Annotated in this window: 53 protein-coding genes (1 of these 53 running past the window's edge); 9 read left to right on the top strand and 44 right to left on the bottom strand. The window is 30.5% G+C overall.

Features of this window, described 5'->3' with window-relative positions; genetic code table 11:
* The 33 genes from flgK to CLVI_RS07135 form a co-directional block, all read right to left on the bottom strand.
* A protein-coding gene (flgK, locus tag CLVI_RS07295) for a flagellar hook-associated protein FlgK (RefSeq protein WP_106059462.1) crosses the window boundary here: on the bottom strand, nt 1-1,199 show its 5' portion. The gene continues 610 nt to the left of window position 1, outside the view; the window shows 1,199 of its 1,809 coding nt (coding positions 1-1,199); it begins with the start codon at nt 1,197-1,199; its stop codon lies beyond the left edge, outside the window.
* Nucleotides 1,200-1,210: 11 nt separating this feature from the next.
* Nucleotides 1,211-1,621 (bottom strand): flagellar protein FlgN, encoded by a 411-nt coding sequence (locus CLVI_RS07290; RefSeq protein WP_106059461.1) that lies wholly within the window; start codon nt 1,619-1,621, stop codon nt 1,211-1,213.
* Nucleotides 1,618-1,902 carry a flagellar biosynthesis anti-sigma factor FlgM gene (flgM, locus tag CLVI_RS07285; protein WP_106059460.1) on the bottom strand — a complete coding sequence of 95 codons (285 nt, stop codon included), beginning with the start codon at nt 1,900-1,902 and terminating at the stop codon, nt 1,618-1,620. The genes CLVI_RS07290 and flgM overlap by 4 nt, the downstream gene beginning before the upstream one ends.
* Before the next feature lie 120 nt (nt 1,903-2,022).
* A complete protein-coding gene (gene fliY / locus CLVI_RS07280) occupies nt 2,023-3,150 on the bottom strand; it encodes a flagellar motor switch phosphatase FliY (RefSeq protein ID WP_106059459.1) in 1,128 nt (375 codons plus the stop codon).
* A complete protein-coding gene (fliM, locus tag CLVI_RS07275) occupies nt 3,143-4,135 on the bottom strand; it encodes a flagellar motor switch protein FliM (protein WP_106059458.1) in 993 nt (330 codons plus the stop codon). Before fliM ends, fliY begins: the two co-directional genes overlap by 8 nt.
* A gap of 21 nt (nt 4,136-4,156) precedes the next feature.
* On the bottom strand, nt 4,157-4,552 hold the full coding sequence (locus CLVI_RS07270; RefSeq protein WP_106059457.1) for a chemotaxis protein CheW: 396 nt from the start codon (nt 4,550-4,552) through the stop codon (nt 4,157-4,159).
* A 25-nt stretch (nt 4,553-4,577) separates the two neighbouring features.
* The gene (locus CLVI_RS07265) at nt 4,578-4,940 is read right to left on the bottom strand and encodes a response regulator (RefSeq protein ID WP_106059456.1); all 363 of its coding nucleotides are present in this window, start codon (nt 4,938-4,940) and stop codon (nt 4,578-4,580) included.
* A gap of 16 nt (nt 4,941-4,956) precedes the next feature.
* Nucleotides 4,957-5,556 carry a chemotaxis protein CheC gene (locus tag CLVI_RS07260; RefSeq protein WP_106059455.1) on the bottom strand — a complete coding sequence of 200 codons (600 nt, stop codon included), beginning with the start codon at nt 5,554-5,556 and terminating at the stop codon, nt 4,957-4,959.
* Between the two features lie 21 nt (nt 5,557-5,577).
* The gene (locus CLVI_RS07255; RefSeq protein WP_106059454.1) at nt 5,578-7,581 is read right to left on the bottom strand and encodes a chemotaxis protein CheA; all 2,004 of its coding nucleotides are present in this window, start codon (nt 7,579-7,581) and stop codon (nt 5,578-5,580) included.
* A 12-nt stretch (nt 7,582-7,593) separates the two neighbouring features.
* Nucleotides 7,594-8,361 carry a CheR family methyltransferase gene (locus tag CLVI_RS07250; protein ID WP_106059453.1) on the bottom strand — a complete coding sequence of 256 codons (768 nt, stop codon included), beginning with the start codon at nt 8,359-8,361 and terminating at the stop codon, nt 7,594-7,596.
* Between the two features lie 2 nt (nt 8,362-8,363).
* Entirely contained in the window at nt 8,364-9,401 is a 1,038-nt protein-coding gene (locus tag CLVI_RS07245) for a protein-glutamate methylesterase/protein-glutamine glutaminase (RefSeq protein ID WP_106059452.1), read from the bottom strand.
* A gap of 13 nt (nt 9,402-9,414) precedes the next feature.
* A complete protein-coding gene (locus CLVI_RS07240; protein ID WP_106059451.1) occupies nt 9,415-9,897 on the bottom strand; it encodes a chemotaxis protein CheD in 483 nt (160 codons plus the stop codon).
* Between the two features lie 15 nt (nt 9,898-9,912).
* Complete coding sequence (locus tag CLVI_RS07235; protein ID WP_106059450.1) at nt 9,913-10,377, bottom strand: chemotaxis protein CheW; 465 nt, start codon at nt 10,375-10,377, stop codon at nt 9,913-9,915.
* Nucleotides 10,378-10,391: 14 nt separating this feature from the next.
* Nucleotides 10,392-12,341, bottom strand: a complete 1,950-nt coding sequence (locus tag CLVI_RS07230; RefSeq protein WP_106059449.1) for a flagellar assembly protein A — start codon at nt 12,339-12,341, stop codon at nt 10,392-10,394.
* Between the two features lie 81 nt (nt 12,342-12,422).
* A complete protein-coding gene (locus CLVI_RS07225) occupies nt 12,423-13,226 on the bottom strand; it encodes an aminotransferase class IV (protein WP_106059448.1) in 804 nt (267 codons plus the stop codon).
* A 28-nt stretch (nt 13,227-13,254) separates the two neighbouring features.
* Nucleotides 13,255-13,893: an HAD-IB family hydrolase gene (locus CLVI_RS07220; protein ID WP_106059447.1), complete on the bottom strand. Its 639-nt coding sequence runs from the start codon at nt 13,891-13,893 to the stop codon at nt 13,255-13,257.
* A 100-nt stretch (nt 13,894-13,993) separates the two neighbouring features.
* Nucleotides 13,994-15,190: a pyridoxal phosphate-dependent aminotransferase gene (locus CLVI_RS07215; protein ID WP_106059446.1), complete on the bottom strand. Its 1,197-nt coding sequence runs from the start codon at nt 15,188-15,190 to the stop codon at nt 13,994-13,996.
* A gap of 155 nt (nt 15,191-15,345) precedes the next feature.
* Nucleotides 15,346-15,729 (bottom strand): DUF1292 domain-containing protein, encoded by a 384-nt coding sequence (locus CLVI_RS07210; protein ID WP_106059445.1) that lies wholly within the window; start codon nt 15,727-15,729, stop codon nt 15,346-15,348.
* A 134-nt stretch (nt 15,730-15,863) separates the two neighbouring features.
* Nucleotides 15,864-19,364 carry a pyruvate:ferredoxin (flavodoxin) oxidoreductase gene (nifJ, locus tag CLVI_RS07205; protein ID WP_106059444.1) on the bottom strand — a complete coding sequence of 1,167 codons (3,501 nt, stop codon included), beginning with the start codon at nt 19,362-19,364 and terminating at the stop codon, nt 15,864-15,866.
* A 241-nt stretch (nt 19,365-19,605) separates the two neighbouring features.
* Nucleotides 19,606-20,682, bottom strand: coding sequence for an undecaprenyldiphospho-muramoylpentapeptide beta-N-acetylglucosaminyltransferase (locus CLVI_RS07200; RefSeq protein WP_106059443.1), 1,077 nt, complete (start codon nt 20,680-20,682; stop codon nt 19,606-19,608).
* A 35-nt stretch (nt 20,683-20,717) separates the two neighbouring features.
* Nucleotides 20,718-22,487 carry a single-stranded-DNA-specific exonuclease RecJ gene (gene recJ / locus CLVI_RS07195; RefSeq protein WP_106059442.1) on the bottom strand — a complete coding sequence of 590 codons (1,770 nt, stop codon included), beginning with the start codon at nt 22,485-22,487 and terminating at the stop codon, nt 20,718-20,720.
* A gap of 30 nt (nt 22,488-22,517) precedes the next feature.
* Nucleotides 22,518-23,063: a DJ-1 family glyoxalase III gene (locus CLVI_RS07190; protein WP_106059441.1), complete on the bottom strand. Its 546-nt coding sequence runs from the start codon at nt 23,061-23,063 to the stop codon at nt 22,518-22,520.
* 24 nt (nt 23,064-23,087) lie between these two features.
* Nucleotides 23,088-26,000 (bottom strand): DNA topoisomerase IV subunit A, encoded by a 2,913-nt coding sequence (locus CLVI_RS07185; RefSeq protein ID WP_106059440.1) that lies wholly within the window; start codon nt 25,998-26,000, stop codon nt 23,088-23,090.
* An 18-nt stretch (nt 26,001-26,018) separates the two neighbouring features.
* The gene (locus tag CLVI_RS07180; protein ID WP_106059439.1) at nt 26,019-27,968 is read right to left on the bottom strand and encodes a DNA gyrase/topoisomerase IV subunit B; all 1,950 of its coding nucleotides are present in this window, start codon (nt 27,966-27,968) and stop codon (nt 26,019-26,021) included.
* 148 nt (nt 27,969-28,116) lie between these two features.
* Entirely contained in the window at nt 28,117-29,508 is a 1,392-nt protein-coding gene (locus CLVI_RS07175; RefSeq protein ID WP_106059438.1) for a glycosyltransferase family 2 protein, read from the bottom strand.
* A 355-nt stretch (nt 29,509-29,863) separates the two neighbouring features.
* Nucleotides 29,864-31,210, bottom strand: a complete 1,347-nt coding sequence (gene gdhA, locus CLVI_RS07170) for an NADP-specific glutamate dehydrogenase (RefSeq protein WP_106059437.1) — start codon at nt 31,208-31,210, stop codon at nt 29,864-29,866.
* A gap of 170 nt (nt 31,211-31,380) precedes the next feature.
* On the bottom strand, nt 31,381-32,355 hold the full coding sequence (locus CLVI_RS07165) for a rhomboid family intramembrane serine protease (RefSeq protein ID WP_106059436.1): 975 nt from the start codon (nt 32,353-32,355) through the stop codon (nt 31,381-31,383).
* A 140-nt stretch (nt 32,356-32,495) separates the two neighbouring features.
* Nucleotides 32,496-34,070 (bottom strand): FMN-binding protein, encoded by a 1,575-nt coding sequence (locus CLVI_RS07160; RefSeq protein ID WP_106059435.1) that lies wholly within the window; start codon nt 34,068-34,070, stop codon nt 32,496-32,498.
* A 13-nt stretch (nt 34,071-34,083) separates the two neighbouring features.
* On the bottom strand, nt 34,084-35,040 hold the full coding sequence (locus tag CLVI_RS07155) for an FAD:protein FMN transferase (protein ID WP_242980604.1): 957 nt from the start codon (nt 35,038-35,040) through the stop codon (nt 34,084-34,086).
* Between the two features lie 420 nt (nt 35,041-35,460).
* Nucleotides 35,461-36,978: a sensor histidine kinase gene (locus CLVI_RS07150; protein WP_106059434.1), complete on the bottom strand. Its 1,518-nt coding sequence runs from the start codon at nt 36,976-36,978 to the stop codon at nt 35,461-35,463.
* Entirely contained in the window at nt 36,975-37,664 is a 690-nt protein-coding gene (locus tag CLVI_RS07145; RefSeq protein WP_106059433.1) for a response regulator transcription factor, read from the bottom strand. The genes CLVI_RS07150 and CLVI_RS07145 overlap by 4 nt, the downstream gene beginning before the upstream one ends.
* Before the next feature lie 54 nt (nt 37,665-37,718).
* Nucleotides 37,719-39,515 (bottom strand): oligoendopeptidase F, encoded by a 1,797-nt coding sequence (pepF, locus tag CLVI_RS07140; protein ID WP_106059432.1) that lies wholly within the window; start codon nt 39,513-39,515, stop codon nt 37,719-37,721.
* A 30-nt stretch (nt 39,516-39,545) separates the two neighbouring features.
* Nucleotides 39,546-39,950 (bottom strand): DUF6762 family protein, encoded by a 405-nt coding sequence (locus CLVI_RS07135; protein WP_106059431.1) that lies wholly within the window; start codon nt 39,948-39,950, stop codon nt 39,546-39,548.
* A 185-nt stretch (nt 39,951-40,135) separates the two neighbouring features.
* Between CLVI_RS07135 and CLVI_RS07130 the strand changes: the two genes are divergently transcribed.
* The 3 genes from CLVI_RS07130 (at nt 40,136) to CLVI_RS07120 (ending at nt 42,030) form a co-directional block, all read left to right on the top strand.
* Nucleotides 40,136-40,504: a hypothetical protein gene (locus tag CLVI_RS07130; protein ID WP_146127311.1), complete on the top strand. Its 369-nt coding sequence runs from the start codon at nt 40,136-40,138 to the stop codon at nt 40,502-40,504.
* Between the two features lie 65 nt (nt 40,505-40,569).
* Entirely contained in the window at nt 40,570-41,229 is a 660-nt protein-coding gene (locus tag CLVI_RS07125; protein WP_106059429.1) for a metal ABC transporter ATP-binding protein, read from the top strand.
* Nucleotides 41,230-42,030, top strand: a complete 801-nt coding sequence (locus tag CLVI_RS07120) for a metal ABC transporter permease (protein ID WP_106059428.1) — start codon at nt 41,230-41,232, stop codon at nt 42,028-42,030.
* Between the two features lie 182 nt (nt 42,031-42,212).
* Here the strand turns inward: CLVI_RS07120 and CLVI_RS07115 are convergent, their stop codons facing one another.
* Both CLVI_RS07115 and CLVI_RS07110 read right to left on the bottom strand, forming a co-directional pair.
* Nucleotides 42,213-42,626 carry a Fur family transcriptional regulator gene (locus CLVI_RS07115; RefSeq protein WP_106059427.1) on the bottom strand — a complete coding sequence of 138 codons (414 nt, stop codon included), beginning with the start codon at nt 42,624-42,626 and terminating at the stop codon, nt 42,213-42,215.
* Between the two features lie 70 nt (nt 42,627-42,696).
* On the bottom strand, nt 42,697-43,335 hold the full coding sequence (locus tag CLVI_RS07110) for a manganese efflux pump MntP (protein ID WP_242980602.1): 639 nt from the start codon (nt 43,333-43,335) through the stop codon (nt 42,697-42,699).
* 95 nt (nt 43,336-43,430) lie between these two features.
* On the opposite strand from CLVI_RS07110, the gene CLVI_RS07105 reads away from it, so the two are divergent.
* Nucleotides 43,431-44,648 carry a 6-phosphofructokinase gene (locus CLVI_RS07105; protein WP_106059425.1) on the top strand — a complete coding sequence of 406 codons (1,218 nt, stop codon included), beginning with the start codon at nt 43,431-43,433 and terminating at the stop codon, nt 44,646-44,648.
* A gap of 40 nt (nt 44,649-44,688) precedes the next feature.
* Here CLVI_RS07105 and CLVI_RS07100 read toward each other — a convergent pair whose 3' ends face one another.
* Complete coding sequence (locus CLVI_RS07100; RefSeq protein WP_106059424.1) at nt 44,689-44,994, bottom strand: hypothetical protein; 306 nt, start codon at nt 44,992-44,994, stop codon at nt 44,689-44,691.
* 20 nt (nt 44,995-45,014) lie between these two features.
* The gene (locus tag CLVI_RS07095; RefSeq protein ID WP_106059423.1) at nt 45,015-46,313 is read right to left on the bottom strand and encodes an aminotransferase class V-fold PLP-dependent enzyme; all 1,299 of its coding nucleotides are present in this window, start codon (nt 46,311-46,313) and stop codon (nt 45,015-45,017) included.
* Nucleotides 46,314-46,451: 138 nt separating this feature from the next.
* Between CLVI_RS07095 and CLVI_RS07090 the strand changes: the two genes are divergently transcribed.
* Nucleotides 46,452-47,060, top strand: coding sequence for a hypothetical protein (locus CLVI_RS07090; RefSeq protein ID WP_106059422.1), 609 nt, complete (start codon nt 46,452-46,454; stop codon nt 47,058-47,060).
* Nucleotides 47,061-47,070: 10 nt separating this feature from the next.
* The gene (locus tag CLVI_RS07085; protein WP_207655337.1) at nt 47,071-47,685 is read left to right on the top strand and encodes a DUF4397 domain-containing protein; all 615 of its coding nucleotides are present in this window, start codon (nt 47,071-47,073) and stop codon (nt 47,683-47,685) included.
* Between the two features lie 61 nt (nt 47,686-47,746).
* On the opposite strand, the gene CLVI_RS07080 is transcribed toward CLVI_RS07085, so the two are convergent.
* Nucleotides 47,747-48,358 carry a TetR/AcrR family transcriptional regulator gene (locus CLVI_RS07080; RefSeq protein ID WP_106059420.1) on the bottom strand — a complete coding sequence of 204 codons (612 nt, stop codon included), beginning with the start codon at nt 48,356-48,358 and terminating at the stop codon, nt 47,747-47,749.
* A gap of 206 nt (nt 48,359-48,564) precedes the next feature.
* Between CLVI_RS07080 and CLVI_RS07075 the strand changes: the two genes are divergently transcribed.
* On the top strand, nt 48,565-50,484 hold the full coding sequence (locus CLVI_RS07075) for an ABC-F family ATP-binding cassette domain-containing protein (protein ID WP_106059419.1): 1,920 nt from the start codon (nt 48,565-48,567) through the stop codon (nt 50,482-50,484).
* A gap of 52 nt (nt 50,485-50,536) precedes the next feature.
* On the opposite strand, the gene dut is transcribed toward CLVI_RS07075, so the two are convergent.
* The 3 genes from dut to CLVI_RS07060 form a co-directional block, all read right to left on the bottom strand.
* Nucleotides 50,537-50,974, bottom strand: coding sequence for a dUTP diphosphatase (dut, locus tag CLVI_RS07070; RefSeq protein WP_106059418.1), 438 nt, complete (start codon nt 50,972-50,974; stop codon nt 50,537-50,539).
* A gap of 31 nt (nt 50,975-51,005) precedes the next feature.
* Nucleotides 51,006-51,320 (bottom strand): transthyretin-like protein, encoded by a 315-nt coding sequence (locus CLVI_RS07065; protein WP_106059417.1) that lies wholly within the window; start codon nt 51,318-51,320, stop codon nt 51,006-51,008.
* 90 nt (nt 51,321-51,410) lie between these two features.
* Nucleotides 51,411-53,615, bottom strand: a complete 2,205-nt coding sequence (locus CLVI_RS07060) for a sensor domain-containing protein (RefSeq protein ID WP_106059416.1) — start codon at nt 53,613-53,615, stop codon at nt 51,411-51,413.
* Between the two features lie 216 nt (nt 53,616-53,831).
* Between CLVI_RS07060 and CLVI_RS07055 the strand changes: the two genes are divergently transcribed.
* Entirely contained in the window at nt 53,832-54,539 is a 708-nt protein-coding gene (locus CLVI_RS07055) for a polysaccharide deacetylase family protein (protein ID WP_106059415.1), read from the top strand.
* Between the two features lie 186 nt (nt 54,540-54,725).
* Here CLVI_RS07055 and CLVI_RS07050 read toward each other — a convergent pair whose 3' ends face one another.
* From CLVI_RS07050 to CLVI_RS07040, 3 genes are all read right to left on the bottom strand, one after another.
* The gene (locus CLVI_RS07050) at nt 54,726-54,914 is read right to left on the bottom strand and encodes a DUF4250 domain-containing protein (protein WP_106059414.1); all 189 of its coding nucleotides are present in this window, start codon (nt 54,912-54,914) and stop codon (nt 54,726-54,728) included.
* 89 nt (nt 54,915-55,003) lie between these two features.
* Nucleotides 55,004-55,870: a tRNA 2-thiocytidine biosynthesis TtcA family protein gene (locus CLVI_RS07045; protein ID WP_106059413.1), complete on the bottom strand. Its 867-nt coding sequence runs from the start codon at nt 55,868-55,870 to the stop codon at nt 55,004-55,006.
* Between the two features lie 74 nt (nt 55,871-55,944).
* Nucleotides 55,945-56,829 (bottom strand): phospholipase D-like domain-containing protein, encoded by an 885-nt coding sequence (locus CLVI_RS07040; RefSeq protein WP_106059412.1) that lies wholly within the window; start codon nt 56,827-56,829, stop codon nt 55,945-55,947.
* A 607-nt stretch (nt 56,830-57,436) separates the two neighbouring features.
* Between CLVI_RS07040 and tnpA the strand changes: the two genes are divergently transcribed.
* Nucleotides 57,437-57,671: IS66 family insertion sequence element accessory protein TnpA (gene tnpA / locus CLVI_RS07035; protein WP_341458739.1), on the top strand; the 235-nt coding region annotated here is incomplete at its 3' end.

The following is a 57,671-nucleotide window of genomic DNA, read 5'->3' as shown; positions in this document are numbered from 1 at the left end:
TTAACAAAGAAAGGGACATTATCTATCTCTGGGTCTCCCCCTGTATTTATTGGATTAGCTAATCCACTATGAATAGCATTTACTGAAAATGCAATTGACATTGCTAGCTTGTCTAATTGATCATTATAATTTTCTATATCTGCCTGAACTGAAATATTCCCCGAGATTTCCCCACTCTTTGGAGTAAATACCATTAATTCCGATGCTAATATAATATCATTATCCTTGATTGGATATCCATCAGCTTTAGTTACTTGTCCACTCTCATCTGCCCATAAGACTCTGGTTTCACTGATTTTTTGGATTTCTTCAGCACTTAACCCTGTAACTCTAATTATTTGCTTGTTTTTTTCATTACTCATATCTCCTAACTTGTAATACGTAATTACTTGTGTATTAAGAGAATTAGGGTCTTCCTCAATAGAACTAATATATGAAAATCTGGCTACATCAGTATTTGGAGATGATGATACAAGATTTGCACTCTTCATCCCTCCTGCATCAGTGGCCTTTACATCTGCTCCTTGAAATACTGCACTTTCTACTTTTATACCGAACTTATAACTTAATTCATCTAGAAGCTTGTCTCTGTTGTCCATAAGGTCATTCGGAGTTTGTCCCGCTGTTTCTACACTCATAATTTCCTTATTAAGTGAATTTATTTGGTCTAGCATACTATTAACATCTGTAACATTTGCCTTAAGTAGCATCTGTGCATTACTCTTTAACTCATCTAGCTTTGTAGCTGCATGATTAAGGGCATCTGTTAAAGCTAAAGTTTGTTGTGCAACAACTGTTCTTGCATTTGAATTTTGAGATTGCTTAGAAAGTTCTTGAAATCCATCAAAGAATTTTCCCATAAGACTTGATATTCCTGTATCTGAAGGTTCATTAAATATATTCTCAACTTGATATAACATATCATTTCGTACATCCGCTTGTCCTTGTGCGCTTGATTCTCCTCTGACCTGATAGTCTAAGAATGAGTCTCTTACCCTTTCTATAGCTTGAACCTGAGATCCAGTTCCAACTTGGCCTACTGTTGCGTTAGCAGGTCTTGAAGTTATTATTTCAGCTCGTTGCCTAGAATAGCCTTCAGTATTTACGTTAGCTACATTATGAGATGTTACATCTATTGTAGTTTGGGCTGTATTTAATCCACTTCTTCCTATATTAAATGTAGAAAATAATCCTGACATCTTTTTTCCTCCTATTTAGATAAATTTCCATAAGAATTATACGTCTTTATTTCTCTTCTTGGATTAATTATGTTTAATATCTGAGCATTAAATCCAATCTGTTGTCTTATTAATAGCTCATTAGTGTCCTTTTGCATTCTTACTACTTCAATTAGCTTTTTTATATCTTTATATTCAGAATTTAAGTGTGGATTATTGCTATTCTCTACAATATCTTTCATACTTTTCGGTCCAACTATTTTTCTACGACTAACTTCATGCTCTGCAATATCTTTATTGCAAAGCTTTATTTTTCCTACTATATCCTCGAGTTCAAATAATTGTTTTTTCATAATTAACATATACTGCTCTTCTAGTAAAGATAATAAATTCTGCAAACTTTCTTTTTCCAAACTTAAAGTACCTGTTAAATTATTTATCATTTGATTTTAGTCTCCTTAATATAATTTATCATACTCTTAGCTGTTAACTTTGCATCTACATTATAATTTCCACTTTCCACCTTATTCTTAAGCTCTGCAATCTTAGAAGGATCATTAATACTTAAACCTTCTAGAGAAAAATCTGTTAAGCTTTTACCCAGACTAGAAATTTCTATCCTGTCTGTTGACTGTTTTATAACTTCCTTAGAAACCACCTTATTATTAGCATTTTTATTATATACATTAATTATATTATGAGATCCAATCCCTTTAACATCCATTTTTATCGTCCTCCAGTACTTACTCTATTCTTATTATCGGATATATTTTTTTGTAGTTTAGTGTTATTTGAAAATTTCCACAAAAAAAAGCGTAGAAACCTACGCTTTTTTTGAAATAATCTATTTAAGAGATTTAATTCTCTCCACATTACTTATTATATTAGTTATTCTAACACCAAAATTTTCATCAACTACTACAACTTCACCATATGCTATTTTCTTACCATTAACTAAAATTTCAACTGGTTCTTCAGCTAATTTTTCAAGTTCTATTAAAGATCCAGTTCCAAGACTTAATATTTCTTTAATACTTTTTTTTGTTCTACCTAGCACAACTGATATATCTAATGGAACATCTAATATTAAATCAATATTTTTAGGAGATCCTGAAAATCTACTCTCCTTTAATGGTTCAAAACTAGCTTCATGAACTTCCACTTGCGGAGCTGGTCTTTCTACAATAGGTTTGTTCTGAACTTGTGGTGACGGTGTTTCATAGATGGGTTCTGGAGTTTGTTCTATGGTTTTTGGTTGTTCCACAACTGGTGGTTTAACCTCTGGTTCTTCATTTCCCATCATAATAGAGACGATCTTTTTAGCCGTAGGGAGAGGTAAAATTTGCATTATGCTACTATCAACTAAATCACCAATAGTCATATTAAAATTAACTCTTACTATCTTTTCATCACCGGCGATTTCAGAAGACAACTCCTCTTCATTCGTTTTCCATATTTTAGCCACAGGAGGAGAAATATTCACCTCTCTAGAAAACATAGTTGCCATAGAAGTGGCTGCTGAACCTATCATTTGATTCATAGCTTCTTGAACAGCACTTATTTCCATTTCTGACAACTCATGAGTTTCAGGTTTTCCGTCCCCACCCATCATAAGATTAGCAATAACTGCAGCATCTTCAGTTTTTATGATTAATATATTTCTTCCTACAATTCCACTTGTATATTTAACATCTAATACAATTGTTGGGGCTATAAAGCTATCTTTTATTTCATTTAAAGTAGTTGAAGTAACTACTGGGGTAGTTATATTAACTTTTTGACTTATAAGCTGATAAAGAGCAGTAGATGCAGATCCCATAGATATATTTCCTATTTCTCCAAGTAAATCTTTTTCTATATCAGATAATACTTCTTCCTTACTGCTATCCTTTGCATCAACTTCTGATTGCTTATTATCTCCACCACCTAGTAGTGAATCAATCTCTTCTTGAGATAAAAAGCCGTTACTCATAGTCATTCACATCCTTATCTATTATGTCTAGTATTGCTACTCCCATATTTTTGCCTAAAATACCAGGTTTAGCATAGTAGCACTCCTGATCCTCAATATAAACTTTAATAGGACTTGTAAATTTATTATCTAGCTTTATTATATCTCCGCTAGTTAATTTCAAGAAATCATCAACACTTATATGAGTCTCTCCTAGCTCTGCTGAAATCCCTATTTTAACAGGGTTAAGTCCAACCTCCAATTTATGCTTGGATTCTTCCATTAAATCTCCATTTTCATTGTGGAACCAGTATTGTACTACTAACTTATCTAATACTTTTTCAAGTGATAAATAAGGAATGCATAAATTAATAAATGTATTACTTTTACCCATTTCCACAGAAAATGTTATTAAGGCTACAGGCTCATTAGGTGCTAAGGTTTGATTTATTGCGGGATTTGTTTCAATTCCGTCAACCTCTGGTTCTACATCTAATATATCTTCCCAGGCAAGTTTCAAATTCGCAAGTATTCCTGTAGTTACATTTAACATTATGTTTTTATCTATTTCTGAGAACTCACTACTAGTTGTTTTCCTTTCTCCTGTTCCCCCTAAAAGGATGTCAAGAACTTGAAATGAAAACTGATCATTAGTCTCAAGCTGTATTGTACCTGTTAATGGTGGCATTTTAAATAATGTCATTATTGTAGGATTTTGTACTGAGTGAATAAATTCTTCATAAGTTATCTGTTCTACAGTTTGTATTTTAACCTTTACATTAACCCTTATCTGGGATGTAAGATAGTTCGAAATAATTCTGGCAAAGTTATCATGAATTAACTCAAGAGTCCTTATATGATCCTTAGAGAATTTTTGTGGACTCTTAAAATCATAGAGCTTAATCTTATGTTTTTCCTCTTCCTGAATCTGATCAGGTTCTATATCTCCTGTCGATAAGGCAGATAACAATGCATCTATTTCATTTTGGGATAGAACATCTGCCATACTTTTCCCTCACTTTATTTTTTAATTTAAAAGTTTATCAATATCAATAATAGTTAATAACATATTATCATAATTTAATATACCTTTGATATATGGGCTTGTTTCTTCATTATCCATTTTTTGTATGAGATTTTCATCAATTACTAGTACTTCTTCAACTTCATCTACAGTTATTCCAATTTCTTCATCTTCAACAGTTAATATTATTATATTTTGTTGTTCCCCTGTTGAATTTGCATTTAATAATAAATTAATATCCACTAATGATTTAATATTACCTCTTAAGTTAATTAATCCTTTTATATAACTTGGAGCATTAGGGACTATTGTTATTTCCATCATATCATTTATACTTTGAACTTTTTCAGTTTCTACTGCAAAATGTTCTTCACCTAGGTTAAATACTACTATTTGCATTTAACTCGCCTCCTATACATTAGAATTATGCATTAACAACTTTATTTATTGCTTCAAGAACTCTATCTGCTTGGAAAGGCTTTACAATAAAGTCTCTAGCTCCAGCCTTAATTGCATCCATAACCATGGATTGTTGCCCCATTGCAGAACACATTATTATTTTTGCTGAAGGATCAAATGCCTTAATTGCCTTAACAGCTTCTATTCCATCCATATCTGGCATTGTAATATCCATCGTTACCACATCCGGTCTTTCCTTTTTATACATTTCTACAGCGATTATTCCATTACTAGCCTCGCCCACTACTTCGAAATTATTTTTTTGAAGAATATCTTTTATCATCATTCTCATAAAAGCTGCATCATCAACTATTAATACTTTAGCCATTGTTCATACCTCCAATTTAATTAACACCTATAGTTTTTAGTATTTTCTCTATGGAACCTGGTACAGGTATGTAGTAAAAATGTGCTCCTACATTACCGTTGTTTTCATCTAAGAAAACTGTTTCTATATCAAGTATGTATTCATCGTATTGCCCAGATTCTACAAATGTTGTTGCTAAAATTGCACTTAGCATATCAACTGCAACTGCAGGTACTGATGCTACAACCCTTAATCCTGTAAATTGTGCTATAGCATTCATATAAGATCCAGAAAGAATGTTTCCTATCTCACACAAAACTGAATCTCCAAGTTCTGAAAATTCTTCTTCCCTTGTTCCTGTTAACATCTCGATTATATTTTTTGCAATATCTTTTTCAAAAATGATTAATATACTACCTGAAAAATCGCCAAGGACTCGTACAACTATACCCGCTACTTCTTCTTCTCCACCACTATTAATTAATGTGGCAAATTCAATCATATTAACAGAAGGCACAGCCATATCTATTTTTTTCCCTAGCAAAATAGATAAGGATGTAGCTGCATTCCCAGCACCAATATTAGATACTTCTTGCAGCGCATCTAACTGCATATCCGACAACTTGTTCTCTTCCATACTATACCTCCCATTATTATATTATACTAACGCTCCTACATCAAGTATTAATGTTACTAAACCATTCCCTAATATCGTAGCCCCTATATATTCCTTTAAAGACTTCAATGTTTTGCCTAGTGGTTTTATAACAATTTCTTGTTGTCCTAGTAGAGAATCTACTAATAATCCAACTGTTTTACTTCCTACATTAACAATTATTACGAATTTCTTTTCTGACTCTTGAGCTTCTATAGAAAGCATCTCATTTAATCTTAGTAATGGAATAACATTCTCCCTATAGATAATAACTTCTCTTCCATTAGTTCTTTTAATGTTTTCTTCTTTATAATCTATTACTCTATCTATAAATCCAAGAGAAATAGCTAAGGTTTCTTTTCCTACATTAACCAATAAAGCTTGTATAATTTGAAGCGTTAAAGGTAATTGTATTACAAAGGTAGATCCTTTTCCTTCTTCACTTGTTAATTCTACAGTTCCACCTAAAGCAGATATTTTTGTTTTAACAACATCCATTCCTACGCCTCTGCCTGAAATATCTGTAACTACTTCATTTGTACTAAACCCTTGAGCAAATATTAAGTTTTTAATATCATTATCACTTAAGCCGTCAGTGGATATTCCCATTTTTTCTGCCTTAGCTTTTACCCTTGCTAAATTGATTCCAGCTCCATCATCACTTACTTTTATTAAAGCCTTTGTTCCTTCTTGATATGCTACAAGCTTAACTGTTCCAACAGGTGTTTTTCCTTGAGCAATTCTTACCTCTTGAGGTTCTACCCCATGATCTGCAGCATTTCTTAATAGATGTATTAAAGGCTCCCCTATTTCATCTATTACTGTTCTATCAAGTTCAGTATGAGCTCCCTCAATAACAAAGTTTATTTCTTTGTTTAATTCAACAGATATATCCCTGATCATTCTTGGGAATCTATTAAAGACAGTGTCAAGAGGTAACATTCTTATTTTCATAACTAAATCTTGTAGATCTGTTGTTGTTCTACCTACTTGTTCAAGAGTTTCTGATAATTCTGGAGATTTAAAATTCAAAACAATTTGTTCTAATCTAGTTCTATATATAACAAGCTCTGATACCATATTCATAAGTTTATCTATTCTTTCAAGATCAACCCTTACAGATTGGTGAGCTTTTTTATGACTTTCCTTTTTAACTACTGGTTTTGTCTCTTTAATCTTTTCTTCAATATCCTTAGGCTCAACTATTTTAAGTGCTTCTACCTTTTGTTCAGGAATTTCATCTTCAACTACTATTGTTTCAACTTCTACACCTCTAACCTCTGAAATATTTTCAACTAATGATTTTATTTGACTCTCTGAATTTTCAGTAAGTAATAAGAATGATAATTCAAAATCGAATTCTTCATTTTCTATATCCTCAGTAGCGGGCATTGATTTAACAATTTCACCAGCTTCTTCAAGATCCTTAACTATTAAAAATGCTCTAGCAGATTTTAATAAAGTATTTTGACTTAGAGTTATCCTTATATTAATAGCATTATATCCCTTTTCATTAGCTTGCAATATAACTGATTTATCATATTGATTTAGTTCTATAACTTTCGTATCTTTACTCGTACTCGTTTCTACCTTATTGACCTTTTCCACTTTTATTTCCGTCTTTTCATCTACCGCTACTATTTCATGAAGGGCTTTCATTATTTCACCTATTTCAATTTTTTCATCTGAACCAGATTCAACATTTGTAACCATTTTTTCTAGAGTATCTAGACAATCAAATAAAACTGTTACAACCTGCTGAGTTACTTTTAATTCACCTTCTCTGAATTTAGCCAAAACATCTTCCATTGTATGTGTTAATTCTGCAATATCGCTAAATCCCATAGTAGCAGCCATTCCTTTAATTGTATGTGCAACTCTAAATATTTGATTTAACTTATCTACATCATTCGGATCTTGCTCTAAATCCAAAAGTGATTCATTTAATGTTTGTAAATTCTCCATAGATTCTTCTAAAAACATATTCATATATTGTGATGTATCCATTAAAATTCCTCCTTACAATTTTCTATAAATAAAGGTAGACGCTTTTTCGAAGCCATATTCTTTATAATTATAAATGCTTTCTGTTGCACCAACGAATAGTAATCCACCCTTTTTCAAAGATTCGCTAAACTTTTTATAAATTTCATTTTTTATATCATTGTTAAAATATATAACAACATTTCTACATAAAATTAGGTCAAAGTCTTTTTCATAACTTCCAAGAATCAAATCATGTTTCTTGAATGTAACCATAGATTTAATATTACTATTTATATAAAACTTACCATCTTTTTCAGTAAAATACTCAGCCAAATTATCTGCACTAACATTTTTCATTTCAAGCTTTCCGTATTCACCACTTTTGGCTCTAGTAAGTATTGTATTATCAATATCTGTAGCTATTATATTGTGTTTCCTGGTTTTATTTAATTTATTTAAAATAATTCCTAGAGTATAAGGTTCACACCCTATGGAACATGCGGCGCTCCATATTTTTAACTGATTCCCTTTAATTAATAACTCCCTTTTTAAAATGTCCTCAAGATCACCATAAAGTTCTGGATTTCTAAAAAATTCAGTTACATTAATGGTTATAAAATCTAAAAACTTTTGCCTTTGCATCTCATCCTTTTTGATAAGAACTGTGTATTCCTCTAAAGTTTTAACCCCTATTCTTCCCATTAAACTATTTATTCTTCTATTTAATTGCTCTGGTTTATAAGCTAAAAGATTAATACCTAGTTCTTTGTGTATCCATTTGTGAAAGTCATTAAATTCCATACTTATCTCCCTTTTACTATACTGTTAATTTTGCCAGGAATATCTGGTAGTGGAAGTACTATATCTACCTTTCCCGTCTCATATGCAACCTTGGGCATTCCATATATTGTGCATGTTGATTCATCTTCCGATATAGTTATCCCCCCAGCATCTTTAACTAATACCGTACCAGCTGATCCATCTTTACCCATTCCTGTTAAGATAACCGAAAGTAGATTTCCACCATAAACTTTTACAGCTGATTCAAAAAGTTTATCAACAGCAGGTCTAACTCCCCATATAGAAGGTTCTTCATTGTTTTTTATTCTATCTCCACTTCCAACAGTCATATGACATCCACCTGGAGCTATATATATAGTATTTTTTTCTATTAACATGTTATCTTCAGCCTCAACAGTCTTTAATTTACATATTCCATTAAGCCTGTCAGCAAAGGCTTTTGTAAAACCTTTAGGCATATGTTGGACTACAAAAACTGGAACTCCAATATCTCCATCAATTTTTGTAAGTACAGCTTGCAATGCCCTAGGTCCACCAGTGGATGCTCCTATTATTATTGCCTTTATTTGGCTAGTTCTTTTTTTTATAACAGGATCTATTCTCTTTGGAATTATAACCGTATTATTAGAATTTTTTCTACTTTTTCCAATTTCAGATATTCTTTGAATTAATGTATCTTTAAATTCATTACTGCTTAATAATAAACTACCTGATGGTTTCTCAACAAAATCCATAGCCCCCAGTTCTAAGCATTCTAGTGTATGCACTGAATTTTGAGATGTTAAACTACTTAACATTATCACTGGGTATTTCATTCCTAGTTCTTTTAACGCCTTTAAAGTCTCTAATCCATTTAATACCGGCATCTCTATGTCTAAAGTTATTATATCCGGATTATATCTATCAACTTGTTCTAATAAATCTTTTCCATTTCTAAATTTTGCAACTACTTCCATTTCATTATTTGTATTTATACAATCTGTAACTATTTTCCTCATAAACGCTGAATCATCAACTACTGCTACTTTTATTTTTGTCACCTATATCAACCCCCTATAATGTGATGATATCTTTCCCAACTGTTTTCAACGTTACTACTCCATCACTGGAATCTACAATCATCGTTCTACCTTTATTTCCACCTGTATTCTCCGCTAAAATAGGTATTGAGGCTTTCGCTAAAGCAACTTTAACTGACTCAGCATTTCTCTTTCCTATATCGCTTATAATACTTTTATCAGAAAAGTTAAACATAGATGCGCCGCCAGCAATCTTTGCAATTAGATTTCTTTTTCTACATCCATTTTCTTCCATCATCTTAATAAGAAGAGGGATTGCTAAATCTGCAAATTTCAATGGTTGAGTGACTTTTCTAAACTGAGTACTATCAGGCAACATTATATGAGCCAATCCTGCTGTTTGGGTTATTCTATCATATAGAGATATTCCAATGCACGAACCAAGCCCTATGGTCATAATCTTACCTGGTGGCATGACTAAGTTTAGATCTGCAATACCAACTTTTACTTCCACCATATTTCTCTTTTCCCCCTAAAAAATTAAATCTTCTTCATCTTCTGATAATATTTCTTTCATATCTAAAAGAATTACTATTCTATTATCTAGTTTAATTAAACCTTTCATATATCTTCTAGATACAGTAGTAGTTATAGGTGGTGCTTCTTCAAACAAATCACTACTAACATCTGATACTTCATAAACTGTATCAACAATTATTCCGAATTTCTTTTCATCCTTTTTAATAACTATTATTTTTGTGGTCTCATCTTCATTTATTGCTTGTCCCTTATCTGTGGGGAAATTAAACTTTTTCTCAAGGTTTATTATAGGTAAAATATTATTTTCGTAGTTAAGTACACCGTCTATAAAGTTTGGAGCATCTGGCATTTCAGTTGCATGAACATATCCTAATATTCTTTCTACATCGCAAATATCAGTAGCATAATGTTCTCCATTTAAACTAAAGATTAGTATTTTCATGTTTTTTGTTTCCATATATATATATCCTCCTAGAGTACAAATTTATCTACTACAATATCGCCTTTTTCATTAATATATGCCCTTATATCTTTAGATGCTATTTCTAATAAATACTGTCTTTCCTCAAAGATAAAAACACTATTTTGGTATGCTATATCTGCTGTAATAACTCCACTCTTTAGAACTTTTAAAAAAGTTGTAACACCAGCTATACTACCAACAATTTTTGCTTTTATATCCTTTCCAGCACTTAAACATCCACCTCTTGCTATAGCTCCTGATGTTTCAAATTCTATATTCCCACCTGCAGATAAATTAGAAGTATATTGACCTTTGCCTGTAATAAATATATTCCCAGTAGCTTTTGCTGTTGTATCTTGACAATAATTCAAATATAAATCAACTGGAATCATAAGTTTACTTGCCAATGGTTCTATTTCTATATCTATATACTTTATTAATTCGTATACTTCACTAGAATACTTTATACTTAAAGGCCCAGATCCGATAAATTTTGTCCTTAAAATTTTCTTAAGCTTAGTTCCATTCTCCAATGTAGATTCATTATTCACTAAAATCATCATAGATTCTTTCTGTATATCTTTGAATTTAGTTTCAAGTAAAACTTTTATTATTTCCCCAACAGATCTATCTGCCCCCAATAAGTTTCGTTTGCTTATATCTTCATAGGAGCTCATCAAATCTTCTAGATTTTTCTTAAACTCTATCAATTCATTTAAATATAATTGAACGGAAAGATTATTAGACCCTACTAATATATTAGCATTTAAACAATTGCCCTTAATATGTACTTCTCCCTGGGCTATTATCTTAGCATTTTCTACATTTCCACTTACATCTATTATATTTCCTGCCTCAACCCTCATCCCATCTTTTACACTACCAGTAATTTTTACATCGCCAATAAAAGAGATATTCCCACTTTTAATATCTACATCATGAGCTGCCTCAAATATTTTATTCACATAAAATATTCCATTTTTAACTGTAGGCCGACCTTCTGTGGTTGCTATAACTTTATTTCCATCTATTATACATCCTTCTTTAGTCTGTATCTTTAGATTTTTTTTATTTTTCTTTTTAATTTCCGTTCCAAAAACATCTATTCCATTGATACCTATTTTACCTCTAATTATCTCTCCTAATATATCATCTTTACTTACATTAGCTATAGAATACACATTTCTGTAATCTATTTTTTCATTTGAATCTTGTTTTACGTTTCTTTTTGTATTTTCAAATTTTATATCTATTATGTCATCTTCGTCATTTATAGATAAAATTCCTTTTGCAATAATTTCATTAACCACTTCTCTTTGGGTACATACTCCATCAAGAGCATCCTCTAAAAATCCAAAAACTACTCCTTTTTCCTTTAGCGCCAGCTTTATTTCATTTTTTGTATACAAAGGTGGAAATTCTCCTGAGGTCTTCTTTTGTACTAGCTTTAATCTACTTGCTACTTTTGTACAACTAATACCTATTATTTCTTCTGGTCTATAATTCAATGATACTTTAACTTCCATTCTATTATTACTTATAGCTATATTAAATTCTCTTATTCCACTTATATTTTCACATTGAAATCTAATATTATCCTTTGATGTTACTTCTTGTAAATTAGGCCTCTCCTCATCGTTTACAAAGACTTTTATATCTTTTTCAAATTCTAATTTTAAAGAATCGTCTGTATGTAAAATAATACGATTTTCTTCTATAGTAAAATCTTTTTCTTCTACTTTATTTATAAATTCTTCTTCTTTTATAACTTCTTTTTCATTTATATTTTTTTCTGTATTTAAATCTATAGTATGGATAATAATTTCACATTTTTTTCTCAAAAATCCTTTTTCTTCTTTAATTATTTCATAATTAATTTGTTCTCTCGATATAGCTAAATCCTTTTCAGCTTGTTCTAAACATTCTTCCAAACTTTTACCCAAATATGTATAATCCATAATCAACCCTCTCCTACAAATCTCTTTAAATAATTATATCATATAAGAATTAATATTGTAATATGCCCTATTAATATAAATTTAAACATTGATTTGTCGTTTTATTGTATCTTCAAATAAAATCATAAGTTGTCGTAACAATTTATGATTAATATTATATTTTATATCATTAACATCACTAATAGGTAGTATATTAGGTGAAGTACCTGAAATAAATAATGCGTCAAATTCTTCTATTGTATCTGCATTTACATTTCCTTCACAAACTTTAATATTGTTCTTTTTTGCTACATTTATTATTTCTGTCCTAGTAACCCCTGGCAAAACTAATTCAACCCTAGATGTAAATAGTATTTCATCTTTAATTAGAAAAATATTAGATTTACTTCCCTCTGTTATATTATTATCTTTATTTACCAAAATAGCTTCAAAAGCATTCTTCTCTTCAATCTTATCTTGAACATCTTTTCTAAAATTATTATTTATTATTTTAGCATTTGGATTTGTTCTTTCTCCATAGTAAAGAATGGTCTTTACTCCTAACTTATACATATCAGTTGTTGGATATGAGTGTTTTATGCAGAATATTCTTAAAACTTTTTCTTTACTCTTAAAAGTAATTTTCAGATTTCCTTCTCTTACCTTATTTGATTCTATTAATAGTTCTATATCTTTTTTAAGAGAATATTTTGTCATTTTAAATTCTGTATTACTTAATATACAAGAGTTTACCATTCTATCATAATGACTTTCATAAAAAAGTACTTTTCCCTCTATAACACGGATTACTTCATATATAATATCTGTTCCTTCTTGATTTTCCCAATTATCAATACCCCTTGTCTTTCCATTTTCTATATAGAATATTCCTATTGCGTCTTTCATTTTTATTCCTTCTTTCTTTGATTGTACCTTATTTCCATCTTAATATTTCAATTTGATGTTTCTTCTTATAATTAATTAAATAGGGTTTACCCACTAATTCAAACAAAGGCTTATCCGATAAAGAATCCGAAAACATATACGATTCTTTAAAATCTACTTCTATTTCTTTTTCTTTTAATACTTCCTTTAATCTAGTTACTTTTTCCTCACCCTTGCAGTTATTTCCATTCATACTTCTAATAAAATTACCATCTTTAAAATCAAACCTTGTTCCTATAACCATATCCACATCATTTATTGCATATAATTCTTGTAAATAAAATTCTGGAGAAGCAGATATCAGATAAACATCATATCCTTCGCTCTTCAACTTTTTCATCATTTTCAATGCATCACCATAAATAATTTTACTTAATCTATTTTTATAAAATCTTTTTGTAAGTCTTTGCATCTCTTTTTCATTAAAACCTTCTAAAAATTTAAGAAAGCTTTCTTTCACTCTTTTCTCATCATAAAATCCTAAAATGTACATACCACCACTAAACAATGCCCTGGGTAAAAATCTTATGTTTCTTTTATCTTCCTTTATAGTGTATTTATACAATTCCATAAGTGTTTCCTTTTTTGTTATTGTATAATCCACATCAAATATTGCTAATCTTTTCATTCTCTTCCCTCCTGAATCCTTATAAATCTATTATATGCCAAATAACATATAAATAACTCTTTATATGTTAATAGCGAAGCATTTGCTCCGCTATTTATTGTTATTTTCTGATTTTATTTAAAAAACTTTCAATTCTATCTAATCCTGCTTTTATTTGTTCCATCGATGTAGCATATGATAATCTTACATACATATCAATTCCAAATCCGGCACCAGGAACCACAGCAACCATTTCTTCCTCTAAAAGCACCTGAGAGAAATCAACTGAATTGTTAATTTCCTTATTATTAAACTTTGTATTTAGAAAATTTTCAATATTTATCATAACATAGAAAGCTCCTGATGGTTTAATACAACTTAATCCTTCTATTTTTGATATTCTATCTAGCATATAATCTCGTCTATTTTGAAATTCTACTACCATCTTATTTAATTCTCTATCCGAGCCATTTAATGCAGCTACAGCAGCATATTGAGCTATTGAATTTGCATTAGAGGTCATGTGGCTTTGAATAGATGATATAAGTTTTATTATATCCATATTTGCTGCAGCATATCCAATTCTCCAGCCTGTCATAGCATAAGCTTTAGATAAACCATTTATTACTATTGTTCGATTATAACTATCCTCTGATAAAGACGCTATACTTATATGCTCTTCACCATCGTATATTAATTTTTCATATATTTCATCTGAAATTATTATTAACTCTTTTTCTTTAGCAAACTTTGCTATAATTTTTAACTCCTCTTTAGAATATATTGTGCCAGTAGGATTGTTCGGACTATTTATTATTATTGCTTTTGTTTTATTTGATATAAATTTATTTAATGATTCCAATGTAAATTTATAGTTATCCTCAGCTTTAGTTTTTACAATCACTGGAATACCATCTGCTAATCTTATCAGCTCTGGGTAACTAACCCAATAAGCTTCTGCGACTAAGACTTCATCCCCAGGATTTAAAATAGCCATAAAGGCATTTGCTAAAGATTGTTTTGCGCCAGTTGATACAACAATCTGGTTTGGACTATATATTAATTCATTGTCCTTTTTAAGCTTATCACATACAGCTTTTCTAAGTTCAATAATTCCTGGAGTAGGGGTATATTTCGTTTTTCCTTCCTCCATTGCTTTTACGGCTGCATCAATAATGTGTTTTGGCGTATTAAAATCTGGTTCTCCTACTCCAAAGCTTACAACATCATTTCCTTTTTCAATTAATTCTTTAGCCTTTGTTGTAATTGCTAAAGTAATTGATGGCGTAATACGTTCCGCCTTTCTTGAATAATCCATTTTCTTTCCTCCATTATCACTTTTATTGAAAATTTATCTTCTTTAATATATAAAAAATATAGCATTATTATTGAATAATGTAAATGTAGGTTTTCGTTTTCACCTAAATATTTATGAATTTATACAAAAAAAAGAGTGGAAATACCACTCTTCTTTTATTTTCCAACTAATTCATCATTATAATAAGTTGAAACTCTATTGAATTCTTCCTCTTCAGGAACTACTAATTCTTCTCCAACTGATTTAAACATGTATACAGAATCATCCTCTGGGCTTTGAGCTAATAGATACTCATTTTTTTCAAATTCAAAAGTGTCTATAATCGGACAAGATACTATATTTCCATCATCATCTTCTAAATCAATTACAAAATCATCATCATGTCCACAATCGCAATCTTCTCCACAATCGCAGTCTTCATTGCTATGATCGTGATCATTCCCACAATTGCATCCTTCTTCGTTATTCTTATGGTCATTACCACATTTACAACTTTCTTCTTCTTGACCATTACAGTCCTTATTTAATTCTTTATCCATTTTCATTACCTCCTAGATTTTCAAGTGTCTGTTCATTGTAACCTTAATTAATATAAAATAAAAGCACTATTTTTATTTAACTTTTAATAAATAAAAAGAAGTGGGCTAAAGCCCACTTCTTTCTATTTTTAAGACTATTCAGCTAATTTCTTGTATCCTGCTAGTCTTTCTTTTGCGTCTTGATGAGTCTTTTCAAATAACCCATCTGCTTGTTCTGGGAATGCCTTTGCAAGTGAAGCATATCTAACTTCACCCATTAAGAATTCCTTAAAGTCTGCAGTTGGTTCCTTAGAATCTAGTGAGAATGGGTTTTTAGTACCCTTTAATTGTGGATTATATCTATACATTGACCAATATCCGCATTCAGTAGCTCTCTTAGCTTCTAATTGACTGTTACCCATACCAATTTTAAGTCCATGATTAATACATGGTGCATAACCTATGATTAATGATGGTCCCTTATAAGCTTCAGCTTCTGCTATAGCCTTAAGAGTTTGGTTCTTGTCTGCTCCCATATTAACTTGAGCAACATATACATAGCCATAAGTCATAGCCATCATACCAAGATCCTTCTTCTTAGTTCTCTTACCGCTTGCAGCAAACTTAGCGATTGCAGCAGTTGGAGTAGATTTAGAAGATTGTCCACCAGTATTTGAGTACACTTCTGTATCAAATACAAATATATTTACGTCTTCTCCTAATGATAACACATGGTCAACTCCACCGTATCCGATGTCGTAAGCCCATCCATCTCCACCAAAGATCCATTGAGATCTCTTAACGAAGAAGTCTTTTTCTTTTAAGATTGCCTTAGCTTCCTTAGTGTCAAGTTTTGCAAGAGCAGCTTCTAATCTATCAGATCTATCTCTTGTTCCTTCACCGTTATCAACATTTGCTAACCAGTCTTCTGTAGCAGCCTTAGCTTCACCGTCTATTCCAGCTTCTAAAGCAGCTTGACAGTTTCCAGCAACTCTATCACGAATAGCCTTAACTCCTAGGAACATTCCTATTCCATATTCAGCATTATCTTCGAATAATGAATTAGCCCATGCTGGACCATATCCTTTATGGTTCTTAGTGTATGGAGTTGAAGGAGCAGATCCTCCCCAAATTGATGAACATCCTGTTGCATTAGCAATCATCATTCTATCACCAAATAATTGAGTAATTAACTTAGCGTATGCAGTTTCTCCACAACCAGCACATGCACCTGAGAATTCAAGTAATGGTTTTTCAAATTGACTACCCTTTACTGTAAGTCTGTTCATTGGATTCTTTTTAGGTGTAACTACATCAACAGCGTAGTCAAAAGCTTCCATTTGATCAGATAAAGTATGTTGAGGTTGCATTATTAATGCATTAACTGGACAAACTTGAGCACAGTTTCCACAACCAACACAATCAAGTGGCGTAACTGACATGAAGTACTTTAATGGCTCTTCTGATTTCAATCCCTTGGCATCTACAGCCTTTAATGAAGCTGGAGCATTTTTAGCTTCTTCTTCTGTTAAAAGTACCGGTCTAATTGCAGCATGTGGACATACAAATGCACATTGGTTACATTGTATACACTTATCTGATTGCCATGCTGGAACATTAACTGCGATTCCTCTTTTTTCATAACCTGCAGTACCTGCTTCGAAAGTACCATCTTCCATTCCCATAAATGTAGAAACTGGAAGTGAATCTCCTTCTTGTCTGTTCATTGGAATTACTATATTTTTAACAAAGTCTGACTTCTTCTTAGTATCAACAACTTCTTCATCAACAGCGTCTTTCCATGAAGCTGGAACTTCTATCTTAACAAAGGATTCAACACCCTTATCTATAGCTCCATTATTCATATCAATAACTTTTTGTCCCTTTTTACCATAAGAAGAAATAACAGAATCTTTTAAGTACTTGATTGCATCTTCAACTGGAATAATGTTTGCTATTGTAAAGAAAGCAGCTTGCATTATCATGTTGATTCTTCCACCAAGACCTATTGATTGAGCTATACCTACAGCGTTTAATGTATAAAATTCTACATTGTTTTCAGCCATATATCTCTTATATGCAGCTGGTAACTTAGTTTCAATTTCTTCTGGAGTCCATATTGTATTTAATAAGAACTTACCATTTGGCTTTAATCCATCAAGCACATTATATTTATTTACATATGATTGATTAGAACAAGAAATAAAATCAGCCTTGTTTATTAGGTATGGTGATTTAATTGCCTTCTTACCAAATCTTAAGTGAGATACTGTAATACCACCTGATTTCTTAGAATCATAGAAGAAATATCCTTGAGCATACATACTTGTATGGTCTCCAATAATCTTTATAGCACTCTTATTAGCTCCAACAGTACCATCTGATCCTAGTCCCCAGAACTTACAAGCTGTAGTTCCTTCTGGTGTAGCATCTATATCTGCAGTAGCTTCTAATGATGTATGTGTAACATCATCAACTATAGCAATTGTAAATCCATTTTTTGGTTCAGCCTTAGCTAAATTATCATAAACACCTGCTATATGAGATGGATTTGGATCCTTTGAACCTAATCCGAATCTACCACCAACTATAACTGGAGCATTCTGTGTTCCGTAAAATGCATTTTTAATATCTAAGTATAATGGTTCTCCAGCAGATCCTGGTTCTTTAGTTCTATCTAAAACACCAATTGTCTTAACTGTGCTTGGAATAACCTTAAGTAATTTTTCTATTGAAAATGGTCTGAAAAGTCTTACTTTAACTACTCCGACTTTTTGTCCATTTGCATTTAAGTAATCTATTGTTTCTTCACATACATCAGTAACTGAACCCATAGCGATAATTATTCTATCTGCGTCTGGTGCACCATAGTAATCGAAACAATGGTATTCTCTACCAGTTAACTTAGTAATTTCTGCCATGTAGCCTTCAACTATATCTGGTACTGCATCGTAGAACTTATTAACTGATTCTCTTTCTTGGAAGTATATATCAGCATTTTGTGCTGTACCTTTAGTAACAGGATGGTTTGGATTTAATGCTCTTGCACGGAATGCGTCAAGCGCATCATAATCTACTAGCTTAGCTAGTTCATCATATTCTAAAACTTCGATTTTTTGAATTTCGTGAGATGTTCTAAATCCATCAAAGAAATTACAAAAAGGTACTCTAGACTTAATAGCTGCTAAATGAGCAACTCCTGATAAGTCCATAACTTCTTGAACTGATCCTTCAGCAAGCAATGCAAATCCAGTTTGTCTTGTTGCCATAACATCTTGGTGATCACCAAAGATATTTAAAGCTGAAGTAGCTAGAGCTCTTGCTGATACGTGGAATACACATGGAAGCAATTCTCCTGCTATTTTATACATGTTAGGAATCATTAATAATAATCCCTGTGATGCAGTGTAAGTTGTTGTTAATGCTCCAGCTTGTAATGAACCGTGGACTGCTCCAGCCGCTCCACCCTCTGATTGCATTTCCATAACTTTTACTGTTTGGCCAAAAATGTTTTTTCTTCCTTGAGCTACCCATTCATCAACGTATTCTGCCATCGCTGAAGAAGGTGTTATAGGATAGATTGCTGTAGCTTCAGTAAATGCATATGAAATATGAGCTGCTGCAGTGTTTCCATCCATAGTTTTCATTTTTCTCATCGTGTGACCCCTCTTTTCAAATTATTAAAGATAAATATATTTAACAACTTCTATAATAAATTCAAATACCTAAAACTAATTTTAAGCTATTACTAATCTAGCCATAAAACATTGTTAAAATATTAACTTTTAGTTTCCTAATATAAAACCTACCTCTTATATTATATAACACTGGTTCAATTTTGCAAGTCAATTTGCCAAAGTAAGACAATCTTACTCTACTTTTTCACCTTATAATAACCTAATTATTTTTTACAACGTGCAGAATAACTTGTACTACTGCATCATTACCAACCTTATCCTTACCCTGACTCATATTTTTTATTAGTTTTCTTTTATTTTCTTTTAATTCTTTGATTTTACGAATAAAACTTTCCTTGCTTATATCTTCTTCTTCTAATACTAAAGAGTAGCCTTCTTTTTCAAAGGAATTTGCATTTAATATCTGATCTCCTCGGCTAGCTTTTCTTGATAAAGGTATTAGTAACGTAGGTTTCTTAAGAGCTAAAAACTCAAAAATAGAATTTGCTCCAGCTCTTGAAACAATATAATCTGCTACAGCCATTAAATGAGGCAAATCTTCACTAACATATTCAAATTGAAGGTATCCTACAACATTTATGAACTTATTATCAATATTCCCCTTGCCACAAATATGAATTATATCCCATTCATTAATCAATTCATCTAAATTCTCTCGAATAACATCATTAATAACCTTAGACCCCAGGCTTCCCCCCATAACAAAAAGAACTTCCTTTTTTCCTGTAAATCCGCATATATCAAAACCTTTTAATCTTGAGCCTTTAAATATTTCTTCGCGTATAGGACTTCCTGTAAGTACACCTTTATTTCCTTTTATATATTGCAAACTTTCTCTAAATGTCACACAAACTTTATCACTAAAAGGTGCTGCTATTTTATTTGCAAGACCTGGAGTTATATCCGATTCGTGGCAAATTACAGGTATTTTTTTCATAGATGCTGCAATTACTACAGGCACTGCTACAAATCCACCCTTTGAAAAGATAATATCCGGTTTTTCTTTTGATAATATTTTTCTAGCATCAAGTATTCCCTTTAAAACTTTAAAGGGATCAGATATATTTTTAAAGTCAAAATACCTTCTTAACTTACCTGATGAAATTTCATAATAAGGTATCTTTTCATTCTTTATTATTTCTTTTTCAATTCCATCCTTACTTCCTATATATGAAACTTCAAATCCATTTTTCTTAAGGCTTGGAACTAAAGCTAAATTGGGAGTAACGTGTCCAGCCGTTCCTCCCCCTGTCATAATTATTTTATATTTACTCAAAAAAATCACTCCTAAAATCTAAAACCTATTAATTGCTAAATTCTTAAATTCTTTATATTTAATTGCACTGTCCTATTTCCTTTATATTCGTTAATTGAAGGATAATAAATTATATCCATATTAAAATTAGCATAACCATCATCTATAAGCTTTAGAAAACTTTCTTCTCCAAACCTATCTATAAATCCCTCTTTAAAATCCTCATATTTATCAAAATTTATTCCTTCAATAAATCCTTTTCCATTTAAGTTTTCAAATCTAAATTTAATAAAGGTTTTATCTCGTCCCATGAAAAACATTCTTGTTACCCTTAACCCTTTAGCTGCAAGGAGAGGACTACTATTCTCTTTACCAAAAGGCCTTAGCTTTTCTAAATTATGGATTAATCTTTCATTAACTTTTTCTATAGGAAGAGGTGAATCTATTCTTATAACCGGTATTATGTCTTCACTACTTAAAGGACAATTTTTAATTAATGATTCTTTTAATAAGGGAATGTTTTCTTCTTTAATAGAAAGACCTGCTGCCATAGGGTGTCCTCCGAACTTCTCTATGTATTGTTTACTTTTATTAAGTTCTTCAAACATATTGTAACCTTCAATGCTTCTACCTGACCCCTTAGGCATATCTTTTCCTCTAGTTAAAATAATTGTAGGTCGATTATATCTTTGTCTTACCCTACCTGCAACTATACCAGCTATACTTTCATGAACTTCTCCATCATAAACAAGTATAACCCTTTCTTTCTCATTAAATTCCTTCTCTATTTTTTCCATAACTCTCTCAACACTTTCAGATGTCAAATCTTGCCTAAGCTTATTTAAACTATATAGCTTTTTTGCAAGCTCTAAAGCTTTGTTTTCATCCTTTGTTATTAATAAATCCACCGATAAATCCGCTGTTTCTAGCCTTCCTGTAGCATTTATCGTAGGACCTAGAATAAATCCAAAATGATATTCTCCAATTACTTTATCTTCTAAAGCAGTTTCCTTAATTAATGCTTTTAATCCCATGTTAGGATTCTTATTTATTATTCTTAATCCTTCTTTTAGGATTATTCTATTTTCTCCTAAAAGTCCTACCACATCACAAACAGTTGCTATAGCTGCATATTGATACAGCTCATTATAATCATCAAAACTTCTACCTATTTCTTCAATTAGACACTTAGCAAATTTCAATGCAACTCCTGCACCACAAAGCTCTTTAAATGGATATGCACAATCCTCTTGCTTTGGGTTTATAACTGCGTCTGCCTTAGGAATAAGAAATTCCCTTACTCCATTTTCATCTCTATATGGTATATCATGATGGTCAGTTATTACTACCCTCATCCCTAATTCTTTAGCTAAATCAACCTGCTCCATTGCGGAAATTCCATTATCACAGGTTAAAATAATTTCTGTACCCTCTTCACTTAATTTTCTTATTCTATTACTATTGATACCATAACCTTCATCTTCTCTGTTTGGTATGTAATAGCTTACTTTTGCCCCAAGACTCTCTAAAGTTTTATATAAAATAGTTGTGCTACATACTCCATCACAATCATAATCTCCATAAATTATGATTTTTTCTTGTTTTTCAATTCCTTCTTTAACTATGTCTACTCCCTTTTTCATGTCTTTCATGACTATACCATCTTCTAAATCATCAACAGTTCCATTAAGAAAAAGAGAAGCTTCTTCTTTATTTCTAATTCCCCTATTAGCTAAGAGTCTTATGGTTAACAGGTCTAAGTCTATCTCACTTTTTAACATATCAAACTCATTCTTTTTATTGATAACCATCCATTTTTCCTTCAAAAGCTCCCCACCTTTCATATTTAACTATTTCTAATATAATTTATATAACATTGCCTTACTAATTTCTTTATAATTATCATATCCTAAAACTTCTAACAATTTGTAACTAAAACTCATAGCTGTAGCTGGGCCTCTACTTGTTATAATATTCCCATCAACTACAACCTCATCTTCTTTATAGTTACAGCCCTTAAGTTCTTCTTTAATCTCTGGATAAGAAGTTACATTTCTTCCACTTATTACATCAGCTGCCGCTAAAACTATAGGGGCTGCACATATAACACCCATTAATTTATTATTCTCATTAAAATATTTAACTGCATTAATTACTTTTTCACTGTTTTTTAAATTAACAGAACCTGGCATACCGCCTGGCATTACTATTAAATCATATTCTTTTATATTATCACTTATTACCTTATCACATTTCACTTCTATATTATGAGCGCCTATAACGCTTAACTTTTCAAGGCTTACCATATCACAGTTAACTTTTGCACGTCTCATAATATCTACTACTGTTAAAGCTTCAATTTCCTCAAAACCTTCCGCTAATAATACAGCTACTCTTTTCATAATATTAATATCTCCTTTAAAATTCTATTTTAAGCTTACGCTTTTAATTTCATCATCCATAAGAACAAATATTATATTATTTCCTCTACCTGCTCTATTTTGCAATTTTATATCAGACAAGAATACTTCATTAAGTTCTTTATTTTTTGATACTATTTGAAATTTATACTTCTCAAGGGCGGTTATTGCTATTTCCCCAGTATCTTTTTGTTCCATAGTAACAAAACATTTCGCAAATAGAATCTCATCATCATCTTTAAGACTCATTCCTGTAACTCCTGATGAAATTTTACCCATAGCATTTACATTATTAACTGGGAATCTTATAGCCATTCCTTTTTTAGTTATCATAACCAGATGGCCTATATTTTCCTTTGCAATATCTACCGAAACAACCTCATCATCTTTATTTTTAAATTTATATGCTTGTTGAATTAAGTAATCTCCATCAAATTCCTTTAAAATAGTTTTCTTTACAAAACCTTTTTTAGTAAAGATATATATTCCAAGTGTTTCATCGAATTTTTTTAGTGAAAATAATGCTACAACTTTTTCCGTGCTTTCTAAACCATTAACTAAATTATTAATTGACACTTCATTTTTTATCGCTTCTTGAATCAAAAATGCTGCTATTTTTATAACTCTTCCCTTATTAGTAAACATCACAAGTTGACTCTTTGAATCTGTATTTACTTTTAAAGATTGATTTTTATTAGCTTTTCCAAAAGCTTTTAATGCTCCCTTAGCTGTAACTCCTACTGTATATTCAACAAATTCCATTGCATCCGCATATTCTACAATTTCTACTTCATCATTAATGGATAAATTAAACAACTGCGTTCCTAATATATTTCTTGGGGAGTCCTCAAGCTTAGGTATTTCTAGGGTAAACTCTAGACCTAACTTACTTTTAACCTTTAGGAATTCTCTTTCATCTTGAGCGAAATCTACCTTTATTAATTTCTCTTCCGGTCTTAGCTTAGTTCCTTGAAGTTTTGAATAGGTAGTTGCAAATTTATCAAGTGAACTCTTTTTCATACTTCCCTTATTCGTAAATAAGCTTATAACCATATTAGGACTAAAAACATCTACGGATGAAATACCTACTATTTTTTCTTTTTCAAGATTAATAGTTTTTACTATAACATCCAGCTTTTCCCCCTTATCCTTCCATTTACACTCTGGAATATTAACACCTCTAGTCTGATACATATTCCCATTATCCATGAAAATTATAAAAGTATCCTTGGTATTAGATTTCACAAGGTACTTTAATTCATCGCCCTCTCTATAATCTATATCTTCAGGTTTAGAATTCGATCTTATATAATTTTTTTGAGGAACTCTTTTAATAAATCCATCTTTTGATAAAGTTATCATTACATCCTCTATCACCATTACATCCTCTATATCAATTTTAGCTTCACTATCATCCTCTACTATCCTTGTTCTTCTAGCATTGCTAAACTTTTCACTAACTTCTCTAAGTTCTTCTTTTATTACCCTTAATAATTCTTTATCCTGCGATAAAATCTTCTTTAACCTTTTAATTGTTTTTTCTAGTTCTTTATACTCTTTTTCGAATATAGTTATTTCTAACCCAGTTAGTCTATAAAGCATTAATTCAAGAATAGCTGTAGCTTGAGCCTCCGAAAAACCAAACTGCGCCATTAGATTTTCTCCTGCGTCCTTCTTGGACTTAGATTCTCTAATGGTTTTAATAACTTGATCTAATACCTCAATAACCTTTATAAAACCTTCTATTATGTGAAATCTTTTTTCAGCTATATCTAGCTCTTTTGTAGTCCTTCTAGTTACTACATCTCGTCTATGATTTACATAATGAGTTATTATTGTCTTAAGACTCATAGTCTGAGGCTTACCATCTGCAAGTGCTACCATATTAAAGCTTATATTACACTGAAGTTCTGTCTTTTTAAATAAATATTTTAGGATTTTATCAGCAGTAACTGCATCTACAGATTTCTTAAATTCAATTACTGCACGTGTACCGCTTCTATCAGATTCATCCCTAATGTCAGTTATACATTCTAATACCTTTGCATGTCTCTTATCTCCTGTCATTTCTGATATATATTGAAGAAGCCTTGCTTTATTTTTCTTATAAGGAAATTCTGTAATTACAATTCCCATTCTATCGTTTTCTAATTTTTGAATTTCTGTCTTAGCTCTACAAGTTACTTTTCCCTCACCAGTTTCATATGCTGAAAGCAAAGAATTTTTTCCTATAAGAATGCCTCCTGTTGGCAAGTCTGGGCCTTTAATATACTGCATAAGTTCTTTAGTTGTTATTTCATGGTTATCTATGTATGCTAGTACGCCTTCTGTAACCTCACCAAGATTATGTGGCGGTATATTAGTCGCAAGTCCAACAGCAATACCAAATGTCCCATTAACTAAAAGGTTTGGGTATCTACTTGGAAGTACTTTGGGTTCTAGCTCACTATCTGCATAGTTAGGTACCATATCAACAGTATCTTTATCAATATCTCTAATCATTTCCATGGCAATAGGAGACAGTCTAGCTTCTGTATATCTCATAGCAGCTGCACTATCTCCATCTACTGATCCCCAGTTACCATGACCATCCATAAGGGGCTCTCTTGTTGAAAAACTTTGAGCTAATATTGTCATGGCATCATAAACTGATGAATCTCCATGAGGATGGAACTTACCTAGAATATCTCCAACTATTCTTGCAGATTTAAAATATGGTTTATCCGGAAATGCTTTAAGTAGATAAGATCCATATAATATTCTTCTATGAACAGGTTTTAATCCATCTCTAACATCTGGTAGAGCTCTTTCCTTGGCTACCTCAATGGCATAAGGTAAATAATTATCTGGCATTGCCTCTTCTAATGGTATTACAACTATATTTTTATCCTTAGGGATTATATTAACTTTCTTAGCCATAGTTTTCTCCTCTCTTGTCTAGAATTCACCATACTTGTACATATAGTTTCTTCTAGGTTCAACAACATCACCCATAAGAAGTGATACCATTCTTTCTGCTTTTGCTGCATCATCTATAGTAACTTGGAAAAGGGTTCTACTCTCTGGGTTTAATGTAGTATCCCATAATTGGTCTGGATTCATTTCTCCAAGACCCTTATACCTTTGAATAAGAGCTCCTTTACCTATCTTTTTCTTGCTTATTATAAGGTCATCTTCATTATAAGCATAATCATGAACTTCTCCATTTTTAGTATTTCTGTATACCTTATATAAAGGTGGCTGTGCTAAATAAAGATGTCCATTAGCTATTAAGGGCTTCATATATCTATAAATATAAGTCATCCATAACGTTCTAATATGATATCCATCCACATCAGCATCACTCATTATTATTATTTTATCATATTTTAACTCTCGTTCCTTATAGTTATCTAAGGTACCAGTTCCTACTGCTGTATTAAATATCTTCAATTCCTCTGAGGCTAGTACATTCTCAAGCTTCTGCTTTTCTGTATTCATAATTTTTCCTTTAGAGGGCATTATTGTTTGGAATCTTCTATCTCTAGCCTGCTTTGCAGAACCTCCAGCTGAATCTCCCTCAACTACAATAAATTCATTTACAGTTCTATCCTTTTGAGTACAGACAGCGACTTTCCCTGCTAATGGTGCAGTTCCCTTACCTATTTTTTTCTTTTCAGCATCATTAATTTTCTTAATTTTTTCTCTTCTTTGTGCTGCTTGAAGAGCATTACTGATTAAGCTTGTTGCAAGAGTTTTATTATCCTCTATCCATTCTGATAATCTAGTATACGCAAGATCATTCATCATTGTATAAGCTTCACTATTACCAAGTTTAGTTTTTGTTTGTCCCTCAAAAATCGGATTATTTATTTTAATTCTAAGTATGGCAGTCATACCCTCTCTTAAGTCGTCACCTTCAAATTCCTTGTCCTTTTCTTTCACAAGCCCTAATTTTTTAGCTCCTTCTTTAAAAGCTCTTGTCATACCAGTCTTAAAACCAGTTTCATGAGTTCCAGCTTCAGTTGTAGGGATATTGTTTACATAGCTTGCAATATAATCTGCTGTTGAATCTGTAAATTGCATACAAACTTCACCATACAGCTGCAAGTTGTTAACGGTTCTATCTCCATCAAAAAGAATTGGATTTGGATGAATAGTAATTTTACTTTCATTTAAATAATCTATAAAATCTAAAAGTCCTCTTTCAGAATAATATTCTTTACTTGTTTCTTCATCATTTCTTCTATCTATTAATTTAAGTCTGATTCCCTTGTTTTGAAATGCTAACTCTTGTAGCCTTTCATCTATAACATCTAATCTAAAATCGATATTCGAAAATATTTCTGTATCAGGCATAAATGTTATTATAGTTCCTGTATCATTAGCCTCTGAAACTATTTCAAGTTTTGTCACTGGAGTTCCTGGCATTTCTTTCTTCAACTTTTTATCATAGGCATATTCAAATCTTTGTCTATAAACATTACCATTTTGATGAACCTCAACTTCTAACCACTTTGACAAGGCATTAACAACTGCTGCACCTACACCATGTAGTCCTCCAGAAGTCTTATAATTTTTATTATCAAATTTTCCTCCAGTGTGAAGTTCGGTAAATACCATCTCTACACCACTTGTCTTCTTAATTGGATGAATTCCAGTTGGTATTCCGCGACCATTATCTATTATAGTTAAACTTTTATCCTTATTCAAAATAACTGTTGCTAAATCTCCATAACCGTTTGTTATTTCATCTATGGAGTTATCCAGTATTTCCCAAACGCAATGATGAAGTCCCTTACTTCCAGTAGAACCTATATACATCCCAGGTCTAACTCTTACTGGCTCTAACTTCTCTAAGGAAGTTAAGTCTGTAACATCATAGGTATTAGTAATTTCGTTGCTCATATTATTCCTCCACATTATCTAGCGTTATCCTCTTTAAAACTGCTTGTGTAATCTCTAATTTAAAATATACTTTTTTTTATCTATTATGTCAAAGCAATAATTAAGGCGAAGCTTTCTGATTAAACAGTGCTTCGCCTTTAAATTTCATTTAATTAACGTCATATACCTCTACGTTTCTTACATGTTTAGTTGGATTCCATTCTTTATTATTCTTTCTTAATATTCCTTGAATAGTTATTGGTATCCAAGTTACTGTGTAAATACTGTAAAGTAAAAATCTTATAAAAAATATCACTGATTTCTTACCTAAAATTATTAAAGTAGCTAATAAAAATGTTGCGTAGAATGCAAAATTAGCTCCTATCATAAACATTCCACTTTGTCCCTTTATTATTAAAGGCATAATAATAATATTACTTGAAAATAATACCATCATAGCAAAAAATCCTTTAGATATCTTTTTATCTAAAATAAGTATTACTGGTGTAATTATAAATTGAACTAAAGCAAATATTTGAAACCCTACATTACTAAATAAATCACTTACAATAAAAATATGATCCCCACTTGGTGCGTATGCTTGTATTATTGTAAGAACAGCTGCAACTCCTATTAATAAGGTTACAAAAGGTTGTAATACATAAAGTGCTGCATCAAATATATACCATTTTCTTTCCTTTACAGCTTTTTTCATAAGCTTCAAGCAATACCTAGATGCTACATCTGTAAAACCTTGCATCCATCTTCTTCTTTGTATCCAAGACTGCTTTAATTTTAATGGTTTTTCATCATAAATTTTAGCATCATAAGCCAATCCTACTTTCTGACCACTTAAAACTATTTTGCAAGTAAATTCTAAATCCTCAGTTAAACATGTAGCTCCCCAGCCTAATTCTTTAAGGGTTTCAGTTGCTATGGAAAAACCTGTCCCTCCTATTTGATTAGATAATCCAATATTATTTCTTGAAAGTTGGAACAGTCTATTTTGAGACCAAAAGGCTATTGAATAGGAAGTTGCAATCCAAGAATCATTAGGATTTTTACTATCTATGTAACCTTGTACAACTTTATACCCTTGGTTCATTTTAGAATTGATTTCTTTTAAAAAGTCCGAATGAACTAAATTATCAGCATCGAATATAGCTATAGAATCATAACTTTTATCCATTTTAAAAAGTTTCTCAAACATCCATTCCAAAGCATATCCTTTTCCTCTTTTATCATCTACATTTCTTTCACATACTGTAACATTATAACCTTTAGCTATTTCTGCGGTCTTATCTGTACAATTATCGGCAATTACGTATATATCATATAATTCCTTTGGGTAGTCTTGTTTTTGCATACTTTCTATAAGGTTTCCTATTACTATTTCCTCATCATGAGCTGATACAATCATAGCAAATTTATTGTTTGGTGTGTAATCTTTTATATCCTTTTTTCTATACACTCCAAAAAAGCCCAATACTAGGTAATATCCTGTAATTAGAAAGACAAATATTTGAAAAGTCGCTGTTACTGTATATATAATATCTCCCATTATATTCACTCCTATTATAAATGAAATTATAATTTCATTTACTCTTATTATCCTTTTTTTAGTCATTATACATCTATATTACTATAGTGCAATTGCTAAAAAAAATCAAGTATATAAATCTTAATTTTATGTGAATTTATCTCTATTTATAGTTTGTCTATTAATATTTTTCATATTACAAATATTAATGGTAGTTTACCCTCTGTATATATGTATTTTACAGTTTTTGTGAAAATTAAATAACTATTCTCTTTAAAATATATCTCTTGGATTTCTGATTTATTCTAGAAAAATAAAAATACCAAAATAAGATTCTAATAAAAGATCCTATTTTGGTATTATTAATTAAATTATTTTATACTATGCCTTGAAGCATCATTGCATTTGCAACCTTCATAAAGCCTGCTATATTTGCTCCAACAAGAATATTTTTTTCTTGATCATATTCCTTTGCAGCTTCACTTGAATTTTTATATATATTTTTCATTATTAGTTGAAGTTTCTCATCTACTTCTTCAAATGTCCATGATAACCTCATACTATTTTGTGACATTTCTAGTGATGAACAAGCTACTCCGCCTGCATTTGCAGCCTTTGCTGGTCCAAATAGCAATCCATTACTTTGGAATACTTCAATAGCTTCTAAAGATGAAGGCATATTAGCACCTTCTGATACAGCCATTGTACCATTCTTCACAAGTATTTCTGCTGACTGCTTATCTATTTCTCCTTGAGTCGCACATGGAAGAGCTATATCACATTTTACTTCCCAAATTTTTCTACAGCCTTCAACATACTGAGCTGTTGGAACCTTCTCTAAATATTCTTTAATTCTACCTCTTTTAACTTCCTTAATGTCCTTAACTACATCTATATTAATTCCATTTTTATCATAAATATATCCATTAGAATCGCTTAAAGCAACAACCTTTGCACCTAGTTCAGTTGCCTTTTTAGTTGCATATATTGCAACATTTCCAGAACCTGAAACTACTACAGTCTTTCCTTTAAAGCTATTTCCATTATCCTTTAGCATCTCTTCTGTGAAATAAACTAATCCATAACCTGTAGCTTCTGTTCTAGCCAAACTACCGCCATAACTTAATCCTTTTCCAGTAAGAACACCTTGATCATTAGCTCCTGCAAGTTTTTTATAATATCCATACATAAATCCGATTTCTCTTCCACCAACACCGATATCTCCAGCTGGAATATCAGTATCGAGTCCTATATGTCTATATAATTCAGCCATAAAACTTTGACAGAATCTCATTACTTCATTATTTGATTTACCCTTTGGATTAAAATCAGAACCACCTTTTCCTCCACCAATTGGAAGTCCAGTTAATGAGTTCTTAAGTATTTGTTCAAATCCTAAAAATTTTATTATACTTATGTTTACTGAAGGATGTAACCTTAGCCCACCCTTATAAGGTCCTATTGCACTATTAAATTGCACTCTAAATCCTCTATTAACATTGACAATCCCCGCATCATCAACCCAAGGTACTCTAAAAATAATTTGTCTTTCTGGTTCTATAAATCTTTCTAAAAGTCCTGCTTCTATGAATTCAGGATGCTTATCAAATACAGGTACCAATGATTTTAATACCTCTGTTACAGCATCATGGAATTCTTTTTCGCCTTCATTTCTACTTTTTACAATTTCTAATACCGATTGAACATATTCTTTTCCATTCATATTTTTACATCCCCTTAACAATAAAATTAATTTCACCATCTACTATGATACACCAACTAAACACCATTCCAAAACAATATAATAACATAAATGTTATTATATTGTAATTTTATTTATTATATTTAACTATTTTATCCAAATAAAGTAGTTAAAAAAAAGAGGCTAAAGTATTACTTTAACCCCTTTTTCAAACTTCCACCTAGAAAAACTGTTCCTATTATTATTCCTACTATTAGACCTCCGATATGTCCATAATTATCAATATTAGGCAATGTCATTCCAATATATAAATTCACTCCTATAACCATTAGCAAGCTCTTAATTGCACCTTTTTTCAAAGAATCTCTATTCTTTACTGCAAATATAAATAATGCTCCTAAAAGTCCAAATATTGCTCCAGAGGCTCCAATAGACAATGTATTTGGCAACATATAATAACTAAGAAAACTAGATCCTATTCCAGCTAAGAAATATATACCTATATACTTCCACTTTCCATAAATCTCTTCAATTTGGGGTCCTATTGAATATAAAGCATACATATTAAAGGCTATATGAATAATACCTCCATGAAGAAAGCTAGCAGTAACTAGTCGATAAACTTCTCCTTTGTCAATTAAAGGACCAAACTTGCCCCCCAAATCTAAAAGAACTTGCCCATCTATATTCATGATGTTCTTAGACATTATGGCACTCACTATAAATAAAATTATATTAATCCCTATAATGCCTAAGGTTATACTCATTGTTTTTAGTTCTCGTGTTTCTTTTTCTTTTACCAATAAGCTCATAGTGATATTAGCAAGACTTTTAGAGTCTTCATCACAATAAATAATCCTTTTTTCTCTAATATTCACTACAGCCTTTGAGGTAGTTCCATTTGTTGCGGAAAAGTATTCTCCATCAGATAAAACAATAATATGTAATTTATAGTTTTGTCCTATAGTTTTTAAATATTCGTCGGCTTCGGATTGAGTACTATCTGCATGCTTATCATCTGTTATAACAACAGCATAGAGTCCTTCATTTAATTTTTTTAGACTTATCCAATTATCAGACTTACCTTGTAAACTTCTATATTGATTCATATAGAAGCCTTCATTTTGGGTAAGATAATTAAATATTTTTTGTTCGTTTTTATTCATACTTATCTCCTATTGCCTTAGGCACATGAAAAGAAATAGACAAGGCATACCTTTGTTATTTTTTTGATTGTGCCTTTATTTATTTCATTATTCTAATTATACATTAAAGGAGTTGTACTTATATACTTATATTTTAGGCCTTATGCTTTGCTTAAAGCATTTTCTACAGCACTTATTATTCCTTTGCAGCTATAAGTAGCACCGGAGACAGTATCTACTGATGTTGATTGCTCTGAAATTATAGAATTAGTAATTGTGCTTTCAACCCTACTATAATATTTTGGAGTATCTTCATTGGATACTGTTGTTATTGATGATATTTTTCCACCAGCTACAGTAACTGATATTTTAGTTGTGCCACCTTTAAATCCTGTACCACTTCCTGTATAAGTTCCATCTGTATAAGTTCCCGTAGTTGTATTGTCAGTTGTAGTACTTTCTGCACTTGTTGAATTTGATGTTGTACTTCCTGAATTTTCAGTTGAGCTTGTTGCTTCTGATGAATCTGTAGTACTACTACTAGCTACTTCAGAAGTTGAATTTTTTGCTTTGCTTAAAGCATTTTCTACTGCATTAATTATCCCTTTAGAACTATAAGTAGCCCCAGAGACAGTATCTACTGATGTTGATTGCTCTGAAATTATAGAATTAGAAATTTTACTCTCAGCTTTATTGTAATAACTTGAATCATCTTGCTTAGATACTGTGTCTATTGATGATATTTTGCCATTAGCTATAGTAACTGAAATTTTAGTAGTACCCTTAAAGCCTGAAGCGCTTCCTGTATAAGTTCCATCCTTGTATGTTTGTGATGTACTAGTACTATCCTCCACACTACTTGTTACGGCAGCACTTGTAGCTATACCAGTATCCGTTAATATTTTTCCACCTAAATTTGTTAATCCATAAACTCCTACAAAGGTAGCTAATGCTACTGTACTAGCTAATGTTGCATTCACATCTTCCCCAAGAACATTAACATTTGTATTTTTTATAGGGCATACCTCTATGCATTTTAAACAATTTATACAATCTCCACCTTTAATCTTTTCCTTTTTATAAAGATTTAATCCCATAGAGCAATTATTAGTACAAATTCTACATTCACCACATTTATCACTAGGTTTATTAATCTTTACTATTCCTATTTTAGAAATTATAGCGAAGACAGCACCTAAAGGACATAAATATCTACAGAAAAATCTTTCAATAAAAAATGCTCCTATAGTTATTAAAATGAAAAGTATAAAACCAATTAACAAACTTGATAAAATATTAGATAAATCCGTTATTTGTCCAAAAACATCCCAGGGACTTGTGCCCTCTAGAACAAGACTTCCCATATTCACTGTTACAATTAATAATACTAATAAAACTATATATTTTACATATTTTAATAGAGCATCAACCTTTTCATTTACCTTGAATTTCATTTTAAATATTTTGCTAGACATTAGATATATCCAATCATTATATGCTCCAAAGGCACATAACCATCCGCAGAAAAATCTTCCCATTAAAATTGTGAAAAACATTACTGCTGCAAATTCCATTAAGCTAGGAAACGCTTGAATAAAACTAAAATTCCCATTTATAATCATTTCATAAACTGTTTTTAATTCACTAAAAGTTAGGACATAAAGCCCTGGCAAGAGCAAGAATAAAATTATTTGTATAATGTGCCTTAAAATTTGTATTTTTTTTATTTTCCCCATCTTAAATCTCCTTCTATTTACCTAAAAATTCTTTATTTGTTATTGTAAAAATATTATTAATTCCTGATGTTACATAAGTTTTTTTATCTTGAGTTATAAATATTGCCTCCACTCCACTTATGGACTCTATAAGTCTCATTGCCTTATCTATACCAATAATATATACTCCTGTAGATAATCCATCTCCATCAATAGAATTATCAGATATAATAGTTGCGCTTATAATCTTACTAATAGATGGATACCCAGTTTTAGGATCGATTATATGGTGAAATCTTTTTCCAGCCTTAGTAAAATATTTTTCATAATTACCTGAAGTAACTACAGATTTATTTGTAACACTTAATACTCCCATAAATTCTCCTCTAGTTTTAAAGGGGTCCTGTATACCAACTCTCCAAGGAGTTCCATCCTCTTTACCCCCAAAGGCGAAAATATTTCCCCCTAAATCAATTAGTGCACTACTGATATTATATTTATAAAAAATATCTCTAACTTCATCTGCTGCATAGCCTTTAGCTATTCCTCCAAGGTCCAATGCTTGTTTTTCACGCCTTAACCTTATAGAAGAATTGCTTTCATCTAAAATTACATCTTTATAATTCACAAGTTGCAACATATTATCTACTTCACATTCTTCTGGCATCTCTTCCTGCTCTGTTCCTATATTCCAAAGTGATACCAAAGGTCGTATTGTAGGATCAAAAGCTCCCTCTAAAAGTCTGCTATATTTTATAGCCTCTTTTATAACTAAATAAGTATCCTTACCTACGATTTGTGAAGTTCTCCCTGCTTTTAAATTTATTTTTGATATCTCGCTCGTGTCTTTAAACGCCGACATCTTATCATCAATATCGCTCAGTCTTCCTAATGCTTCTTCAATTGCCCGCTGTGCTTCATTTCCCTGTACTCTTAAATTTATTAAAGTTCCAAGAGAATAGCTACTAGCTGTTAAAGTTTCTTTAATCAAATCTATTTCACCTACCTATATAAACTATTTCCTTGTTTATACAATAACAAATCAAGCTTAATACTTTATGAATATAAGCTTAGAGTTTGCTGAGAGAATATATTCCAGGTAACTCAAGTAAAACTCGGCTACTCCTATAACTTCTTAATTATTTAATTACTTAATTTCTTAATTTCTTAATTTCTTAATTATTTAATTTCTTAATAGTTTAAGGCTGCAAGATAGTATTCTCTATCCTCCAGCCTTAGGGAGAATTGATAGTTGACGCCCTTTGGCGCCCCTTACGGGGAATTAAAAATGTCGGAGAAAGCTCTAACTCTCAACTCTCCTCTTTCAACTCTCAACTCTAATCTCAACCCCGTTTCTACCAAAAATCTCCTCTATAAATAAAAAAAGGTGGCTATTGCCACCTTTTAAAATTTACTTATTCAATTTAAAATATATAAAAAATGTAGTTCCAACTCCAAGTTCACTCTCTACATCAATTTTAGCACTATTACTATCTATTATAGATTTAACTATAGAAAGACCTAATCCATATCCACCTGCTCCTCGTCCTCTGTGAAAATCGCTTCTAAAAAATCTATCGTATATTTTACTTATATTCTTTTCATCTATTCCAGTTCCATTATCTGATATCTTGAGCTGAGCAGATGTATTTTCCATACTAGTAGATATTGCTATGATTCCATCTTTTTTATCAGTATGACTCACTGCATTTTGTATTAAGTTAAATATAACTTGTTTAATTTGATCTTTATTAATATAGACCATTATATTATCTTTAAGATCTATTCGTATCTCTCTATTTTCAGCAAGTATTCTAAGTTGTGGAACTATTTCTTGGATTACAGTCTTAAGATCTTCTCTATTTGTCTCTACTATAGGCTCTTGTTCTAGTTTAGTTATAAGTAAAAGATCATTTACTAATCTTGTGAGTCTTTCACTTTCACTTAACATACTATTTAAAGCTAAATTAAGTTGATCTTTATTTTTTGCTGCACCTCGTAGAAGAACTTCTATGAATCCATGAATAGAAGTTAATGGTGTTCTTAATTCATGGGATGCATCAGATACAAATCTCCTCATCTTTTCTTTTATATATTGCTCATCTTTAAAGGAGATTTCTATCCTTTCCAGCATAGTATTAAACGACTTCGCCAATCTGTCAATCTCAAGCTGACCATTTTCTTCTGATAATCTTATATCTAAATCCTCAATATTTATCTCTTCAACAGTACTCGTAATATTATATAAAGGCGTTAGTGTCCGCTTGAATATTGCTTTTCCTAGAATAAGTCCTATTCCTAAAACCATTATTGACCCAATTATAGATATACTTACTTGCTTATTTAATATACTTCCAATGTCATTTACAGGGGTACTTATCTGTATTAAACCTGATGGTGAATTCATATCTCCTACTTTTCTCCATACAATTAATTGGCAATTATCCTCCTCATCGTCTATAATCTCATATTCTTTTTCTAAATTCCCTTTTTCATTAAGAATCTCTATATACTCGTCCTGAGAAAACTCTGGTATTGATGATACCAGTTTGTCTTTTTCTTTATATTCATCTAAATCTTGACTATATTGTTTTTTAACTTTATTTTCTTCTTGAGTCTGAAATTTATATTCAACCTGTCCATTTTTATCTATGAAGGCTACACTAGTATCCCTATCACTTAATCCATTTAAGACAGATATGCTATTACTTTCAGTATTATTTAATTCTTCCTGCAGAAATTCATCCATATTTATGCTATGAAATTTCACTTGCAAACTCTCAACTCTGCTTGTATACAAATATTTTTTCAGATTTTTATATTGAGATATACCCATTATAGATAACAGAATAACTAAAATTACAAAAAATCCTAATATAAGTTGCCATTGTAAACTTTTTATTTTAAATTTTTTCCTTAATTTATTCATTGTGCTATCATTTTGTACCCAACTCCACGTACAGTCCTTATTATTGTATGATCTTTATCCTGAAGTTTATCTCGTAAATATCTTATGTATACCTCAACAATATTTTCTTCACCATTAAAGTCATAGCCCCAAACCTTTTCAAGTATTAATGACTTACTTAGAGCCATCCCATTATTTACAAGTAAAAATTTCAATAAGTTATATTGAGTTAGTGATAATCCCAGTACTTGTCCACAATGCTTAAATTCATGGGCCCCATCATCTATACAAAAATCTCCTATGCAAATTACTTCATTCAGTTCTGGAAAAGCAGTTCTTAATCTAGCGTTAATTCTGGCTAATAATTCTTTAAAACTAAAGGGCTTTGACATATAGTCATCAGCCCCAATATCTAGTCCCTTAACTCTATCATCTATTTCATCCCGTGCAGTAAGCATAATAATTGAAGTCTTCATACTTTTTTTAATCCTTGAACATACTTCATATCCATCAATTTCAGGTATCATGATATCCAGTATAACTATATGAGGATGTACTTTATTAGCTACTTCAATAGCTTCTTTCCCATCATAAGCTTCATATACTGAATATCCTTCTGCTTCTAAGCCCATTTTAATAAAATCTACTATGCTTTTTTCATCATCCACCACGAGGATATTGATCTTTTCATTACCTAATGAGCTCATAATTTATTTTCCCTTCTTTAATGAATAATTCTTTTAGTTTAAGATCTAAGGTTTTTAAAGTTTCTCTAACATATCAAGTAATTCATTGAATCTATTAATTGTAGCTTCAAGAGGTTTTGATGTAGTCATGTCTACTCCTGCAATTTTTAATATATCTATTGGATACTTGCTTCCACCCATCTTTAAAAAGGCAATATACTTTTCTACGGATTCTTCGTTTCCCTTTAGTATTGAATTAGCGAAAGCAGAAGCTGCTGCATAACCAGTAGCATATTGATAAACATAAAAATCGGAGTAGAAGTGTGGTATTCTTGACCATTCTATGTCTATTTCCTCATCGATTACCATATCGTCTCCGAAGTATGTCTTATTTAAATCATGCCACTTTTTATTATAATCAGCAGCGGTTAGTGACTTTCCTTCATTTAGAGCATTATGAGTATAAAGTTCGAATTCCGCGAACATTAATTGCCTAAATACAGTAGTTCTTATTTGTTCAAGTTCTTGATTTATTAAAAATGACTTTTTCTTTTTATCTGTTTCCTTATCTATTAAATAATGTATTAATAGGGCCTCATTTGTAGTTGACGCAACCTCTGCACAGAATAATGTATACCCTGCATAGTAGTAAGGTTGAGTTTTTCTTGAATAATAAGAGTGTATTGAATGACCCATTTCATGAACTAAAGTTGATATATCATTAAGTTCGTAATTATAGTTTAATAAAACATATGGCATAGTGTCATATCCACCCCAGGAATAAGCTCCTCCCTTTTTGCCCTTGTTTTGATAAATATCTACCCATCCACTTTTTATTCCTTCATTGAATATTTGCAAATATTCCTTTCCTAAAGGTTTTAACCCTTCATTTGCAATTTTCACGCCCTCTTCAAATTCAACTTTTTCCTTTTCCACTTCAATTACTGGAACATATAAATCATACATATGCATTTCATCTAATTTTAAAAGATTTTTCTTAATCTTCACATATCTATGAAGTGATGAAATGTTTTTATTAATTGTTTCTATAGCTTTTTCATATACAGATACAAGAATCTCATTTGGCTCTAATGAAGCTTTAAGTGGTTCATCATAATGTCTTATCTTAGCACTAAAATTAAAGTTTTTAACTGAGGCTGTTAATGTTGTTGCTAAAGTATTTTCTAATTTTTTATATTCCTTAAATAACTTCTTAAAAGCCTCAGCGCGAACTCTTCTATCCTTACTTCTTATAAATGAGGAATAGTTTCCTTCTGTAAGTTCTACCTTATCTCCATCCTCATCTACAATTTCCTCAAAGGTCATATCTGCATTTGTTAGCATATTATGAACACTTGAAGGTGCATCTAAACAATCTGAAACTAAAGCTAAAAGCTCCTCCATATCCTTTGTTAATATATGTTTCTTTTCTTTAAGAATATCTTTCAATAGAAAATCATAAATTTTAAATCTTTTATCATTATTTATTAAATCCTCAATGAACTCTTCTTTTAATTCTAAAAGTTCTGGAGTAAAAAATGCATTATAGCTTCCAAACTCAGCCATAAATGAATCAACCTTATTCATACGGCCCTGGTTTTCTTGATTTTGTGTATCCTCATCTGATTTCATATGAGCATATACATAAACCTTTTCGCCTTTTCTTGAAATTTCCTCATTAAACTCTAGATATTTTAATATCTCTTCTTTATCTTGTAATTTTCCTTGGAAATCTTTTAGCTTTAAACTTTCTTTCTTAAAAGATATAAAATCCTCTTCCCAAAGCTCTTCATTTTCATATATTTCGTGTAGTTTCCACTTATCTTCCTTTAAAATTTCATCTCTTTTTTTTAATATCTTATTACCATCCATATTGGCGCCTAATTTTAGGCTCCCTCCCTTCTAATTTTCCTTATATTCTTCTTCCTTACCTTCTATAGATATTAGTGCCTTTTCAATTTCATCTTTAATAAGGTCTACAGCTTTATTAATTAAGTCCCTCATTTCAGAATGTTCCGATTTGTATTGAAACTTTAAAATAAATGTAGGATTATATTCTTCCAAATCCTCCTCAATAATAAATCGATTTTCTGTGAACACCTCACTATTAAATAAGTCATATATACCAGAGTATTCCCATTCTTCTACATCTTTATTTGTATCAAAATATAAACTGACTTCATTCTCTATAACATATAACTTCCTTACAAAAATTGCTCCTTCACTAACTCTAAAACTTCCTAATTCCTTTGTTATATATCCTGTTTCCTTATCCTTCTCAACTAAAACTAAACTTGAAAAATCCATATTAATCACTCTTCTCCTTGCATTTATAATAATTAGTATCTTCTATTATTATAAAGTTTATGAGGTAAAATGACCAATAAAATATTTAAATATTTTTTTCATGATTTGTCGTTTATTTATTTGTAAAATTATGGTAATATTTCCTTAAGAGGTTAAGGAGGTATTTTATGATTAAACAAGAAAATGTGAGAAACAAAAGAGTTCGTAGAATTGATCGATTCAAAAAGAAAAAGAAACGGCAAAGACGTCTAGCAATAATTTTTTTAATTTTAATTTCTATTGTAGGTTACTCCTTATGGCAACTTTATAATAAAAATCAACGGAAGGACCTTCAGTATGCAGTAGAACAAAGTTTAACTTCTGGCAATTCAGACGATCGACTTTTGAGGGTTCAAAATATAGATTTGCTTTTTAATGATTCTGATGCTGCTGTTGTAGAAGTTATTGGACTAAGTAAAAAAGAGCCACATTCTACCACTAAAATCAAAGGTTCTTTTAGAAAAGGATTTATGGATTCCTGGAATCTTGAAAGTACATCAAAGATAGAAATATAGACTAGTTGCAAATAGTTTGCAACTCATTGTATAATAGAGCTAGATTTGATTCAGGAGCTGATTATATGATTAAAATTGAAAATTTATGTTTTAGCTACGAAAAATCTTCTACTTTATTATTAGATAATGTTAATGTCACTATCCCTAAGGGAGCTTATCTTTCTATAGTAGGAGAAAACGGTAGCTGTAAAACAACTTTAATAAAACTTGTGCTGGGATTACTCCATCCAAATTCTGGTTCAATTGAGGTGGCAGCTAAAAAAGTTGCTTATGTTCCTCAAAGACTTGAAGACTTTAATTCAGAATTTCCTATTTCTGTTTTTGAAGTATTAAAAACTCATGCTAAAGCATTACATCTTAATGTAAATCAAGCTGTGGAAGATTCCTTAAAGAAGGTTAATTTACCTTCCTTTAAAAATAATCTTATTGGTAATTTATCTGGAGGTCAGCAGCAAAGAGTATTTATATCAAGAGCTCTTATGGGAAATCCAGATTTAATTATCTTAGATGAACCATCAACAGGTGTAGATTATAAATCCCAACAAGAAATTTACTCTATTTTAAAAACAATTAATGAAGAATGTGGAATTAATATTATTTCCATAGAACATAATATGAGTTTGGCATCTAAATATTCAAGCCATATATTAAAACTTGATGAAGGACGGGTCACTCTTCAAAGTTGTGAAGAATTTAAAAAAAATATGCCCTTCTTAGGTGCTTAGATGTTTGAATATGATTTCATGAAAAATGCCTTCTTAGCAGGAGGTATAATCTCAATTTTATGTCCAATTATAGGTTTATTTATTGTTCTAAGACGTAACTCAATGCTGGGAGATACACTTTCCCATTCCTCTTTTGCAGGAGTGGCTATAGGATTAGTTCTAGGAATAAATCCTCTTTTCTCTTCATTTATTTTTACAACAATATGTGCAATCGTAATTGAATGTTTAAGAGGTTATTTCAAAAAATATGCTGAGATGGTTATGTCTATAGTTCTTACCTTAAGCTTAGGAATAGCAATTATATTAATTAGCACAGGTAAAACTACTGTAAAGATAAATTCAATACTTTTTGGTAGTATTTTGACTATATCTCAGCAGGATCTTATTATAATAACTATTTCAGGAATTATCTGTTTAATAATATTAGCTTTAATTTATAATAAACTTATTTATGTTATCTTCGATGAAGAAGGGGCTGAAATAGCAGGTATTAAAGTAAAAGCAATTAACTATTTATTTTCTGTACTAGTTGGTGCAACTATTTCTCTATCAATACAGATTATGGGGATATTAGTTATATCGTCAATACTTGTAGTTCCAGTTGCAACTGCAATGCAGCTTAAAAGAAGTTTTAATAAGACCCTTTTACTTTCGGTCTTATTTGGTTTTATAGATATTATGTTAGGATTATTATTATCCTACTATAGTAATAGTGCCCCAGGAGGAACTATTGCTCTTACTTCAGTATTTGTATTAATTATTTGTATTATAATTTCTAACTTTAAAACTAAAACAGCTTAACAAGCTGCAGCTTGTTAGTTGACACCTGAAAGGCGCCCTGTGTGGGGAGTTGACAGTTGACACCCAAGGGTGCCCCGTGCGGGGAATTGAAAATGTCTGGTAAAATCCTAACTCTCAACTTTCAACTTTCAATTAAAAAAATAACTACCGACCTACTAAATAGTAGGTCGGTAGTTATTTTTTTACTCATTGTGTTTACAATCTTTACATATGCCTTTCATAACTAAATTATGTTCTACTACTGTAAATCCTGTTTCATTTTCAACAAGTTCTTCTATTTGTCGTATGGGACAAGGTACTTCTATTTCCTTTTTGCATACACTACATTTAAGTAAATGCTTATGCTCCTCACCCTTGAATTTATAGGAGGATATCCCTTCATTCGAAACAAATTTAACCACTATATCTTTTTCTTCAAACAACTCTAAGGCTCTATATACAGTACTTAGATTAATAAGAACTCCACTATTTCTACAGTCCTCATAAATAGCATCAACTTCAATGCTTTTATGTCCTTTAGATAAGACCTTTAAAATAGCAATTCTTCCTTTAGTTCTTTTCAATCCATATTTTTTTAAGAAATTACTATATTCCATAATATCACCGCAATTCACAAGGATATAACTATAGTTCTATTATACCACAATACTTATTACAAAGGTTCTATTAAAAAATCATCATAATTGAAAATAAAATCAATGTAATTCCACCAAATAAATTTGCGTATTTGTGAATGAAATTTATATTTCTAAAGTATTTGCACATGTAAAATCCTAAACTGCATATAAGCAAAGTAATTAATCCTATTAATATTGAATATAGAAATAAAACTATCCATGACCCAATCGCATAGAACGCAGTAAAACCAACTACCATAGCATCAAGACTTACAGAAATTCCAATAATAATAACCATGCTATTCTTAGTTAAAATGGAGTCTTTATTATTTTTTAAGCCATCAATTATCATTAAAGCCCCAACAATCCCCATTATAATTCCGCCTAAATTCTTTGATATGCTAATTACATAAGTATTACAAAAGTTCCCTAGCATTCCACCTAGTAAGAATAAACTAGATTGAAAAAATCCAAAGGATATCAAATAAACAATTTTCTTTCTTTTTTTAATAAACGAGTTAATACCTATACTTACGCTTGCTCCAAGAGCATCCATAGCTAAGGCTATTCCAATTATAATAACGCTGAAAATTCCCATAAAACACATCCATTTATTATTTGTATATTTATAAATAGTAAAGCTTCTTAAATTATATGCACTTTTTAAAAATACTTTCTTAATTTTCATTTTTATTGTATAGTATTTATTAGAGTACATTATTTGTCGTATTGTATATCACATTGAATTATTTTTGTAATTTTAATCAACAAAGGAGAGTTATAATGCCCAATTGTATAATCGCACAATCAGGAGGTCCTACCTCAGTAATTAATTCAAGCGTAGTTGGCTTACTAAAAGCCAATGAAGAATTAAAAAAATATGACAAGGTATATGGAGGAATAAATGGAATAGAAGGTATTCTTAATGAGAATATAGTGGAGTTATCTTCAATCACTGAAGAAGATCTTATACTATTTCAACATACACCATCATCTGGTCTTGGTTCTTGCAGATATAGAATGAAGGATTTAGAAACTTCCACTGAAGAATATGATAAGCTTATATCTATATTAGAAAAATTGGATATAAAAACATTTTTCTATATAGGCGGAAATGATTCTATGGATACAACAGCAAAACTTGCATTGTATGCTAAAAAAAATTCTCTTGATATTAATTTTATAGGAATCCCAAAAACAATAGATAATGATTTAATGCACATTGATCATACTCCAGGCTTTGGAAGTGCATCAAAATTTATTGCTACCACCGTTTTCGAGACTTTTTTAGATTCTTCAGTATACATATATAACGGAGTATTTATTTTAGAAACTATGGGAAGAGATACTGGATGGCTAGCAGCTTCTGCTTGCATGGCTACATATGAGGGTAAACCCGTGGCAGACTTTATTTATCTTCCTGAGATAACTTTTGATAAAGACGCTTTTCTTCACGATGTAAAAGAAAAGTTTAAAGAACAAAATCAAGTATTTATAGTTGTTTCAGAAGGATTAAAAACAAAAGATGGAAAATTCCTGTCAGAAATAGATTATATTTCTCAAGATAACTTTGCCCATCCACAACTTGGAGGAGTTTGTCATTACCTAAGAGATTTAATTATAGAAGCTGGAATAACTCCTAGAGTTAAAAGTCTTGAACTTGGAATACTTCAAAGATGTGCCATGCATTGTGCTTCTCAAACTGATATAAACGAAGCTTTTCAAGTTGGATACGAAGCTCTAAAATTTGCTTCTAATGAAAATAATGGATTTATGGTATCTATACAAAGAAACGGAAACTCACCGTACACTGTTTCCTACACTCTTGTTGAGGCTAATAAGGTGGCCAATAACATTAAGTATTTCCCAAAAGAATGGATTAATGAATCTGGAAATCATGTAACTAAGGAAGGATATGAATATTTAAAACCGTTATTACAAGGGAATTCTAATTTATCCACTTGTAGTACCCTTCCTAATTATAAAGTATTTAATAAATAAAATTTAATAATTACCAAAAGGAAAAGGTGATATAGGGTTTTCACTCCATATCATCTTTCTTTTTATTTATATCTTTCTCTTCATAATCATATATAATAGCTGGCAATAAAAAATAGGATAAAGCAATCCAAACACTTTCAATAATAACTATATTAACAGCTTTTATCGGTAATATCGTGAATATTAAAGAACCCATAATAAAAATTGTTATTGCAAGGAATCGACTAATATTAGTAACAACTAATTTTCTACCGCAATTAGGACAAATTATTTCCTTAGATGTTTCTTCTTTTAGTATATAACTATTTTTTATATCATAGTAACATCTTGTACATTTTCTTCCCAACAAAATTCCTCCAAATAATATTAATAAGGCCCATGAACAATACTCTCTATTGCATTTAAGAAATAATCTACTTCCCTTTCATCATTATAAATTCCAAAGCTAACCCTAACCATACCTGGCGATTTTCCATTATTCTTATGGATAAATGTACGGTTAGACTTTTCACTTAAATTCATAAGTCTCCTGCAATATGGATGAGCACAAAACCACCCTTGTCTAACTGAAATTCCATATTTTTGTGCAAGAATTTGTGCAACATCTTGATGATATAGTGAATCTATATTAAAGACGCCTATGCCAAGTCTATCTTCTATATTATTTATATCTCCATAATTTATGACTTTAGGTATTACTTTAAGACCATCTAAAAGTCTATCCAGAAGTTTAATTTCATTATTGTGTATATTATCAAATCCTATTTCATTGAGTTGTTTAAGGGCTCTTGCTATAGATATAGTTCCAAAAAAATTTGGTGTTCCCGCTTCTGTCCTTTCAGGTGACATAAGATACTCCACTTTTTTATCCATAACGAGATTTACAGTTCCCCCACCCTCATTATCCGGCAAATTTTTATCAAAAACTTCTCTAAGGCCTATTATAACGCCTCCGCCAAAGGGGGCATATAATTTATGACCTGAAAACACTAGAAAATCTATGCTTTCTTCTTCACATTTCCCTTCAATATCTATCTTTACATGGGGTACTAATTGAGCTCCATCTACAATTATTTTTGCATTATACTTATGCACAATTTTTGCAATTTGATGAATATCATTCATGTATCCGGATACATTGGAAGCTCCAGTAATGGTAACGTACTTAACCTTTCCTTTATGGTGAATAAGCTTTTTTTCTAACTCATTAGTCTTTAATCTTCCGTAATTATCTACCTCTATATAATCCACATTACATTGCCTTCGCCAAGGTAAATCATTAGAATGATGCTCCATTCTCGTAGATATTACTACTTCATTTCTATGATGAATTAAGGTTCTAGCTAATTTATTTATTCCATCTGTAGTATTATTTACGTATACTACAATATATTTATTTTTTTCTTTTATATTAAAGAAATCCAAAAGATAAGTTCTTGTTTGATTATATATCTGTGTAGTTATTTCTGCTTTTTGTCCCATACCTCTACCTATGGATCCATAATAATCACTTGAATTAATTATATTTTCAACAACACTCTTGAAAGGTGGAGTAGTTGCTGCATTATCAAAATTCACAGATCTAACCTTCCTGCCATCTAAGATATCAACTTGAGAATCTATTCCTATTAAAAGTTCATGAAAATTATCATTTTCCCCATCCATGCATATCTCCTCCACTATATACTATTCATTCTGCCTATTTAATGTTCTATGAATATATGTACAAACATATTATAGAAAGTAACAACTATATTTTGAATTCATATATTTATAATAAATAATTTTTTTCGGAGGTATAGAATGAATCCATCTAAAAAATATATGCCAAACAACAGAAATATAACTGATGAGGATGATATAAAATTAGTTCCTTTTAATACTGGTCGACAACCTCTTTCTAATGATCAATTGCCTGGGAACATGACACCAATGGGTTGGATACCTGTATATGCTTTTGATAACCCACCAACTAACGCCATTGGCTCTAGTATGAATAATGGCATGGGACCAGGTATAAGTATTGGTAGCGATCCAAGTACTGGTACTGGTAGCGGTCCAAGTACTGAACTTGGTACTGAACTTAATAAGAATTCTACTAACGGCACCTTAACTCCAGAGACTTATTATCCATATACACCTAGTAATCCTTCACTAGCTCCTTCAAGTAGAGATCTTCCTAATATTATTCAGTTACTTAGTGATTTTGATTTAGATCTTGATGAGGATGTTGACTTAGTTAGAAATTGTTCTGACAAAAGCATAGATAAAATATATGATAAAATCGAAAAAAAACATCCTGAAATATGTGCATTGGTAAAAGCTTATAATATTCCACACCCTATTTTCAAGCTTCTAATACGAAGGGTAATTAAGATTTCGTTGAATTATTGTAAAAGAGACGATGAATAATTTATCTCTTATGAGAGAGTCATTGCCTAATTTAAATGGCAATTTACGGCTACTTCACGCCGCAGTAGGAGCTAATGCCGTAGATGTTTACGGAAATGGGATACTGCTAGCTAGTAATTTAAATCTTGGTAATGTTACTCCTTATATAGAGTTAGCACCAGATAAATATGAAATTCAGATTTATAATACAGGTACCTATGATACTCCACTCCTTACTAAGGATTTAGAAATTATACCACTTTCAATAACAACAGTAAGTGTAGTATTCCTAGAAAACAATTTGACCCTATTCACATTAAAAGATTCTACAACTGCAGAGTTGAAAGATTTAGCATTTTTGAGATTTATTAATTTATCTGCTAATTCACCTCTTTTGACATTGTCTCTTCCAAATGGAAATTCCTTGTTTGATGGAGTTGAATATTTAGAAACTACAGGATACTACCCTTTATCTGCAGGAATTTATGATTTTCTGCTATCTACCACGGGAGCTCCTGTATTAAAAGATATTATTTCTAATATTAAATTAGATGAAAATATTTTTTATACAATTTTTATTATTGGTTCATTTAATTCAGAGCCACGACTTAGCTATTTGTTTACTGAAGACATCATTAGAAAATAATTTATCATGTAAAAAATCTCGTAATATTATTATAATTATTACGAGATTTTTTGATTGTGTCTTAATTTATCATTGCTAATATTTTATTAAATAGGACTGGTTTTATTATATCTATTTCCACAGGTTGCTTTAGAATAATTGAACTATAACATACATTACCAACTAGCTCAAAAATCATAAACAATGTCAACTCTGCTTCTAATTCTTCCATACCTCTTTCTATTAATCCCTCTATGAAAAATCTTACAACTTCATCAATTTCTTTATTTTCATCTGGATTTAGCCTTGCTCTTTTAAAAAGTCCACAGGAGAAGTCTTTATTAATAAGCTTTAACATAAGTTTATTTTCCTTGAAATAATTAATAACATAATTAATGAAGAATATAGTTTTATCTTCAAAATTTTCAAGACCAAGTTTTCTAGTTTCAGCCACGGCCTCTTCAATAACTTGTCTACTCTTTAATAAAACCAATTTATCTATTATGTCATACTTATCCTTAAAATAAAGATAAAAAGTTCCCTTAGCCACACCAGCTTTTTTTACTATTTCATCGATAGCTGTATTATTTGCTCCTTTAGTTGTAAATAATTCATAGGCTGCTGAATACAACTCTCTCTCTTTTCTTTTTTTATTTTCACCAATTTTACTAAACACTATTTTTTCTTTAAGCATATTCTTCTCCTTATTGACATTTAGTCATTCATGTCAATATTATACCTCTTTATGAACAATATTGACACGAACTATTTCGTTTCCTTATTCCTATTTATTCCAAATTGATATAAAAGAGTTTAAATAGTATAATTAAATAAGATATTTGGATAAACATAAAGTATTACTTATTAAGTTTATTCAAAAAGTAACCGGAGGAAAAATAAATGATAGTATTAAGTTGTAAAAATATAAGTAAAAGTTATGGAGTAGACGAAATTCTTAAGGATGTTAATATATCAATTAATGATGGTGATAAAATTGGCATTATTGGTGAAAATGGACAAGGTAAATCAACCTTATTTAAAATAATTTCAAAAGATCTCTCCTCCGATAATGGAGAAATCTTTGTTGATAAAAATAAGACACTTGGTTATCTATCTCAACATCTAGGTTTAGATTCAGAAAATAGTATATATTCTGAAATGTTAACAGTATTTTCTGATTTGATTGGCCTAGAAGAAAAGATTATTCTCTTAGAAGAAAAAATGAAAGAACCTTATGATGAAAAAAATGCAGATTATCATAGTAAACTTATTAAGGATTATACAACATGCCAGGAGTTATATTCTCATAGGGGTGGATATACATATAAAGGAGAAATAAGTAGAATTCTAAAGGGTCTTGGTTTCTTAGAAGATGACTTTGATAAAGAAGTGGTAAAATTAAGTGGTGGTCAAAAAACTAGAGTTGCATTATGTAAATTACTACTTTTATTACCTGATATTTTACTTTTAGATGAGCCTACTAACCATTTGGACCTTGACGCTATCGAGTGGCTAGAGGACTATTTGAAATCATATAGAGGAACTGTTCTTGTCATTTCCCATGATAGATTTTTCCTTGATTGTGTAACTAATAGAACTTTCCAGGTAATTAATGGACATGTTAATACCTATAATGCTTCCTATACTAAATATCTTGATTTAAGACAAAAGGATTATGATAGTCAATTAAAAGCCTTTAACCTTCAGCAATCTGAAATAAAAAGGCAAGAAGCAATAATTGAAAAATTCAGATCCTTCAATAGAGAAAAAAGTATTAGAGCGGCTGAAAGCAGGGAAAAAGCATTAGATAAAATGGGAAAAGTAGATGCTCCTGACAAGGAAAAAGATTCCTCTAACATACAATTTGAAGTTTCAGTTCAGAGTGGATTTGATGTACTTCATATTGATAAGCTTAGTAAAAACTTTGGGGATAATCATTTATTTTCTAATATTTCCTTAGATCTCAAGCGAGGAGAAAAAATAGCTCTTATTGGTGAAAATGGCAGAGGCAAAACGACTTTATTTAATATAATTATGAATAAAATTAAACCAGATAGTGGCGTTAAATCCTTAGGTGTTAATGTAAATGTTGGATATTATGATCAAGAACAATCAAATCTTTCTGAAGATAAGACTATTATAGATGAGGTATGGGATGACTTTCCTGAATTAACTACTTCAAAAATAAGAGGGGCATTAGGTTCATTTCTATTCACTGGTGATGATGTATTTAAAACTATGGATAAATTAAGTGGTGGTGAAAAATGTAGAGTTAATCTATTAAAGTTAATGTTATCTAAATCAAATCTCCTTCTTTTAGATGAACCTACTAATCATTTAGATATTATGTCAAGGGAAGCCCTAGAGAATGCTATATTAAGTTATGATGGAACTTTAATTGTAATCTCCCATGATAGATATTTCCTAAATAAAGTTATTAATAGAATTGTAGAGCTTAGAGAGGATGGCTTATCTGAATATCTAGGTAACTATAGCTATTATATTGATAAAAAACAAAACCCTCAAAGATTTCAAAACTTAGAGGATTTATCTGGTGGAACTACTAAAACTCAGCTAAATGAAAATAAGAAGAAAAAACGCGATATCATAAAGGAAGAAAAATTTAAAAAACTAAATCTTAATAAACTCGAGGAAGAAATAGGTTTAATGGAAACTAGACTTAATGACCTTCAAGAGTCCCTGTGTCTAGAGAAAATTTACTCTAATCCTATTGAAAGTGAAAGAGTAAATAAAGAAATTAAAGAGGTAGAACATAAAATTGAAAGCCTTTATGCTAATTGGGAAGATCTTAGCGAATAAATCAAAAAAATTCACAGTGTATAGCTATATTAAGCAATACACTGTGAATTTTTTATACTCCTGAAGATCCAAATCCTCTATCTCCTCTTTGTGCATCTGATAGAGATTTCACTTCATCAACCTGTACTCTCCAAACTGGCTTAATTACCATTTGAGCTATCTTCATACCACTTTCAACCTTGAAGACTTCCTGTCCATGATTTATTACAATCACTCCTATTTCCCCTCTATAACCTTCATCAATAGTTCCCGGTGAGTTAACTAGGCTAATGCCATGTTTAAGAGCTAACCCACTCCTTGGTCTTATTTGAGCTTCTGTATTTTCTGGTAATTCTATTTTTATCCCAGTATGTACAAGCCCTCTTTCACCAGATTCTAAAATTAATTCATTTATTGAATATAAGTCTAATCCTGCATCCCCTTTATTTGCATAATTGGGTATGATAGCATTATCGCTAATCTTTTCTACCTTTAATATATATTTTTCCATTTAAATTCTCCTATTTCTTAAGTTTTTTACATTATATCAAATTTTTCGGTTTATTAATAGCATATATTAGACCTTCGCCATTAAATTCATCTATCCTTACCTCATTCCACTTTAAATATATTGGTTTCTGAAAATGCTTTTTATCAATAAGTTCAATTACTCTATAACTTCCCTTTTCCAAATTGTAGAAAACTACCTTTCCTTCTCTGTCAGTAAATTTTGAATCTACTAATTTAGGAGAAAGGCCACAAAGCTTATATAAATTTATTTTAATCTCCTCTATCCCTACCCCATCTTTTGATAGGAGTACTGAATAGACTATTATTTCCCCACTAATTCTTTTCACAACAAAAAAACCTCCTTAGTTTCTTCTATAATAAAATATGAAAGACTAAGGAGATATGTTCCAATTTTTATCTATACTAAATAAATATTTTTATATTGATTGTAAAATTCTACTGAATTCTTTGGGCTTACTAAAATAATATCCTTGAATTATATCGCAATTTACTTCATTAAGATATCTTAATTGTTCCTCGTACTCTACCCCTTCTGCTACTACTTCCAATCCCAAAAGATGTGATAATTCAATTATTTTTTCTATAATGCATTCATCCTTATAGTCTTTGCCTATATCTTTCACAAAACTTTTATCTACTTTTACTGTATCTATAGGTAATATCTTTAAGTAATTAAGTGAAGAGTACCCTGTGCCAAAATCATCAAGTGCTATTGATACTCCTAAAGATTTTAATCTACTAAGAACTTCTATATTTTTATCCACAGATTTCATTATTAAACTTTCTGTTACTTCAAATTCAATATTCTTAGGACTAATATTATATTCAACCATTTTATTTTTAATATACTCAAATAAATTTTCATCCCTTAACTGAACTTGGGAAAGATTAATAGCAATCTTAAAATCACTATCTAGCCTATTTGTTAACTCATTACACATAGTAAAGGCTTCTTCCATTAAATATTGACCTATTGGGATTATAAGACCGGTACTTTCTGCTATAGGAATAAATTCAATAGGGCTTACATTCCCTAATTCACTGCTTGTCCATCTAGCTAAACATTCAAACCCCTGTATTTTATGTGTCTTAGACCAATACTTAGGCTGAAGTGCGAAATAAATTTCTTTATTTTCTACTGCTTTTCTAAGACCTAGACTTAAGGAGAGTTCTCTATCTAATTTTTCAGCTAGCTCATCATTAAAAATAAAATACTGATTTTTTCCATGGTTTTTAGCATTATACATAGCAATATCTGCTTTCTTTAGCAAGCTTTGAACGTTATCGTCATCATTTTCAGATATACTAATTCCTATACTTACAGTATTATATATTTCCTTGCCATTTATTAAAAAAGGTTCATTAAACGCCTCTACTATTCTCTCTATGATATTTGTAACCGAATCTATTTCATCTATATTTTCAATGGCTGTAACAAATTCATCACCACCAAATCTAGCTAGCAACCAATTTTCTTCTAAAAAGACCATGATTTTTTTGCATAATTCTACTAAAAGATTATCACCAGCAGTATGTCCATAAGTATCATTTACATATTTAAAATTATCTAAGTCAATAAATACAAGTGCAAATTTTTTGTTTGATTTCTTTGATTCTTTAAGCATATCATAAGCTCTTCCAGTGAAATACCTCCTATTAGGTATTCCTGTAACATCATCATAGTTGCTCATATAATCAATTCTTAATTCCTTCTCCTTCCTATCAGTATCATTATTTATTGATCCATAAATATATTTTCCATCCTCTTCTACAATACATTTTCCTCTAACTTTAAACCATACTACTTTACCACTTTTAGTTAACACCCTATATTCACATCTAAAATAAGGCGTATCATTATTAAGAAATTCACTATACTCCTGAATATATTTTTCTCTATCTTGTGTAAATACATGCTTTAACCATTCCTCCATAGTGAAAGCGTATTCATTCTTTTGTTCTAATTCTAGAAGATAAGCTATTTTCCCATTAACTGTTAAAATATTATTTTCTATATTAATAATGAACATTATGTCTTGACTTCCATCTAATGCTCGTCTATACTTTTTTTCGCTTATTCTAAGAAGTTCATCTTGTTTTGTCTTCTCTGTGATATCTATTATTAATCCTGACATTATATAAGTCTTATCTTTTATCTCACCTGTACCAGAACACTCCATTGTAATTAATTTCCCCCTACAACCCTCTACTACAAATTGTAATGAAAATGATTCTTGAACTTTTTCATTAATCATTTCTATGAAGAAATTTTGTATATACTCTTTGTCCTCTTTACATATAATTGAATATAAATCTTCTAAAGAATTAATATCTCCATCATACTTTAAAATCAGATTAAAATTATCGGATGCTGAAAATTTGTTATCGATATCATTCCATTGCCAAACTGCTACATTTAACGAATTAAGTGCCATCTCATATCTATTATCCTTACTCTCATCTTGTATAGACTTATCTTTTCTTCCGTCGAGTAAACTTAAAAAAGCAGTCATTATTAGCGTTAGACTACATATACCAGATCCAATCCACTCTTGATTTTTTAAAAGGAATAATTCTAATATTCCTAAAACTATTATTACTATACTATATACCTTCTTCACAACTATGATCACAACCTTATGTTTGATTTTACTGAAATATTTTTTATTAATTTATACTAATATTACCATATACTTTAATTAACTACACTATTATAAGGAAATATTTTAATTATATTTAGCTTTTTATATTATTAAAATATTTTCTCAACGTTAATTAGAATAAATTTTCAATTCGAGAACATAATAAGTATACAATATTTTAATAAGGAGGCTAAAATGAAAACTAAATTTAGTAATTATATTATAGCTCTTTTGTTTATTATATTACTTTTAAACATCTTACCTATACCGGCCTTTTGCATGGAGGATGAGAAAACAATATATCTTACATTTGACGATGGTCCTGCTAAAAAAGTCACATCAGATGTTCTTGATATATTAAAAAAGGAAGATGTTCCTGCTACCTTTTTTCTAATAGGAAATCAAATAAAGGGCCAAGATAAAATTTTATTGCGAATGAAGAATGAAGGACATTCAATCGGATTACATAGCATGAGCCATAAGAAGGCTAATCTCTATTTCTCTGATGAAGGATTTCTAAAAGAAATGCTTGATGCTCAAAATATCATAAAGGAAATTACAGGCGAAACCTCAAATATCCTTCGATTTCCCTTTGGATGCAATAATAATTCCTATTGCCTAAAGCCAGGATTAGTTGAATTATTACATGAAAATAATTTGAATATTTATGATTGGAATGTTGATAGTACAGATGGTGCAAATTATACCGCTTCTCCGTCTACCTACATTAAAAAATCTAAAAGTGACGAAAATCAAATATTTTTATTAATGCATTGTGGTTATTCTAATAAAAATTCAGTAAAAGCTCTTCCTGATATCATAAAGTTTTATAAAGATAAAGGATATACATTCAAAGAAATTAATGATACCACTAAAGAGTTATATCATTATAAGAAAAAATAATATTAAGTAATATATTATTTATTAATATATTACTTAATATTAAAACTCTATTTAAGCTTAGTTTTCTGTATGCTTTTTTTCTTTTTTATCTTTTATGAGGGAAGCTACCAAAGCTGCTGTTGCACCTATAAGAACTACAAGTTTGCCGGTTTTTTTTATACTCATTATATGTCCTCCTATATCAAATTATTTAAATTGGTTTTCTTTTATATTATAAGTTCGTCCAGTAATTTTTAATTTCTCTGAAATTTCATTTTCTGAAATTTCCACATCATCGCATAAAGATTGTAAAGAACTAAAACTATCTCTCAATTTCATATTCACAATACTTAATAGAATATTAGGATCCATTGACAATAAGGACTCTCTAGTCATAATTTTATCCTCCTTATTCATAACATTTAAGATAATTTCAACATATCTATTCCCCTTAATAATCCTTTGAAAAGTTCATATAATTTCTTTTATTCTTCATCATAAAAGTCTAAGAATGAATATTTAACCTTATCCTTTTCCCAACCTAATACAGAATCCAAGCTTATATTTGAAGCTGATTTAAATATAGATTTATCAACTCCATCAAAGGTTTTTTTAAGTTCTTTAATAAGCTCTTTAATCTCATTTCTTTTATTTCCAACTTTTTTAGCTGCAATCATACATGCACAATTTAAAGGCCAAATTCCACTATAATTTATGAATTTTTTAATATCTTCTTCCTCAATATAATACAATGGCCTAATAAGCTCTATGTTCTCAAAATTCTTTGCCTTAAGCTTTGGTAACATGGTTCTAAAATTGCCTGCACATAAAATATTTAATAAAGAAGTTTCAATGACATCATTAAAATGATGTCCCAAAGCTAACTTATTGCAACCTAATTCCTGGGCCTTAGCATATAATGAACCGCGTCTCATCCTTGCACATAAATAACAGGGATACTCATTTGACATTTTATCTACTACTTCAAATATTCCTGAATCATAAATATGAGTTGGAATATCTAAATGCTCTAAATTACTCTTTAGTAACTCCTTTATTTGGGGATGATATCCTGGGTCCATGGCTATAAATTCCAGGTCAAAATTCACTTCTCCATGTCTTTTTAATTCTTGAAACAATTTTGCCATAAGTAAGCTATCCTTGCCCCCTGATACTGCAACGGCGATTTTATCACCTTCTTCAACAAGTCTGTACTCTTTGACAGCTTTTGTGAACTTTGACCAAATTGGCTTTCTATATGCTTTTATTAAACTTCTTTCAATTTCTTTTAAGGGTTTTAATTCTTCCTCTGGAATTATTCTTTCACATCCAGGGCCTGCTATATCACTCATATATTCTTAACACCTCATTTTAAATGCCATTATATCATTTTAGTCTATATAATTAAACCTTTATAACTTTTTATTTAAACTTCTACCATTTTTTCTATTACTGAATATAATTCTTCAGAAAATAATGATACTCTTTCGTATAAATCAAGTATTTCATCTGCAGATTCTTCTGCTAAAACACTTCTAGCTTGCCCGCCTATACTCCCTAATTTCGAAAGTTCTTTCATTTTTCCATCTTTATCACACAAGGTTTTTAAAGACTCTAAATTTTTCATATCATTTGCTTTATTTAATAGCTCTTTTAAACTTGCATCCTCTATCTTAGCCAATTTATTAATATAATCAACTACAACATTTGCTAACATCACTAAGTCATCACCATTAATTCTAGCTTCGGTTTCATTATAATATCCATTTCCCTTATCATCTTCTTTAAAGGCCCCAGAAATAATATTTTCTAATACTCTATTAACCTTACAATAATAATTGATAAAACTTATTTCAAGTTCAATAACTTCTAAAGTATGTAATGTTGATAATTTACTTTTCTCTTTAAACAACTTTTCCTTTATTAGCTGAATTATGTTGGAATCTGTTATTATAAATCCACACTCAAGCTTATTTCCTTCTGAGGGATGATTTGCAGTTCCTATATACACTACCCTATCGGTCATAATAATCTTAGAATGTTCATCAAAATTTAATTCATCCTTAAGATCCTTAAATTGCATTGGATTAGTTGTATATTTACTTTCAATATCTGATATAAATTTCACCTTAACTTCTGGACCTACTCTATTCAATAATTTCGATACCAAGAGATTTCTTTTAAAATCCTTAAACATCATTATATATATATTTGATGAATTTCTAAACTCTGCTAATATGCCTTCATAGCAACATTCACCATTTGATTGTACTACTTCATATTTATCATTTAACTTGCTTGTAAATAGCATAACTCAAACCCCTTTTTAAACTACTTCTAGTTTATACCATACCAAGTTTTTTTTCTACATAAAAAGGATATTGATTTCATTTATACCTATTATTTTTACAATCGTTAGTTCAAGATATTCTTCAGCCGCCGCACATTCATATGCTAAAAAACAAAATATGTTATCTTTCTATCTTTAATTCTCATAAATTTTCTTCCCTACACATTATTCCATCATTACTCAAAAGTTATATCCTATGGAATATTTCTTTTTTTAATTAAAATCTAATTCATATTTTCTTTTAAGATACATAAAATTTTAAAGTGTTCTATTTAGATATTTTAGCATGTGGATAGAAAAAGGCTGTTGCAGAATGATTTTTTTAATCATTCTGCAACAGCCTCGTCCACCTTATTCAATTACAATATGATATTATCAATCTTTTTTATTTATTTTTTTGCTATGTTTAGGTCCAGAATTATTTGCTTTCTTTTCTTTTTCTTGTTGACTTGAACAAGAAGAATCCTGTTTTTCACTCATATTATAGTAAGCGTCAAATAACTCATCACCTAGGACTGGCAGTAAATTAATGTGATAATACTCCTATACTTAGTAGGAGGTAATTTGCATGGCAGAAAGAAGATCTAAAGAAGAATGGATGATACTTTTAAAAGAATATAAAGTAAGTGGAGTTAACCAAACAGCCTGGTGCAGAGAAAAAGGAATTAACAAAGGCACCTTTATCGCCTATAAAAAAAAATCCGAAGCGGTAGCTGGAGAAAACACCCTGGAATGGGGAAGCGTAGCAATACCTAAAAAATTTGAAACTTCATCAATTTCATTAAAAATTGGAGATATTATTT

Source organism: Clostridium vincentii, assembly GCF_002995745.1.
Classification (GTDB): Bacteria; Bacillota; Clostridia; order Clostridiales; family Clostridiaceae; genus Clostridium; species Clostridium vincentii.
Note: the sequence above shows the minus strand (reverse complement) of the source record. Positions and strands in the feature narration are given on the sequence as shown.

Excerpts from the sequence above, each read along its gene's own strand:
- dut (WP_106059418.1), bottom strand. The coding sequence starts at position 50,974 with ATGGAAAAATATATATTAAAGGTAGAAAAGATTAGCGATAATGCTATC.
- CLVI_RS07220 (WP_106059447.1), bottom strand. The coding sequence starts at position 13,893 with ATGAAAAGATTAGCAATATTTGATGTGGATTATACAATAACAAAAAAG.
- CLVI_RS07095 (WP_106059423.1), bottom strand. The coding sequence starts at position 46,313 with ATGGATGGGGAAAATGATAATTTTCATGAACTTTTAATAGGAATAGAT.
- CLVI_RS07250 (WP_106059453.1), bottom strand. The coding sequence starts at position 8,361 with ATGGAATTTAATGACTTTCACAAATGGATACACAAAGAACTAGGTATT.
- CLVI_RS07085 (WP_207655337.1), top strand. The coding sequence starts at position 47,071 with ATGAGAGAGTCATTGCCTAATTTAAATGGCAATTTACGGCTACTTCAC.
- CLVI_RS07225 (WP_106059448.1), bottom strand. The coding sequence starts at position 13,226 with ATGAAAGACGCAATAGGAATATTCTATATAGAAAATGGAAAGACAAGG.
- CLVI_RS07135 (WP_106059431.1), bottom strand. The coding sequence starts at position 39,950 with ATGGATTTTTCAAGTTTAGTTTTAGTTGAGAAGGATAAGGAAACAGGA.
- CLVI_RS07160 (WP_106059435.1), bottom strand. The coding sequence starts at position 34,070 with ATGGGGAAAATAAAAAAAATACAAATTTTAAGGCACATTATACAAATA.
- CLVI_RS07175 (WP_106059438.1), bottom strand. The coding sequence starts at position 29,508 with ATGGGAGATATTATATATACAGTAACAGCGACTTTTCAAATATTTGTC.
- CLVI_RS07105 (WP_106059425.1), top strand. The coding sequence starts at position 43,431 with ATGCCCAATTGTATAATCGCACAATCAGGAGGTCCTACCTCAGTAATT.
- CLVI_RS07270 (WP_106059457.1), bottom strand. The coding sequence starts at position 4,552 with ATGCAAATAGTAGTATTTAACCTAGGTGAAGAACATTTTGCAGTAGAA.
- CLVI_RS07230 (WP_106059449.1), bottom strand. The coding sequence starts at position 12,341 with ATGGATTATACATATTTGGGTAAAAGTTTGGAAGAATGTTTAGAACAA.
- fliM (WP_106059458.1), bottom strand. The coding sequence starts at position 4,135 with ATGGCAGATGTTCTATCCCAAAATGAAATAGATGCATTGTTATCTGCC.
- nifJ (WP_106059444.1), bottom strand. The coding sequence starts at position 19,364 with ATGAGAAAAATGAAAACTATGGATGGAAACACTGCAGCAGCTCATATT.
- CLVI_RS07210 (WP_106059445.1), bottom strand. The coding sequence starts at position 15,729 with ATGGATAAAGAATTAAATAAGGACTGTAATGGTCAAGAAGAAGAAAGT.
- CLVI_RS07185 (WP_106059440.1), bottom strand. The coding sequence starts at position 26,000 with ATGGCTAAGAAAGTTAATATAATCCCTAAGGATAAAAATATAGTTGTA.
- gdhA (WP_106059437.1), bottom strand. The coding sequence starts at position 31,210 with ATGAATGGAAAAGAATATGTTCAATCGGTATTAGAAATTGTAAAAAGT.
- fliY (WP_106059459.1), bottom strand. The coding sequence starts at position 3,150 with ATGAGTAACGGCTTTTTATCTCAAGAAGAGATTGATTCACTACTAGGT.
- CLVI_RS07045 (WP_106059413.1), bottom strand. The coding sequence starts at position 55,870 with ATGAGTGATATAGCAGGCCCTGGATGTGAAAGAATAATTCCAGAGGAA.
- flgM (WP_106059460.1), bottom strand. The coding sequence starts at position 1,902 with ATGGATGTTAAAGGGATTGGATCTCATAATATAATTAATGTATATAAT.
- CLVI_RS07075 (WP_106059419.1), top strand. The coding sequence starts at position 48,565 with ATGATAGTATTAAGTTGTAAAAATATAAGTAAAAGTTATGGAGTAGAC.
- CLVI_RS07290 (WP_106059461.1), bottom strand. The coding sequence starts at position 1,621 with ATGATAAATAATTTAACAGGTACTTTAAGTTTGGAAAAAGAAAGTTTG.
- CLVI_RS07125 (WP_106059429.1), top strand. The coding sequence starts at position 40,570 with ATGATTAAAATTGAAAATTTATGTTTTAGCTACGAAAAATCTTCTACT.
- CLVI_RS07240 (WP_106059451.1), bottom strand. The coding sequence starts at position 9,897 with ATGGTGGAAGTAAAAGTTGGTATTGCAGATCTAAACTTAGTCATGCCA.
- CLVI_RS07180 (WP_106059439.1), bottom strand. The coding sequence starts at position 27,968 with ATGAGCAACGAAATTACTAATACCTATGATGTTACAGACTTAACTTCC.
- CLVI_RS07150 (WP_106059434.1), bottom strand. The coding sequence starts at position 36,978 with ATGAATAAATTAAGGAAAAAATTTAAAATAAAAAGTTTACAATGGCAA.
- CLVI_RS07255 (WP_106059454.1), bottom strand. The coding sequence starts at position 7,581 with ATGGATACATCACAATATATGAATATGTTTTTAGAAGAATCTATGGAG.
- CLVI_RS07090 (WP_106059422.1), top strand. The coding sequence starts at position 46,452 with ATGAATCCATCTAAAAAATATATGCCAAACAACAGAAATATAACTGAT.
- CLVI_RS07265 (WP_106059456.1), bottom strand. The coding sequence starts at position 4,940 with ATGGCTAAAGTATTAATAGTTGATGATGCAGCTTTTATGAGAATGATG.
- CLVI_RS07055 (WP_106059415.1), top strand. The coding sequence starts at position 53,832 with ATGAAAACTAAATTTAGTAATTATATTATAGCTCTTTTGTTTATTATA.
- CLVI_RS07260 (WP_106059455.1), bottom strand. The coding sequence starts at position 5,556 with ATGGAAGAGAACAAGTTGTCGGATATGCAGTTAGATGCGCTGCAAGAA.
- CLVI_RS07115 (WP_106059427.1), bottom strand. The coding sequence starts at position 42,626 with ATGGAATATAGTAATTTCTTAAAAAAATATGGATTGAAAAGAACTAAA.
- CLVI_RS07050 (WP_106059414.1), bottom strand. The coding sequence starts at position 54,914 with ATGACTAGAGAGTCCTTATTGTCAATGGATCCTAATATTCTATTAAGT.
- CLVI_RS07165 (WP_106059436.1), bottom strand. The coding sequence starts at position 32,355 with ATGAATAAAAACGAACAAAAAATATTTAATTATCTTACCCAAAATGAA.
- CLVI_RS07145 (WP_106059433.1), bottom strand. The coding sequence starts at position 37,664 with ATGAGCTCATTAGGTAATGAAAAGATCAATATCCTCGTGGTGGATGAT.
- CLVI_RS07120 (WP_106059428.1), top strand. The coding sequence starts at position 41,230 with ATGTTTGAATATGATTTCATGAAAAATGCCTTCTTAGCAGGAGGTATA.
- CLVI_RS07080 (WP_106059420.1), bottom strand. The coding sequence starts at position 48,358 with ATGCTTAAAGAAAAAATAGTGTTTAGTAAAATTGGTGAAAATAAAAAA.
- CLVI_RS07235 (WP_106059450.1), bottom strand. The coding sequence starts at position 10,377 with ATGGAAACAAAAAACATGAAAATACTAATCTTTAGTTTAAATGGAGAA.
- CLVI_RS07215 (WP_106059446.1), bottom strand. The coding sequence starts at position 15,190 with ATGGATTATTCAAGAAAGGCGGAACGTATTACGCCATCAATTACTTTA.
- CLVI_RS07190 (WP_106059441.1), bottom strand. The coding sequence starts at position 23,063 with ATGAAAAGAGTAGCTGTATTATTAGCGGAAGGTTTTGAGGAAATTGAA.
- pepF (WP_106059432.1), bottom strand. The coding sequence starts at position 39,515 with ATGGATGGTAATAAGATATTAAAAAAAAGAGATGAAATTTTAAAGGAA.
- CLVI_RS07040 (WP_106059412.1), bottom strand. The coding sequence starts at position 56,829 with ATGCTATTTACAAGCAAGTTAAATGATAAATATGAAGTAGTACAATCA.
- CLVI_RS07110 (WP_242980602.1), bottom strand. The coding sequence starts at position 43,335 with ATGAAAATTAAGAAAGTATTTTTAAAAAGTGCATATAATTTAAGAAGC.